The organism is Serratia sp. CY33525 (assembly GCF_052169115.1).
In the GTDB taxonomy this organism is placed as follows: Bacteria; Pseudomonadota; Gammaproteobacteria; order Enterobacterales; family Enterobacteriaceae; genus Serratia; species Serratia sarumanii.
Map to the genome: position 1 here is coordinate 1 of NZ_JBJNLK010000010.1, position 57,671 is coordinate 57,671.

At 59.8% G+C, this 57,671-nt stretch carries 48 protein-coding genes (1 of these 48 running past the window's edge); 14 read left to right on the plus strand and 34 right to left on the minus strand.

The genetic code is table 11. The features are described 5' to 3' along the window. Window positions 1-189: 189 nt before the first annotated feature. Complete coding sequence (gene gmhB / locus ACJ8IM_RS20755) at window positions 190-753, minus strand: D-glycero-beta-D-manno-heptose 1,7-bisphosphate 7-phosphatase (protein ID WP_033635715.1); 564 nt, start codon at window positions 751-753, stop codon at window positions 190-192. 188 nt (window positions 754-941) lie between these two features. On the opposite strand from gmhB, the gene metN reads away from it, so the two are divergent. From metN to proS, 6 genes are all read left to right on the plus strand, one after another. Continuing rightward, window positions 942-1,973 (plus strand): methionine ABC transporter ATP-binding protein MetN, encoded by a 1,032-nt coding sequence (metN, locus tag ACJ8IM_RS20760; RefSeq protein ID WP_004932012.1) that lies wholly within the window; start codon window positions 942-944, stop codon window positions 1,971-1,973. Next, window positions 1,966-2,619, plus strand: a complete 654-nt coding sequence (locus ACJ8IM_RS20765) for a methionine ABC transporter permease MetI (protein ID WP_033655307.1) — start codon at window positions 1,966-1,968, stop codon at window positions 2,617-2,619. Before metN ends, ACJ8IM_RS20765 begins: the two co-directional genes overlap by 8 nt. A gap of 39 nt (window positions 2,620-2,658) precedes the next feature. Next, complete coding sequence (locus tag ACJ8IM_RS20770) at window positions 2,659-3,474, plus strand: MetQ/NlpA family lipoprotein (protein WP_033635716.1); 816 nt, start codon at window positions 2,659-2,661, stop codon at window positions 3,472-3,474. A gap of 114 nt (window positions 3,475-3,588) precedes the next feature. After that, window positions 3,589-3,993, plus strand: coding sequence for an Rcs stress response system protein RcsF (rcsF, locus tag ACJ8IM_RS20775; RefSeq protein WP_025304011.1), 405 nt, complete (start codon window positions 3,589-3,591; stop codon window positions 3,991-3,993). Beyond that, window positions 3,990-4,697 (plus strand): tRNA (N6-threonylcarbamoyladenosine(37)-N6)-methyltransferase TrmO, encoded by a 708-nt coding sequence (gene tsaA, locus ACJ8IM_RS20780; protein ID WP_033655308.1) that lies wholly within the window; start codon window positions 3,990-3,992, stop codon window positions 4,695-4,697. Before rcsF ends, tsaA begins: the two co-directional genes overlap by 4 nt. Window positions 4,698-4,817: 120 nt before the next feature. Further along, window positions 4,818-6,536: a proline--tRNA ligase gene (gene proS, locus ACJ8IM_RS20785; protein ID WP_033655309.1), complete on the plus strand. Its 1,719-nt coding sequence runs from the start codon at window positions 4,818-4,820 to the stop codon at window positions 6,534-6,536. A 60-nt stretch (window positions 6,537-6,596) separates the two neighbouring features. Here the strand turns inward: proS and nlpE are convergent, their stop codons facing one another. The 3 genes from nlpE to ACJ8IM_RS20800 are packed head-to-tail and all read right to left on the minus strand — an operon-like array spanning window position 6,597 to window position 8,275. Beyond that, window positions 6,597-7,280, minus strand: coding sequence for an envelope stress response activation lipoprotein NlpE (nlpE, locus tag ACJ8IM_RS20790; RefSeq protein WP_033655310.1), 684 nt, complete (start codon window positions 7,278-7,280; stop codon window positions 6,597-6,599). 29 nt (window positions 7,281-7,309) lie between these two features. Continuing rightward, the gene (gene arfB / locus ACJ8IM_RS20795; protein WP_028127523.1) at window positions 7,310-7,723 is read right to left on the minus strand and encodes an alternative ribosome rescue aminoacyl-tRNA hydrolase ArfB; all 414 of its coding nucleotides are present in this window, start codon (window positions 7,721-7,723) and stop codon (window positions 7,310-7,312) included. 3 nt (window positions 7,724-7,726) lie between these two features. Then, a complete protein-coding gene (locus ACJ8IM_RS20800; protein ID WP_033655311.1) occupies window positions 7,727-8,275 on the minus strand; it encodes a YaeQ family protein in 549 nt (182 codons plus the stop codon). A 213-nt stretch (window positions 8,276-8,488) separates the two neighbouring features. On the opposite strand from ACJ8IM_RS20800, the gene ACJ8IM_RS20805 reads away from it, so the two are divergent. Both ACJ8IM_RS20805 and rof read left to right on the plus strand, forming a co-directional pair. Then, window positions 8,489-8,689: a YaeP family protein gene (locus tag ACJ8IM_RS20805; protein WP_004931993.1), complete on the plus strand. Its 201-nt coding sequence runs from the start codon at window positions 8,489-8,491 to the stop codon at window positions 8,687-8,689. Continuing rightward, complete coding sequence (rof, locus tag ACJ8IM_RS20810) at window positions 8,676-8,939, plus strand: Rho-binding antiterminator (RefSeq protein ID WP_004931991.1); 264 nt, start codon at window positions 8,676-8,678, stop codon at window positions 8,937-8,939. Before ACJ8IM_RS20805 ends, rof begins: the two co-directional genes overlap by 14 nt. Before the next feature lie 50 nt (window positions 8,940-8,989). Here the strand turns inward: rof and ACJ8IM_RS20815 are convergent, their stop codons facing one another. The 7 genes from ACJ8IM_RS20815 to ACJ8IM_RS20845 all read right to left on the minus strand — a co-directional run bounded on the left by ACJ8IM_RS20815 (window position 8,990) and on the right by ACJ8IM_RS20845 (window position 18,192). Next, window positions 8,990-9,304, minus strand: coding sequence for a c-type cytochrome (locus tag ACJ8IM_RS20815; RefSeq protein ID WP_033635721.1), 315 nt, complete (start codon window positions 9,302-9,304; stop codon window positions 8,990-8,992). 15 nt (window positions 9,305-9,319) lie between these two features. Beyond that, a complete protein-coding gene (tilS, locus tag ACJ8IM_RS20820; RefSeq protein ID WP_033655312.1) occupies window positions 9,320-10,636 on the minus strand; it encodes a tRNA lysidine(34) synthetase TilS in 1,317 nt (438 codons plus the stop codon). Window positions 10,637-10,692: 56 nt separating this feature from the next. Continuing rightward, complete coding sequence (gene dtpD / locus ACJ8IM_RS20825) at window positions 10,693-12,144, minus strand: dipeptide permease DtpD (RefSeq protein ID WP_033655313.1); 1,452 nt, start codon at window positions 12,142-12,144, stop codon at window positions 10,693-10,695. Between the two features lie 68 nt (window positions 12,145-12,212). Further along, complete coding sequence (gene cadA / locus ACJ8IM_RS20830) at window positions 12,213-14,351, minus strand: lysine decarboxylase CadA (RefSeq protein WP_033655314.1); 2,139 nt, start codon at window positions 14,349-14,351, stop codon at window positions 12,213-12,215. 95 nt (window positions 14,352-14,446) lie between these two features. Further along, on the minus strand, window positions 14,447-15,790 hold the full coding sequence (gene cadB, locus ACJ8IM_RS20835; protein ID WP_033635727.1) for a cadaverine/lysine antiporter: 1,344 nt from the start codon (window positions 15,788-15,790) through the stop codon (window positions 14,447-14,449). 369 nt (window positions 15,791-16,159) lie between these two features. Further along, the gene (cadC, locus tag ACJ8IM_RS20840) at window positions 16,160-17,713 is read right to left on the minus strand and encodes a lysine decarboxylation/transport transcriptional activator CadC (RefSeq protein ID WP_033655315.1); all 1,554 of its coding nucleotides are present in this window, start codon (window positions 17,711-17,713) and stop codon (window positions 16,160-16,162) included. Between the two features lie 89 nt (window positions 17,714-17,802). Further along, window positions 17,803-18,192: a VOC family protein gene (locus ACJ8IM_RS20845; protein ID WP_033655316.1), complete on the minus strand. Its 390-nt coding sequence runs from the start codon at window positions 18,190-18,192 to the stop codon at window positions 17,803-17,805. Between the two features lie 227 nt (window positions 18,193-18,419). Here ACJ8IM_RS20845 and ACJ8IM_RS20850 point away from each other — a divergent pair, with 227 nt between their 5' ends. After that, window positions 18,420-18,872 (plus strand): SgcJ/EcaC family oxidoreductase, encoded by a 453-nt coding sequence (locus ACJ8IM_RS20850; RefSeq protein WP_197709171.1) that lies wholly within the window; start codon window positions 18,420-18,422, stop codon window positions 18,870-18,872. Between the two features lie 27 nt (window positions 18,873-18,899). Here the strand turns inward: ACJ8IM_RS20850 and ACJ8IM_RS20855 are convergent, their stop codons facing one another. The 18 genes from ACJ8IM_RS20855 to rpsB all read right to left on the minus strand — a co-directional run bounded on the left by ACJ8IM_RS20855 (window position 18,900) and on the right by rpsB (window position 40,866). Further along, window positions 18,900-21,038, minus strand: coding sequence for a lysine decarboxylase LdcC (locus ACJ8IM_RS20855; RefSeq protein ID WP_101455637.1), 2,139 nt, complete (start codon window positions 21,036-21,038; stop codon window positions 18,900-18,902). Window positions 21,039-21,149: 111 nt separating this feature from the next. After that, window positions 21,150-22,109: an acetyl-CoA carboxylase carboxyl transferase subunit alpha gene (accA, locus tag ACJ8IM_RS20860; RefSeq protein ID WP_004931972.1), complete on the minus strand. Its 960-nt coding sequence runs from the start codon at window positions 22,107-22,109 to the stop codon at window positions 21,150-21,152. Window positions 22,110-22,121: 12 nt separating this feature from the next. Then, a complete protein-coding gene (dnaE, locus tag ACJ8IM_RS20865; protein WP_048321892.1) occupies window positions 22,122-25,610 on the minus strand; it encodes a DNA polymerase III subunit alpha in 3,489 nt (1,162 codons plus the stop codon). A gap of 82 nt (window positions 25,611-25,692) precedes the next feature. Further along, complete coding sequence (gene rnhB, locus ACJ8IM_RS20870; protein ID WP_033654126.1) at window positions 25,693-26,286, minus strand: ribonuclease HII; 594 nt, start codon at window positions 26,284-26,286, stop codon at window positions 25,693-25,695. After that, window positions 26,283-27,431 (minus strand): lipid-A-disaccharide synthase, encoded by a 1,149-nt coding sequence (gene lpxB, locus ACJ8IM_RS20875; RefSeq protein WP_033654125.1) that lies wholly within the window; start codon window positions 27,429-27,431, stop codon window positions 26,283-26,285. The genes rnhB and lpxB overlap by 4 nt, the downstream gene beginning before the upstream one ends. A 3-nt stretch (window positions 27,432-27,434) precedes the next feature. Beyond that, the gene (lpxA, locus tag ACJ8IM_RS20880) at window positions 27,435-28,223 is read right to left on the minus strand and encodes an acyl-ACP--UDP-N-acetylglucosamine O-acyltransferase (protein ID WP_033654124.1); all 789 of its coding nucleotides are present in this window, start codon (window positions 28,221-28,223) and stop codon (window positions 27,435-27,437) included. A gap of 3 nt (window positions 28,224-28,226) precedes the next feature. Next, the gene (fabZ, locus tag ACJ8IM_RS20885; protein ID WP_004931962.1) at window positions 28,227-28,682 is read right to left on the minus strand and encodes a 3-hydroxyacyl-ACP dehydratase FabZ; all 456 of its coding nucleotides are present in this window, start codon (window positions 28,680-28,682) and stop codon (window positions 28,227-28,229) included. Window positions 28,683-28,842: 160 nt separating this feature from the next. Then, window positions 28,843-29,865: a UDP-3-O-(3-hydroxymyristoyl)glucosamine N-acyltransferase gene (gene lpxD / locus ACJ8IM_RS20890; RefSeq protein ID WP_033635735.1), complete on the minus strand. Its 1,023-nt coding sequence runs from the start codon at window positions 29,863-29,865 to the stop codon at window positions 28,843-28,845. Between the two features lie 3 nt (window positions 29,866-29,868). Continuing rightward, the gene (skp, locus tag ACJ8IM_RS20895; RefSeq protein WP_004931958.1) at window positions 29,869-30,366 is read right to left on the minus strand and encodes a molecular chaperone Skp; all 498 of its coding nucleotides are present in this window, start codon (window positions 30,364-30,366) and stop codon (window positions 29,869-29,871) included. A gap of 156 nt (window positions 30,367-30,522) precedes the next feature. Then, entirely contained in the window at window positions 30,523-32,949 is a 2,427-nt protein-coding gene (gene bamA, locus ACJ8IM_RS20900; RefSeq protein ID WP_033635736.1) for an outer membrane protein assembly factor BamA, read from the minus strand. A gap of 35 nt (window positions 32,950-32,984) precedes the next feature. Next, window positions 32,985-34,340 carry a sigma E protease regulator RseP gene (rseP, locus tag ACJ8IM_RS20905; RefSeq protein WP_033654137.1) on the minus strand — a complete coding sequence of 452 codons (1,356 nt, stop codon included), beginning with the start codon at window positions 34,338-34,340 and terminating at the stop codon, window positions 32,985-32,987. A 27-nt stretch (window positions 34,341-34,367) separates the two neighbouring features. Next, the gene (gene cdsA, locus ACJ8IM_RS20910) at window positions 34,368-35,210 is read right to left on the minus strand and encodes a phosphatidate cytidylyltransferase (protein WP_033644875.1); all 843 of its coding nucleotides are present in this window, start codon (window positions 35,208-35,210) and stop codon (window positions 34,368-34,370) included. Between the two features lie 9 nt (window positions 35,211-35,219). Further along, window positions 35,220-35,978, minus strand: coding sequence for a (2E,6E)-farnesyl-diphosphate-specific ditrans,polycis-undecaprenyl-diphosphate synthase (ispU, locus tag ACJ8IM_RS20915; protein WP_033635737.1), 759 nt, complete (start codon window positions 35,976-35,978; stop codon window positions 35,220-35,222). A 277-nt stretch (window positions 35,979-36,255) separates the two neighbouring features. Continuing rightward, entirely contained in the window at window positions 36,256-37,452 is a 1,197-nt protein-coding gene (gene ispC, locus ACJ8IM_RS20920; protein ID WP_101455638.1) for a 1-deoxy-D-xylulose-5-phosphate reductoisomerase, read from the minus strand. 156 nt (window positions 37,453-37,608) lie between these two features. Next, entirely contained in the window at window positions 37,609-38,166 is a 558-nt protein-coding gene (gene frr, locus ACJ8IM_RS20925; RefSeq protein ID WP_004931943.1) for a ribosome recycling factor, read from the minus strand. A 119-nt stretch (window positions 38,167-38,285) separates the two neighbouring features. Further along, complete coding sequence (gene pyrH / locus ACJ8IM_RS20930) at window positions 38,286-39,011, minus strand: UMP kinase (RefSeq protein WP_004931940.1); 726 nt, start codon at window positions 39,009-39,011, stop codon at window positions 38,286-38,288. Between the two features lie 148 nt (window positions 39,012-39,159). Further along, window positions 39,160-40,011: a translation elongation factor Ts gene (tsf, locus tag ACJ8IM_RS20935; protein WP_033654122.1), complete on the minus strand. Its 852-nt coding sequence runs from the start codon at window positions 40,009-40,011 to the stop codon at window positions 39,160-39,162. Between the two features lie 129 nt (window positions 40,012-40,140). Further along, window positions 40,141-40,866, minus strand: a complete 726-nt coding sequence (rpsB, locus tag ACJ8IM_RS20940; RefSeq protein ID WP_016929891.1) for a 30S ribosomal protein S2 — start codon at window positions 40,864-40,866, stop codon at window positions 40,141-40,143. Window positions 40,867-41,211: 345 nt separating this feature from the next. Here rpsB and map point away from each other — a divergent pair, with 345 nt between their 5' ends. The 4 genes from map (at window position 41,212) to ACJ8IM_RS20960 (ending at window position 46,129) form a co-directional block, all read left to right on the plus strand. Continuing rightward, on the plus strand, window positions 41,212-42,006 hold the full coding sequence (gene map, locus ACJ8IM_RS20945; RefSeq protein ID WP_004931936.1) for a type I methionyl aminopeptidase: 795 nt from the start codon (window positions 41,212-41,214) through the stop codon (window positions 42,004-42,006). Window positions 42,007-42,079: 73 nt separating this feature from the next. Then, window positions 42,080-44,743, plus strand: coding sequence for a bifunctional uridylyltransferase/uridylyl-removing protein GlnD (glnD, locus tag ACJ8IM_RS20950; protein WP_033654136.1), 2,664 nt, complete (start codon window positions 42,080-42,082; stop codon window positions 44,741-44,743). 42 nt (window positions 44,744-44,785) lie between these two features. After that, window positions 44,786-45,610, plus strand: a complete 825-nt coding sequence (dapD, locus tag ACJ8IM_RS20955) for a 2,3,4,5-tetrahydropyridine-2,6-dicarboxylate N-succinyltransferase (RefSeq protein WP_004931932.1) — start codon at window positions 44,786-44,788, stop codon at window positions 45,608-45,610. 129 nt (window positions 45,611-45,739) lie between these two features. Further along, window positions 45,740-46,129 (plus strand): DUF3461 family protein, encoded by a 390-nt coding sequence (locus tag ACJ8IM_RS20960; RefSeq protein WP_006318690.1) that lies wholly within the window; start codon window positions 45,740-45,742, stop codon window positions 46,127-46,129. Window positions 46,130-46,186: 57 nt separating this feature from the next. On the opposite strand, the gene ACJ8IM_RS20965 is transcribed toward ACJ8IM_RS20960, so the two are convergent. The 5 genes from ACJ8IM_RS20965 to ACJ8IM_RS20985 form a co-directional block, all read right to left on the minus strand. Beyond that, window positions 46,187-46,639: a flavodoxin gene (locus tag ACJ8IM_RS20965; protein WP_033654121.1), complete on the minus strand. Its 453-nt coding sequence runs from the start codon at window positions 46,637-46,639 to the stop codon at window positions 46,187-46,189. A 33-nt stretch (window positions 46,640-46,672) separates the two neighbouring features. Next, a complete protein-coding gene (gene truC / locus ACJ8IM_RS20970; RefSeq protein ID WP_033654120.1) occupies window positions 46,673-47,443 on the minus strand; it encodes a tRNA pseudouridine(65) synthase TruC in 771 nt (256 codons plus the stop codon). Window positions 47,444-47,503: 60 nt separating this feature from the next. Further along, on the minus strand, window positions 47,504-49,852 hold the full coding sequence (gene pbpC / locus ACJ8IM_RS20975) for a penicillin-binding protein 1C (RefSeq protein ID WP_033654119.1): 2,349 nt from the start codon (window positions 49,850-49,852) through the stop codon (window positions 47,504-47,506). Window positions 49,853-49,901: 49 nt separating this feature from the next. Continuing rightward, window positions 49,902-55,877: an alpha-2-macroglobulin family protein gene (locus tag ACJ8IM_RS20980; protein ID WP_033654118.1), complete on the minus strand. Its 5,976-nt coding sequence runs from the start codon at window positions 55,875-55,877 to the stop codon at window positions 49,902-49,904. Window positions 55,878-56,023: 146 nt separating this feature from the next. Further along, window positions 56,024-56,350: a YqcC family protein gene (locus ACJ8IM_RS20985; protein WP_033654135.1), complete on the minus strand. Its 327-nt coding sequence runs from the start codon at window positions 56,348-56,350 to the stop codon at window positions 56,024-56,026. Between the two features lie 178 nt (window positions 56,351-56,528). Here ACJ8IM_RS20985 and ACJ8IM_RS20990 point away from each other — a divergent pair, with 178 nt between their 5' ends. Beyond that, on the plus strand, window positions 56,529-57,671 hold the 5' portion of the coding sequence (locus tag ACJ8IM_RS20990) for an MFS transporter (RefSeq protein WP_033654117.1). It continues 96 nt past the right edge of the window; the window shows 1,143 of its 1,239 coding nt (coding positions 1-1,143); it begins with the start codon at window positions 56,529-56,531; its stop codon lies off the right edge, out of view.

A 57,671-nucleotide genomic window follows, 5' to 3' on the forward strand; every position in this document is an offset into this window, starting at 1 on the left:
GTATATTACGCTTTCCTCTTTCAGAGTCAACCCTAATTTTCAGGATTTTTTCTCTTTCTTCCCGGCCGCTGTGTGAAGTGAATCACTTGCGCCGTGTCGATGGAGGCGCATTATAGGGAGCCGGTTCAGAATGACAAGCGATAATATGCATTTTTTATCTGACCGCTCACTATTCATTCGTAACGCCTATTAAACCCGCTTTTTGATGGCTTCAGGCAGGTCCGCCAGGCTATTTAGCACCCAATCGGCCAGCTTTTCGCCCTGCTCCGTCACCGGCTTGCCGGTACGCACCAGCACCTTGGTGCCGACGCCGGCCGCGATCGCCGCCTGCATATCTTCCGGTTTATCGCCCACCATATAAGAAGCGGCCATATCGATGTTCAATTCCTGCTGCGCTTGCAGCAGCATGCCCGGCTGCGGTTTACGGCAGTCACACACCTGACGATACTCTTCTACTACCGCCTCTGGATGGTGCGGGCAGAAATAGATGCCGTCGAAGTCGACGTCGCGATCGGCCAGCGACCAGTCCATCCACTCGGTCAGGTACATGAATTGGTCTTCGCTGAACTTGCCGCGCGCAATGCCGGACTGGTTGGTCACCATTACCAGCGCGAAGCCCATCTTTTTGAGTTCGCGACAGGCGTCAATCACGCCGTCAATAAAGTGGAAGTTGTCGATTTCATGGACATAGCCATGGTCAACGTTAATCGTACCGTCACGATCGAGAAAAATTGCTGGAACGCTTTGTGTCACCGCTTTGCTCCTGAGGGCCTGTATACGCTGACAGTATCGCATGTTTTACCCCACGCTGAGAACGCCGGAGAACGTCGCAGGCCGTTGACTTGGACGTCTAGACGCCTTAACATCTGATCCATACCTTGGTTCCACGCCGAGGTTTACTTTTATCTAGCCACGGGCAACCACGCTAAAATAAGAAGAATATGATTAAACTTTCTAACATCACTAAAGTGTTCCAGCAGGGTTCGCGCACCATTACCGCGCTCTCTGACGTGACCCTTCACGTCCCTGCCGGGCAAATCTATGGCGTCATCGGTTCCTCCGGCGCCGGTAAAAGCACGCTGATTCGCTGCGCCAACATGCTGGAGCGCCCAACGTCCGGCCAGGTGCTGGTCGATGGTCAGGATCTGACCTCGCTGTCGGAAAGTGAACTGACGCGCGCCCGTCGCCAAATCGGCATGATCTTCCAGCACTTCAACCTGCTCTCTTCCCGCACGGTGTTCGGCAACGTGGCGCTGCCGCTGGAGCTGGACAATACGCCGCGTGCCGAGATCAAAAAGCGCGTGACCGAACTGCTGGAGCTGGTCGGCCTGGCGGACAAGCACGACGCCTACCCGGCCAATCTGTCCGGCGGCCAGAAACAGCGCGTGGCGATCGCCCGCGCGCTGGCCAGCAATCCTAAAGTGCTGCTGTGCGATGAAGCCACCAGCGCGTTGGATCCGGCCACCACCCGTTCCATCCTGGAACTGCTGAAAGACATCAACCGCCGGCTGGGCCTGACCATTCTGCTGATCACCCATGAAATGGACGTGGTGAAACGCATCTGCGACCAGGTCGCGGTCATCAGCCAGGGGCAACTGATCGAAAAAGACAGCGTCAGCGAAGTGTTCTCGCACCCGAAAACCCCGCTGGCCCAGCAGTTCATTCAGTCCACGCTGCATCTGGATATTCCGGACGACTACGCCGCACGCCTGTCGCCGGAACGTCAGGGCGACCGCCAACCGCTGCTGCGCCTGGAGTTCACCGGCCAGTCGGTCGATGCGCCGCTGCTGTCTGAAGCCGCTCGCCGCTTCAACGTGAACAACAACATTATCAGCGCCCAGATGGATTATGCCGGCGGCGTGAAATTCGGCGTGATGCTGGCGGAGCTGCACGGCAGCGACGAAGACGCGCTGGCGACGATTAAGTTCCTGCAGGAAAATCAGGTAAAAGTAGAGGTTCTGGGTTATGTCTGAGGCAATGATGTGGTTGATGGCGCGTGGCGTGTGGGAAACCGTCATGATGACCTTTGTCTCCGGCTTCTTCGGTTTCGTGCTCGGCCTGCCGGTAGGCGTGCTGTTGTATGTCACCCGCCCGGGGCAGATCATCGCCAACAACTCGCTGTATAAAATCCTGTCCGGGCTGGTGAACATCTTCCGTTCTATCCCGTTCATTATCCTGCTGGTTTGGATGATTCCGTTTACCCGCATGATCGTCGGCACCTCTATCGGTCTGCAGGCGGCCATCGTGCCGTTGACCGTGGGCGCCGCGCCGTTCATCGCGCGCATGGTGGAAAACGCCCTGCTGGAGATCCCGTCCGGTCTGGTGGAAGCGGCGCGCGCCATGGGCGCCACGCCGATGCAGATCATCAAGAAAGTGTTGCTGCCGGAAGCCCTGCCGGGCCTGGTCAACGCCGCGACCATCACGCTGATCACCCTGGTGGGCTACTCCGCCATGGGCGGCGCGGTCGGCGCCGGCGGTCTGGGCCAAATCGGTTACCAATACGGTTATATCGGTTATAACGCCACAGTGATGAATACCGTATTAATATTACTGGTAGTTTTGGTTTATCTGATCCAATTCTGTGGCGATCGCATCGTCAAAGCCGTTACCCATAAATAGTTTCACAGCATGTTAATGCGAGTCTAATGAGGAAGGGATATGTCGTTAAAATTTAAATCCATCGCGGCAATTGGCGCACTGATCGGCTCTCTGGCTCTGGCGGGCTGCGGCCAGGATGAAAAGAATCCGAACCACATCAAGGTCGGCGTGATCGTCGGCGCTGAGCAGCAAGTGGCCGAAGTGGCTCAGAAAGTGGCAAAAGAGAAATACGGTCTGGACGTTGAGCTGGTCACTTTCAACGACTACGTGCTGCCTAACGAAGCGTTGAGCAAAGGCGATATCGATCTGAACGCCTTCCAGCACAAGCCATATCTGGATCAGCAGATCAAAGATCGCGGCTACAAGCTGGTGCCGGTCGGCAACACCTTTGTTTACCCGATCGCCGGTTACTCCAAGAAAATCAAATCGCTGGACGAGCTGAAAGAGGGTTCTCAGATCGCACTGCCTAACGATCCGACCAACCTGGGCCGTTCGCTGCTGCTGCTGCAGAAAGTCGGCCTGATCAAACTGAAAGACGGCGTTGGCCTGCTGCCGACCGTGTTGGACGTGACCGAGAACCCGAAAAACCTGAAGCTGGTTGAGCTGGAAGCGCCTCAGCTGCCGCGTTCTCTGGACGATCAGCAGATCGCGCTGGCGGTGATCAACACCACCTACGCCAGCCAGATCGGTCTGACGCCGGCGAAAGACGGCCTGTTCGTGGAAGATAAAGACTCGCCTTACGTCAACCTGCTGGTTGCGCGCGAAGATAACAAAGATGCGGAAAACGTGAAAAAATTCGTGCAGGCCTATCAGTCTGACGAAGTGGACGCCGCCGCCAACAAAATCTTCAACGGCGGTGCGGTGAAAGGCTGGTAAGCGCTTATTCGCCAATTTTATTCCTATAATTGCAAGACGGGCCAAGGCCCGTCTTGTTATTTCCGCCATAGATTGCTTCAATAGCGCCACTTTCATTAAGGCAGAGGAATCTCAATGCGTGTTTTACCTCTCTGTTTGTTAGCGCTCGCGCTGGCCGGATGTTCATCGCAACGTATCGCGCCGTCCTCAACAAACAGCACCAGCAAGCCGACCACTACCGCTCCGGCCAAGACCACGCCGGCCGCCCGCCCCGCTCCGGTAAAACTGTACAAAAGTGCAGAAGAGCTCGTGGGCAAGCCATTCCGCGATCTGGGTGAAGTGTCCGGCGAATCGTGCCAAACCACCGTACAAGACTCCCCACCGAATCTGGCTACCGCCCGTAAACGCATGCAGATCCGCGCGTCTTACATGAAGGCCAACGCCGTGCTGCTGCACGACTGCCAGATTGTCAGCGGTGTCGCCGGTTGTTACCAGCAGGCCGTCTGCCAGGGCTCGGCGCTTAACGTCTCGTCCAAATGACCGAATTCGTTTTCGAGCAGATCGGCGTGATCCGCTCGCCATATAAAGAAAAATTCGCCGTTCCCCGCCAGCCGGGGCTGGTCGAAGACGGTGGCGGCGAACTGCTGCTGCTGCCACCTTACAACCAGGCGGAGGCGGTACGCGGCCTCAGCGATTTCAGCCATCTGTGGGTGATGTTCATTTTCCATCAAACCCTGGAAGGCGGCTGGCGGCCGACGGTGCGCCCGCCGCGTTTAGGCGGCAATGCCCGCATGGGCGTATTCGCCACCCGCTCCACCTTCCGCCCCAACCCGCTCGGCATGTCCCTGATCGAACTGAAAGGCGTGCGGGTGAAAAACGGCGAAGTGGTGCTGGAGCTGGGCAGCCTCGATCTGGTCGACGGCACCCCGGTGGTAGACATCAAGCCTTATCTGCCGTTCGCCGAGAGCCAACCGCAGGCCCGCGCCGGTTTTGCCCAGGCCGCGCCCGCCGGCGATATGCCGGTGCATTTCGCGCCTCAGGCCGAGCAGCAGCTGCAGCAACATCAGGCGCGTTATCCGCAATTAAGGCGTTTTATCAGCCAGGTGCTGGCGCAAGATCCCCGTCCCGCCTATCGTAAAGGAGAGGACGTCGAACGGGATTACGCCGTCTGGCTGCTGGATTTCAACGTGCGCTGGCGCGTCGTGGACGGTCATACCGAAGTGTTGGCGCTCGACCCGCGTTAAAATTCCGCCGCCTCTCTTTTGGCGACCCGCTCGCGCTGGTAAACTAAACCACTTTTGTCACTTTTGGCCGCCACTCTGGCAGCCCGATGCAATTTGCAGTTCTAACGGAACCAAAACACCATGCGTACTAGCCAATATCTGCTCTCCACATTGAAGGAGACACCTGCCGACGCCGAAGTGATCAGCCACCAGCTGATGCTGCGCGCCGGGATGATCCGCAAGCTGGCCTCCGGTCTTTACACCTGGCTGCCGACCGGCCTGCGCGTTCTGAAAAAGGTTGAAAACATCGTTCGCGAAGAAATGAACAATGCTAACGCGATCGAAGTGTCCATGCCGGTGGTTCAGCCTGCCGATCTGTGGCAGGAAAGCGGCCGTTGGGAGCAATACGGCCCCGAGCTGCTGCGCTTCGTCGACCGCGGCGATCGTCCGTTCGTGCTGGGCCCGACGCATGAAGAAGTGATCACCGATCTGATCCGCAACGAGATCAGCTCGTACAAACAGCTGCCGCTGAACTTCTTCCAGATCCAGACCAAGTTCCGTGATGAAGTGCGCCCGCGTTTCGGCGTAATGCGTTCCCGTGAGTTCCTGATGAAGGATGCCTACTCCTTCCATACCTCGCAGGAGTCTCTGCAAGAGACTTACGACGCGATGTACGAAGCGTACAGCAAAATCTTCAGCCGCATGGGTCTGGATTTCCGCCCGGTGCAGGCCGATACCGGCTCGATCGGCGGCAGCGCCTCGCACGAATTCCAGGTGCTGGCAGACAGCGGTGAAGACGATATCGTGTTCTCCACCGGTTCCGACTTCGCCGCCAACATCGAGCTGGCGGAAGCGGTCGCGCCGGCGGCGCCTCGCGCGGCGGCCGGCGAAGAATTGCGTCTGGTGGATACGCCGAACGCCAAAACCATCGTTGAGCTGGTCGATCAGTTCCAGCTGCCGGTGGAAAAAACCGTGAAGACGCTGATGGTGCGCGCCACCGAAGAGAGCGGCCACAAGCTGGTTGCCCTGCTGGTGCGAGGCGATCACGAGCTGAACGAAGTCAAGGCCGAGAAGCTGGCGCAGGTTGCCACGCCGCTGACCTTCGCCACTGAAGAAGAAATTCGCGCCATCGTCGGCGCCGGCCCGGGTTCACTCGGCCCGGTCAACCTGCCGATGCCGGTGGTTGCCGACCGCAGCGTGGCGGCGATGAGCGACTTTGGCGCCGGCGCCAACGTCGACGGCAAACACTACTTCGGCATCAACTGGGAGCGCGATCTGCCGCTGCCGCAGGTGGCCGATATCCGTAACGTGGTGGACGGCGACGCCAGCCCGGACGGTCAGGGCACGCTGCTGATCAAACGCGGCATCGAAGTGGGCCATATCTTCCAGCTCGGCACCAAGTACTCGGAAGCGATGAAAGCGACCGTGCAGGGCGAAGACGGCCGCAACCAGGTGCTGACCATGGGTTGCTACGGCATCGGGGTCACGCGCGTCGTGGCCGCCGCCATCGAGCAGAACCACGACGAACGCGGCATCATCTGGCCGGACGCCATCGCGCCGTTCCAGGTCGCTATTCTGCCGATGAACATGCACAAGTCGTTCCGCGTGCAGGCGCTGGCCGAAGAGCTGTACAACACCCTGCGCTCCCACGGCATCGACGTGATCCTCGATGACCGCAAAGAGCGCCCGGGCGTGATGTTCGCGGATATGGAGCTGATCGGCGTGCCGCACTCTATCGTTATCGGCGACCGCAATCTCGACAACGAAGAGATCGAGTACAAGAACCGCCGCGTCGGCGAGAAGCAAATGATCAAAACCGGCGAAATCGTTGATTTCCTGCTGGGCCAGATCAAACGCTAAACGACGAATGCCAGAAAGTAAAAAACCCGCCTAGGCGGGTTTTTTTATATCCGAAATCGCTTATTTGCTGCTGCAGTTCTTGCTGCGGTCAAACACGATTTTGCCGTCCGGCACCAGCGCCTTCTCGGTCAGACCTTCCTCCATCGACGGCTGCACGCTGAAGTGCGCGCTGAACGTCAGGAATACCGGCTCGCCGGCGGTCTTGTATGCTTTGGCGTAACCTTGCTCCAGCGCGATGTTGTTGTCCACCGGGAAGGTTTTGCCGGTAGCGCAGTCCTTGAAGACCGCCGCGTCCGCCATATAGGTGTAGCTGCCTTTCAGCGTCATCGGCGTTTTAGGCAACGGCTTCTCAACCGGATCCAGACGGTAATTCAGCTTGGACTCGATCGGCACGCCGCTGCGATCCAGCATTTCCAGGCTCTTGCCCACCGGGCGGAAATAGCGTTTTTCGCCGTTGCTGTCGGTCAGCACCAGCTTATCCGCGGTGCGCGCCCATTTACCGTAGTCGGCAAAGGTCTGATCGCCGTCTTTGGTGCCGCGATAGGTTTCCTGCAGCACAAAGGTGCCGTCCTCATCCAGGAACAGCGCCGTCTCCAGACCGCCGCAATCGGCGCAAGGCAACACCCCTTGATAGCTCTGCGGCATTGGCTGCAGCGGTTGTTCCTTCGGCTGATAATGATTGTTGCATCCCAACAACGAGAGTGCGCCTGCCGCGAGGAACAGGGCTACCGTAATTTTTTTCACAGTTATTCTCCTACTGTGTTCATGTATTCCTAAGTGCGAACCTTGCCACGCAGCGCCTTGGTGGCGCCTTTACGCGCCTTGCCTTCCAGGCGACGCAGTTTGGCCCCTTTTGTGGGCTTGGTCGCCTTGCGCGTTTTTTCCACCACCATCGCCTGCCGAATCAGCGCGGCCAGCCTGGCCAACGCCGCTTCGCGATTCAATTCCTGGCTGCGATACTCTTGCGCCTTGATAATCACCACGCCATCGGCGGTAATGAGATGATGATTCAGCGCCAGCAGCCTTTCCTTATAATACTCTGGCAGGCTGGATGCCCGGATGTCAAAGCGCAAATGGATCGCCGTTGAGGTTTTGTTCACGTGCTGGCCACCCGCGCCCTGCGCGCGGATCGCCGTCAATTCCAGCTCATTATCCGGTATGGCGACGTTTCTTGACAGTTCCAGCACCGGTTACACCTGTGCCTGCTGCCACTCGGCAAACTGGATTTCCAGACTATTCTGAGCATCGGACAGCCAAATAGTTCCCTCCTGCAACGTCGCCTGCAGCGTCATGGTGCGGCTGGCCAATGCCGTCAGGCGCGCCAACTGCTCGTCGTCGAGGAAACGCACGCTCAGGTTCTTGTAGCCGGCCACCTTGCCCTGCATTCCCTGCCACCACACGTGCGCGGCGCGCTCGCCGTAGGCGTACAGCACCACGCGCGGCGACTGGTTGCAGGCCTTGCGGATGCGTTTTTCGTCGGGCAACCCCATCTCGATCCACATTTCCAGCCCATTGTGGTCGTTGCGCTGCCAGATCTCCGGCTCGTCGTCGGCGCTCAGCCCTTTGGTGAACACCAGCCGCTCGTCGGCATGGCAGATCCAGGCCAACAGGCGCAGCATCATGCGCTGCTCGTTTTCGGACGGGTGTTGCGCCAGCGTCAATGCGGCGTCGTGGTAGAAGTGACGATCCATATCAGCGATATTGACCGCGGCTTTATAAATGGTTGCTTTCAGCGCCATGGGTAACCTCGTTATTATCCGGCGACAGTGTACTTGATCAGGGCCGAACGCCGCCAGCGCGGCCCGGCCGCGGCAGTGCGAAAGGCGTGCCGGGGTGCTGATAACTCCATAACAGCTGTGCTATAGTCGTCTGGGATAGGATAAAACTCCAAGAGCCTGCGCCTCATCGCGATAGTAGTCTTGATGATGCAGAGGTTCTTAAGGGAGGAAACTGTGCAACAATACTGTGAGTTAGTACGCCGTACTTACGCCGAGATTGGCAGTGGAGATCTTGGCTACGTGCCCGATGCGCTGGCTTGTGCGTTAAAGGCATTGGACGATGTCGCAGCGAACGATGCGCTACCGTCCTCCGTTAGGGAACAGGCGGCCTTTGCCGCCGCTAACTTATTGGTGAGCGACTATGTTGATGAATGATGAGTACCAACCCATCAATTGCGATGACTACGACAACCTGGAACTCGCCTGTCAGCATAAACTTATTCTGAAGCTGGAGTTACGCGACGGAGAAGTGATCGAGGCCAAGGCGATCGACCTGCTGCAAAAGAAACGCGTTGAGTATCTGACCATCGAACAGAATGGCCAACAGCGCGACCTGCGTCTGGACCATATCAGCAGTTTCAGTCATCCGGAAATCGGTACCGTGGTCGTCAGTCTGTCGGACTGAGCAGCGGTAACCCCATCCCAACAGGGCAGCCCAACGGCTGCCCTCGTCATTTACGGCTTCAGGCTGGCGTAAAAGGCCGCCAGATCGGCGATATCGTCATCCGACAGCCCCGACACGTAGGCCTTCATCACCTCGGCCTGGCCGCCGTTGCGCTCCCCTTTTTTGTACGCCTGCAGCGCGTGCTGCAGGTACATGGCGTTCTGCCCGGCCAGATTCGGGTACATCGGCACCGTCACCTTGCCCTGCGCGCCGTGGCACGCAGCACAGGCGGCGGCTTTCGCCTGGCCGGCCGCCGCATCCCCCGCCGCCAACGCCGGCAGGCTGAACAGGCCGGCGGCCAACAGCGTGATCCCCACAAACTTCATTATTGCTCCTCGCGATTATGATTTTTTTTCCCAGCGCAGCCGCCACGGACGTTCGCCTTCCGGCACCTGCCCCGCCTCACAGACGAATACGCCCAGCGCAGCGATCAGCTGCTCATCATAATAAATCAACGGGATGCGTTCACGCTGCCAGGGCGGGATCCCCAGCTCCTGCCACAATTTTTTTATCGGCCGCGAATGGGCGCGCCCCACGATGCGCACCGCGCCCTGCACGCCGCCGAAACGAATGCTGATCCGCTGCGACGGCTGCGGCGCGCGCAGCGCCAGCTCGCCCTCACCCGCGACAAGCCGCCCCAGCCCGTCCGGCAGCGCCAGCGGCTGGTCAGGCAGCCAGGGCAGATGCACATCGCGCAGCGCCGTCAGCGGCGGCAACAGGTGCAACCGGCCGCGGAAACGGCGAATCTGATAGGCGCCGAGCTGCAGCTGCGGTTCGGCATCCTCCCGGCTGAGCGCCACCTCCTCCCACAGGCGCTGAAGCTGCTCACGCGCCGGCATGGTGACGTTAAACAACGCGATCCAGCGCCGCAGCAAGGCGAAGCGCCGCACCGGCGAACAGTCCGTCAGGCCGTCGATCGCCAATGAGCGATCCGCCGCCAACAGGCTTTGCAGCGGTTCCGCCAGCAGTTCGTCCAGCAGCTGCTCCTGCTCGGCGCACAGGCCGGCGCTGCGCGCCACCGCCGAGGCGAAGTGCGGCCAGCGCTGGTTGAGCTGCGGCAACACCTGCAAGCGCAGGAAATTGCGATCGAAGCGCGTGTCCTGATTGCTGTCGTCATCTATCCAGGTTAAGGCGTGGCGTTGCGCGTAGCTTTCCAGCGTCTGGCGTGAGCAACCCAACAGCGGCCGCAACAGCAGGTGCTCGCCCAACGCCGCGCGCGCCGCCATCGCCGACAGCCCCGCCGGCCCGCTGCCGCGCTTGAGCGCCAGCAGGAAGGTTTCGCTTTGATCGTCGAGGTGTTGGGCGGTGAGCAGCGCTTCGCCCTCCGTTAGCGCGGCGCTGAAGGCGGCATAGCGCGCCGCGCGCGCCGCCGCTTCAATGCCGCCCTGGCGGGCGTCCACCTGCACGTGCGTCACCGTCAGCGGGATCTGCCAGTCGGCGCAGCGGCTGCGGCAATGCTCAACCCAGCGGTCGGCGAAGGCGCTCAGGCCGTGATGCACATGCAGCGCGCGCAGTTGCATTCCCGGACGCCGGCGGCGCAACGTCGCCAGCACATGCAGCAGTACGCTGGAATCCAGGCCGCCGCTGAACGCCACCAGCAGCCGCTGCTGCGCGCCCAACTGGTCTGCCACCCGCGTCGTTAATTGATCAGTATTCATCGGTAGGCTTTGTCACTTCTACATAGCTGCACGTTAACCCCGCCTACCGTCATCAATCAAGCATTAACCGTCCGTGCCTGGCGCCGCGTCAGCAGCCACCAACCGCCCAGCACCGCGATCACCGCCAGCGCGCATCCGGCCGCTCCCCAGCCAATCTGGGCGAAAATACGGCCATACGCCTGCATCGCCGCCCCCTCGATGTGATCCTCGGCGGTCTGATTGGCGATAATGCCCGCCAGGTAGTTGGCGATCGAGCCGGTCGCCAGCATATAGATACCGGTCAGTACGCCGGTGGCACCGGGGATATTCAGCCGGGTGATCTGCGCCATCGCCACCGGATCGATAAACAGTTCGGCGAAGCCCATCACCGCCAGGCCGGCGATCATCAGCCCCATCGATCCCGGCCCGTGCAGCCGCGTATTGAGTGCCATCAGCGTAAAGCCGACGCCGATCAACAGCAGACCGAAGGCGAACTTGCACCAGATGCGCAGCGTGCGATCGCCCGCACCGTCGCCGCTCGCCAGCCATGCCAGCGCCACGCCGCCCAGCATTACCGCACAGGCGTTAATCGACTGGAACAGCGCGGTCGGCACCGTCCAACCGAACCAGCGCCGATCGACGAAGTGATCGATAAACAGGCTGATGGAGCTGCCGCCCTGCTGGGCGAAAGCCCAGAACAGCGTGCCCAGCAGCATCAGCACAACGATCTGCCACAGCCCCCGGCGCTGGCCGGCGTCCGCACGCAGCATAATGCGCGCCACCAGCACCACCGCCGCCACGCACACCAGCCCGAGCAAATAGCCGGCCCAGTCGTGCACAAACAGCAGCGTGAAGAACAGCGGCGATGCCAGCAGCGCCGCCAGCAGCCAACCCCAGTGCGGCAAACCCAGGCTTTTGGCGCGCATCAGCGGTGCATTCACGCCGCGGGTATGACGGAAGTGGCGCCCGCCGAGCAGGAAGATCGCCAGGCCGGCGAACATGCCGATCCCGGCCAACGCAAAGCCGACGTGCCAACCATAGCGCTCGGCCGCCAGCCCGCAGGCGATCGGCGCCAAAATGGAACCGACGTTACCGGCGGCGTACAGCAGCGAGAAGCCCCCTTCGCGGCGCGAGTCGTGCGCCGGATACAGTTCGCCCAGCAGGCAGCTGATATTGGATTTGAACAGGCCGTAGCCGCAGATGATGATCGCCAGCGCCAGATAGAGCGACTGGGCGGAGACCGCGCTCAGGCCGAGTACGATATGCCCCAGCGTCATCAGCGCCGCGCCGGCGATCACCGCGACGCGATTGCCCAGCAGGCGGTCGGCGAGCCAGCCGCCCAAAATAGGAGTGACGTAAACTAACGAAGCGTAAGCGCTGTAGAGATCGATGGCGTGGCTGTCGGTATAGCCGAGTTGGTGGGTCAGATAGAGAATCAGTAACGCACGCATGCCGTAAAAGCTGAAATATTCCCAAATTTGTATGGCTACGACATAGTAGATTGCGCGCGGCTGTGAGGGTGTTTTCATGGAGGTCTCCCATCAGTCGGTGAACGGCAAAGGGGAAGCGCGAGCGCCTCCCCTGTTATTGGCTGCGGTTATTTCGCCTTCAGCACTTTCACCCGATAACGTCCGTCCGCCTGACGATAGGCGCCGTGAATGTCGGTTTCAAAGCCCGGATAATGCGCGCCGATTTCGCACAGCATCTGCAGGAACTCCAGCACCGGCCGGCTCTCCTCGGTCAGCATTTCGCCCGGCATCACCAGCGGCACGCCCGGTGGGTATGGGAGGATCATATTGGCGTTGACCTTGCCGACCATCTCTTCCAGATAAACCTCTTCCACTTCGCCGTGCAGCTCTTTCTGGAACGCCTGGTACGGGTTCATCACCATGGTTGGCAGCACTTCGAACGCGCGGTACATCAGGTCCGGCAGGTTGTGCTGCTCCACCAGGAGGTGAATGTTCTGCGCCAGATCCTGAATGCGCATGTTTTCATAGAAATCAGGCGCTTCGTGATACAGCGAAGGCAGCATGTTTTTCACCCGCAGGTTCAGATCGAACGAGCGTTTGAAGTCGGTCATCGCGCGCAGCAGGCTGAGCGCCTTGGTTTTGTCGATGCCGATGCTGAACAGGAACAGCAGGTTGTACGGCCCGGTTTTCTCGACGATGATGCCGCGTTCGTCGAGGTATTTCGCCACGATGCTGGCCGGGATGCCGAACGGCTGCATCTCGCCTTCCTTGCTCATCCCCGGCGTCAGAATGGTGACCTTGATCGGATCGAGGTACATGTGTTCATTGTCGATGTTCTTGAAACCGTGCCAGGCGCTGTCGGAGCGCAGCGGCCAGCATTCCGGCTCATCGATATGCTCCGGCTGCCAGACGTCGAAGAACCAGCCGTCGGACTCGACTTTCAATCGTTTGATCTCTTTGCGGAACTTGATCGCGCGTTCGATGGAGCCGTTGATCAGGCGCTTGCCGGCGTTGCCTTTCATCATCGCCGCGGCGGTTTCGGTCGACGCCACGATGCCGTAGTGCGGCGAGGTGGTGGTGTGCATCATGTAGGCTTCGTTGAAGGTTTCTTCGTTGATGTCACCCTTCACGTGAATCATCGAAGCCTGCGAGAAGGCCGCCAGCAGCTTGTGGGTGGACTGGGTTTCATAGATCACCTTGCCCTCCACGCGGCCGCCGCTCATGCCGCACTTGCCTTTATAGATCGGGTGGAAGTTGGTGTAAGGCACCCAGGCGGAATCGAAGTGGATAGACTTCACGTCCAGGGTGTTCTTGATAAAGTCGGTGTTGTACAGCAGGCCGTCATAGGTGGAGTTGGTGATCACCGCGTGTACCGGCCAGGTGGCGTTCGGGGTCTCCTTCACGCGTTTGGCGATGGTGGCGCGCTGGAACTCGCTCTGCGGAATGCCGCCGAGGATGCCGTAGGCGTTGCGGGTCGGGCGGAAGTAGATCGGCGTGATGTCACTCATCATCATCAGGTGAGTCAGCGACTTGTGGCAGTTACGGTCAATCAGCACCGTGCTGCCCGCCGGCGCCGAATACATGCCGACGATCTTGTTGGCGGTGGAGGTGCCGTTGGTGACCATGTAGCTGCGTTCGGCGTTGAACACGCGGGAAATGTACTCTTCCGCCTCTTTGTGCGGGCCGGAGTGATCCAACAACGATCCCAGTTCGGACACCGAAATCGAGATATCCGACTTCATGGTGTTCGGGCCGAAGAAATCGTAGAACAGGCTGCCCACCGGGCTTTTCTGGAATGCGGTGCCGCCCATGTGGCCCGGCGTACAGAAGGTGTATTTGCCTTCGCGCACGTATTTGAACAGCGCCTTGGTCAACGGCGGCAGGATGGTGTCGATATACTCGTCGGTATTCTGTTTGATCTTGGCGGCGATGTCGGTTGCCGCGCCGAGCGCATATTCGAAGAAGCGCACCTGCATGCGCAGATCGTTCAGGCTGACGTCCAGCGTCGAATAGGTGTTGGCGAACGCATACAGTGGCATGTATTCGTTCAGCTGGCTGATCTCTTCGCACAGCTCCAGGTTGTATTTGTCCCAGTCGAAGATCACCCCGCACAAGCGGGCGTTGTTCTCGATCAGTTTCAGCAGGTCTTCGCGATCGTTAGGGTAAACGATGCGGAAATCCAGACTTTCCAGCGCCTGATGCAGTTCACGGATAGGCTCTTCTTTGAAGTAGACACCCATGTGATTCATGATGGCGATAACGTTCATATACATTTCTCCTGGCAAAGCAAGCCCCTTCCCGTCGCGGCTGACAGGTCGGAAAGAAAGGGGCTGGGTAAATTCAGTCGGTCAGCGGACGCGAATCAGTGCGCTTTGGCCGTGGTGTTTTCATCGACCGCCGCGGCGTTGGCAGCCTGGCGGGTATTCATTTTCCGGGCGTAGAACATCAGGATAATCAGGCTGATGATAAAGGTGCCGGACAGTTCGAATGAGTTGGCGCCCATCAGCGCGATGAAGCAGAAGCCGCAGCCGCACACCGAAGCGATCAGGCTCAGCAGGTTGCGCACGTTGACCCCTTCGAAGCGGATCAGGTCTACGCAGGAGTAGAAGTAAGGCAGCATGGTCAGCAGCACCGCGATGCCGGTCAGTTCGCCGAACAGGTCGGACGCTTTGCCGCCGGCGGAGCTCATCAGGGTGATCAGCACCATCAGCGCGGTCATTTTGCAGCCGGCCAGCAGCAGGCCTTTCTTCGGAATGCCGTTTTTATCCAGCTCGCCGTACACTTTCGGGAAGTTGCCGTCGTTGGCGGCGCGTACCCCGGCCTGGCCGACCAGCATCATCCACGAACCGAGCGACGTCAGGCAGGCGAAGGCAGTGAAGGCGGAAACCATCGGTGCGGCCCAGTTGCCCATAATCGCCGAGGCGCTGATGGCGAACGGCGCGCCGCTGGCGGCCATTTCAGACGCCGGGAACATACCGCTGATCACCTGAGTGGCGGCGATGTAGATAATGCCCGCCAGGCCGGTGCCGAGCATGGTTGCCAGCGGCACGGTGCGTTTCGGGTTTTTCACCATGCCGGTGCTGACCGCTGCGGATTCCACACCGATAAACGCCCACAGGCACAGCAGGATACTTTTGATCACCGCATGGCTGTCGGTGGTGCCAGAGGTATTCCAGTTAGCCTGGTAGGTGGCGGCGTCAAACCAGTGCCAGCCGAGGGTGGCAGTCACGATCACCGGGATCAGCACCAGCACCAGGCCCAGGGTGGTCAAACGGCTGACCCAGGTTCCGCCCAGCATGTTGACGAAGGTGAAGATCCACACGATGGCGATACAGGCGATGCCGGCAGGTACCGGGTTATTCAGCGCCGGGAAAAAGGTGGAGAGATAAGAAACGGCGGTAATGCCGATGGCCAGGTTACCGATCCAGTTGGCATGGTAATAAAGCACGCCGGTCTGGAAACCGAAGGCCGGGGAAATTTCACCCGCATAAGCGATAGGGCCGCCCTGCTGCGGGTTTTTGGTGGCGAGGCGGGCATACACATAGGCCAGCGACATCGCCCCGATAATCGAGATCACCCATCCCCAAATGGCGATAGATCCGAGACTCGCCAGGTTGGCGGGCAATAAGGCAATCCCGCTCCCCATCATATTACCGGCGACGACGCCGGTGCAGGCAATAAGCCCTATTTTCTTGGGTGAAGCCATGGTCAGTTTCTCCTGATTTACGTTTCTTATAAGCCACACCCATAAATAAAGGATTTTAATGAGCCGGCTTGATAGTCAGGATGCTAACCATCGAGGGGAATAAAGTCCTAAAGATAAAGTGAGATTACGCTCATGATCATACAAATGATAACCTGAGGTTTTTCATTAACACATCAAGATAAAAAGGTAAGCTAAAGAAAAGATAAACATCATTTTAAAACAACAGGATGGAAAGGTTAAAAACGAATAACAAACGGCAAAAAAGAAATAATATCGTGCAGCAAAATAATACATTCATGCAACATGACTTCACCAATAAATAACGCCGCCATGATCCCCGGAGAATAATGGCGGCGTGATAGCGGTTAATTATTGGCGCTGATAGTTATTTAAATAAGGCACCACGTTGGTCAATGACGTCTGGAATACGCCATTGGTGATCCAATGCAAAGTGTCCTCGCCGGGGCGAAGATTGAATGCGGTAATATAAGAATCCGCCGCCAAATGGTTCTGCCCCTGCATTTCATACACTTTCCCCAGCAACACATAATTCAGCCACGACATTTGCAATTCAATCCCCAGATCGATCGCCCGGTGCGCCTCGTCAATGCGCCCCTGCGTCAATGCATCTACCGCCAGAACTTGCTGCATGATTGGCGTGTTTTTCAATTCGGGGATCGTCGCCAGATGGCTGATATCGGCGCGCAATTGCGCCAGGGCCTGGCTGTCGAACGGTTGATAAGAATTGCGCAGCAGGTCCACCAGCGCCTTTTCCGCCAGCAGGTAATGGAAGTTCGGCGCGCTTTTAATCAGCTCGCTCAGTTGGGCGTTGGCGCGGGTCAACGAATCGGCGTCGCCGTGGATCAGCAACTGATGCGCCTGGTAGAAACGCTGCAGCAACGGCCCGTTGTCGGGCAGCAGCTGAGCCAGACGCTGTTCCAGCTGTGGCGGCCAAGGCTGCTTCAGCGCAGCGGACAGGCTGGAGAGGAAGTCGGTCTGGATCTTCAGCTGGTTATCGGCGGTAATGAAGTAACGCTTGTCCAGCATGACTGAGCTGTCGGCGTTATCCACCAGCCGCACGGACAGGAAACACTGCTGGGCGCGGTAGTGGCGCTGATTGACGAACTCGATATACAGCGACTTGCCCGAGTTGCTGGGGCCGGAATAGTTGTAGTTGGTCTGGTCGTGCACCAGGAAGGTCGAGTAGGTGTTCAGCGAATCGGTGATCAGCTCGCTGACGCCCACCACATAGGAGAGCTGCGGCATCCAGTTGCTGCAGCTCTCGCCGCCCTGGATGCGAATATCGATATCGCGCGGGTTGAGCAGCACCGGCATGGTGGATACCGGCACGCGCTGCGACAGCGTGGCGATGCCGACAAACGCCACGCAGACGCTGAGCGCCGCCAGAAACGCCAGCCACACCCAGAAGGTCGAGCGGCGATAAAAGCGCGGCTTCTTTTCGCCGGGCGCGGCAACCGGCGCGCTTGCCCGGCGCGGCGGCACGTACGGCGTCTCGTCTTCCTCGCTGCCGTCTTCCGGTTCATGCATGATCACCGCGATCTGCGGCGCCGGTGCGGGAGCGGGTTGCGTCTCCCCCTCTTCACACCAGATCACCGACGTCGCCAGCTTATATCCGCGCTTGGGCACGGTGATAATGTATTCCGGGCTGTCGCTGTCGCCGTCTTTCAGGTATTTGCGCAGCTCCGAAATACATTGGGTCACCACGTGGTTGGTGACGATATTGCGCTTCCAGACGTTGTCGATCAGCTCGTCGCGGCTCAGCACCACGTCCGGATGGCGGGCGAAATAGCACAGCATGTCAATCAGGCGCGGTTCCAGCGTTTTTAGGCGTCCGTCGCGGCTGATGGTGTTGTCGGCAGGGGTAACCAGCCACTCCCCGACGCGAAAAGCAGGCTCTTGCATGGCGGAAATAACTCTGTAGGCATGTAGGGCAAGGGCGCGATCATAGCATAACCGCCCCCGGCTGTGGCCGCCGGGAGGCGATTAAGCCGTTAACTCTCGTATAATTCTAACGGTAAACCATCGGGATCGCTGAAAAAGGTAAAGCGGGATTGGGTGTAAGGATCGACGCGTACCGGTTCGCAGGCGACGCCGGCCGCCTGCAGATGGGCGATGGCCTGGTCAATGTCGTCAACGCTGAACGCCAAATGGCGCAGGCCGCAGGCCTCCGGGCGACTGACGCGAGCCGGCGGCGAAGGGAAAGAAAACAGCTCGATGGCGTATTGCCCGTTGAGCGCCAGATCCGCTTTCCAGGAGTCGCGCTCCTCGCGGTAGACCTCGCTCAGCAGGGTGAATCCGAGAATGTCGCAGTAAAAACGCTTGCTGGCGGCGTAATCCGCGCCAATGATCGCGATATGGTGTACCTGACGTAACGCCAGCATGGCGGCCTCTCCTGTTCGGTCTGATGAGGCAAGGTATCCGGCGGCGGTGATGCCGTCAACGGTCAATCTTATCTGCTGTTCTCCCCCATTTGCGCTCTCATACAATTCCGCCGTAACATTCAAATTATTTTTGATAATTACAAAACGAAATTATATTAGTATTGAATTTATTTGCCGCCTATTCACGCCATGACGGCAACAAAACTCACCTGAATAAAGGAACAGGTATGAAAATGCGCCCCGGCGTCATCGGTTCGTTAATGTGTATTTCCACTTCGGTTTGGGCAACGACGGCGCCCGTTTGCGTAAAAACAGACCGGCTCCAAATCGAGGGGTTGTTCGAGCGGTGGAATATCGCTTTACAGAGTGGAGAAGCGCGAAAAGTCGCGAATACTTATCTGGACGATGCGGTGTTGCTCCCCACGCTTTCCAACAAGATGCGGCTGACGAATGCCGAACGGGTGGATTACTTCAGACATTTTCTGGCGAAAAGACCGGTGGGCAACATTAAAAGCCGCACCATACGCCTTGGCTGCAACACCGCGATAGATACCGGCATCTATGCCTTTACGTTCGCAGACAAATCGACGGTATCGGCGCGTTATACCTTTACCTATGCCTGGGACGGTGACGAGTGGAAAATCTCCACTCATCACTCCTCCGTCATGCCGGAAAGCTGACCGCCGGAAACCGCGCTACGCCCGATATCAGGAAGGCTTCAACACCTTCACCAGATAGCGCCCGTCCTCCGTCAGTCTGGCGCCGTGGATGTCGGTTTCAAAACCGGGGTAACGTTCGCCGATCGAGCACAACATCAGCAGAAAATCGAGTACCGCCCGGCTCTCTTCGGTGATCATTTCCCCCGGCATCACCAGCGGCACGCCCGGCGGATACGGCAGGATCATATTGGCCGCCACCTTGCCCACCAGCTGATCCAGCTCACAGGTTTCCACGTTGCCCCGCACCTGCTCCTGGAACATCTGGTGCGGCGTCAGCTTCATTTCCGGCAGCACGTCGAACGCCCGCTGCATCAGGCGCGGCAGATCGTGCTGGCAGATCAGGTGATGAATGCCGGCGGCCAGATCCTGAATGCGCATGTTGCGATAGAAATCCGGATCCTCGGCGTACAGATCCGGCAGCATGTTCTTCACCCGCAGATTGAGATCGTAGGCGCGCTTGAAGTCGGTCAGGCCGCGCAGCAGGCTCATCGCCTTGGTTTTGTCGATGCCGATGCTGAACAGGAACAGCAGGTTGTACGGCCCGGTCTTCTCCACCACGATGCCGCGCTCGTCGAGGTACTTCGCCACCAGCGCCGCCGGGATCCCCTCCTCCTCCAGCGCACCCAGCTCGTTCATGCCCGGCGTCAGGATCGTCACCTTGATCGGATCGAGGTACATGTGATCGCGATCGGTCTGGCCGAAGCCGTGCCAGTTGTCGTCCGGATCCAATGGCCAGCATTGCGCTTCATCGATCTCTTCCGGCTGCCAAATGTCGAAGAACCAACTGTCGCTCTCCTCGCGCAGCCGCTGCACTTCACGGCGAAAATGCAGCGCGCGCTCCACCGAGCGGTTGATCAAGCGGCGCCCCGGGTTGCCGCGCAGCATGGCGGCCGCGGTCTCCATCGACGCCACGATGCCGTAGTGCGGCGAGGTGGTGGTGTGCATCATGTAGGCTTCGTTGAAGGTGCTCTCGTCGTAGTCGCCCTTGATATGAATCATCGAGGCCTGCGAGAAGGCCGCCAGCAGCTTGTGCGTAGACTGGGTTTCGTAGAAAACCTTACCGGCCACCCGCTCGCCGCTCATGCCACTCTTGCCGTCGTAAATCGGATGGAAGTTGGTGTAAGGCACCCAGGCGGAGTCAAAGTGGATCGATGGCACCTCCAGCGTCTGCTTGATGTAGTCGGTGTTGTACAGCAGGCCGTCATAGGTGGAATTGGTGATCACCGCATGCACCGGCCAGGTGGCGTTCTCGGTCTCCTGCACCCGGGCGGCGATGCTTTCGCGGGTGAACTCGCGCTGCGGAATGCCGCCGAGGATGCCGTAGGCGTTGCGCAGCGGGCGCAGGTAGATCGGCACGATATCGCTCATCATCAGCAGGTGGCACAGCGATTTGTGGCAGTTGCGGTCGATCAGCACCGTGCTACCGGCCGGCGCCGAATACATGCCGACGATCTTGTTGGCGGTGGAGGTGCCGTTGGTGACCAGATAGCTCTGCTCGGCGTTGAAGGTGCGCGCGATATACTCTTCGGCCTCCAGGTGCGGCCCGGTATGATCCAGCAGCGAACCGAGCTCGGTAACCGAAATCGAGATGTCGGCCTTCAGGGTATTGGCGCCGAAAAAGTCATAGAACAGGCAGCCCACCGGGCTTTTTTGAAACGCGGTGCCGGCCATGTGGCCCGGCGTGCAGAAGGTGTACTTCCCTTCGCGCACATAGTTGAACAGCGCCTTGGTCAGCGGCGGCGTAATGGTATCGATGTATTCCGCGGTGTACTGCTGGATGCGCTGCGCGATATCGTCGGCCGCATTCAGGCCATACTCGAAGAAATAGAGCACCATGCGCATTTCATGCAGGCTGACGTCGAAGGTGGAATGGGTATTGATAAAGGCGTACAGCGGCAGGTATTCGTTCAGCTCGTTGATCTCGCTGCACAGTTCCAGGCTGTAGTCGTCCCAGTCGAAGATCACCCCGCAAATGCGGGCATTGGCTTCGATCAGCTTCAGCAGGTCACCGCTGTTTTTGGGGTACACCAGCTGGAATCCCATGGCGGCCAGCGCCGCGTGGAGCTCGCGGATCGGCTCATCTTTGTAGTAGACGCCCGTCGGGCCCATGATGGCGATGATATTCATCGGCAGCTCCTGTCAGTTAACGGCCAAGTCTCTATAACACCACGAAAATCCGGTGGTGTGTAGCCAAAAAAAAACCGCCCGGAGGCGGTTTCTTGCAGCGAAGAACAGAACTCAGCAGTAGCCGTAGTTCATCAGACGCTGGTAGCGGCGGTTGAGCAACTCTTCGTCGTTCAGGCCGTCCAGATCTTTCAGATCGGCCAGCAGCTGCGCTTTCAGCGCGGCGGCCATCGCCGGCACGTCGCGGTGCGCGGAACCCAGCGGCTCCGGGATCACCGAGTCGATCAGCTTCAGCTCTTTCAGGCGCGGCGCGGTGATGCCCATCGCTTCTGCGGCCAGCGGCGCCTTATCGGCGCTCTTCCACAGGATGGAGGCACAGCCTTCCGGCGAAATCACCGAGTAGGTGCTGTACTGCAGCATGTTCACCTTATCGCCCACGCCGATCGCCAGCGCGCCGCCGGAGCCGCCTTCACCGATGACGGTGCAGATGACCGGCACGTTCAGGCGCGACATCTCACGCAGGTTGCGCGCGATGGCTTCGGACTGGCCGCGCTCTTCCGCGCCCACGCCCGGATAAGCGCCCGGGGTATCGATAAAGGTGATGATCGGCATCTTGAAGCGCGCGGCCATTTCCATCAGGCGCAGCGCCTTGCGGTAGCCTTCCGGCGCCGGCATGCCGAAGTTGCGGCGGATCTTCTCTTTGGTTTCACGGCCTTTCTGGTGCCCGATGATCATCACCGGGCGGCCATCCAGGCGCGCAATACCGCCGACGATCGCTTTGTCGTCGGCGTAAGCGCGATCGCCCGCCAACTCTTCGAAGTCGGTAAAGATGTGTTTGATATAATCCAGGGTATAAGGACGGCGCGGGTGGCGTGCCAATTGGGCAATCTGCCAGGCCCCAAGATCGGCAAAAATCTTGCGCGTCAGCTCAACGCTCTTTTCACGCAGGCGCTGAACCTCTTCGTCCAGATTAATATCTAATTTTTCGTCTTGACGGCTGACTGCAGTCAGCGAGTCAATTTTCGCTTCCAGCTCTGCAATCGGCTGTTCAAAATCAAGAAAATTCAGACTCATAGCATTCCTATTTTAGTCAAATTCCAAGTCCACCTGCTCATTGCCTACCAACGTCCGCAAGTCGATCAACAAGCGGTCGGTGGGCGTCACGCGCCAGGTTGCGCCAAAACGCAGCTTGGCTCGCGCATCTTCCCGTTGATAGTAGAGATGCACTGGAATCGTCCCCGAGCGATGGGGTTCCAACGACTGACGGAGACGGTTCAAAAGCTGGTCATCAATTTGCCTGTCAGTCAGCGAGATAGCAAGCCCGCGAGCGTATTTTTCCCGGGCTTCACTGATGTCCATTACCTCGCGGGCCATCATTTTAAGCCCGCCGCTAAAGTCATCAAAGCTGACCTGTCCACTGGCGATAAGGATACGGTCTTTTTCCAACAAATGCTGGTATTTTTCTAACGCTTCGGTGAATAACATCACTTCCAGGCGGCCCGAACGGTCATCCAATGTACAGATGCCGATGCGGTTGCCGCGCTTGGTCACCATCACCCGCGCGGCGACCACCAGCCCGACGGCGGTGGTCATTTTGCCCCGATCCGTCGGGTGCATGTCTTTCAAACGCTGGCCACCGGCGTAACGTTCGATCTCCTTCAGGTACTGGGTGATCGGGTGGCCGGTCAGGTACAGCCCCAGCGTCTCCCGTTCACCGTCCAGCACCACCTGCTCCGGCCAGGGCGCGATATTGGCGTAGGATTGCTCCACCTGCTCCGGCGCTTCCGCCAGCACGCCAAACATATCCACCTGGCCGATCGCTTCGGCTTTCGCATGCTGATCCGCCGCTTTCAACGCGTCGCCGAGCGAATTCATCAGCGCGGCGCGGTGCGGCCCGAGGCGATCGAACGCGCCGGACATGATCAGTTTTTCCAGAATGCGGCGGTTCAGTTTCTTGATGTCTGAGCGCGCGCAGAGATCGAACAGGTCTTTGAAGTAACCCTGCTCGCCGCTGTTGCGCGCCTCGATGATGGCTTCGATCGGCCCTTCCCCCACGCCCTTGATGGCGCCGATGCCGTAAACGATCTCGCCGTCGTCGTTGACGTGGAAGTGATACAGGCCGCTGTTGATGTCCGGCGGCAGGATCTTCAGCCCCATGCGCCAGCATTCGTCCACCAGCCCCACCACCTTATCGGTGTTGTCCATATCGGCGGTCATCACCGCCGCCATAAACTCGGCCGGGTAGTGCGCTTTCAGCCACAGCGTCTGATACGACACCAGCGCATAGGCGGCGGAGTGCGATTTGTTGAAGCCGTATCCGGCGAATTTCTCCACCAGGTCGAAGATTTTCACCGACAGTTCGCCGTCGATGCCGCGCGCTTTGGCGCCATCTTCAAAGCCGCCGCGCTGCTTGGCCATCTCGACCGGGTTCTTTTTACCCATCGCACGGCGCAGCATGTCCGCGCCGCCCAGCGTATAGCCCGCCAGCACCTGGGCAATCTGCATCACCTGTTCCTGATACAGGATGATGCCATAGGTGGGTTCCAGCACCGGCTTGAGCGACTCGTGCTGCCACTGGATGTCCGGGTAGGAGATCTCTTCGCGGCCGTGCTTGCGGTCGATGAAGTTATCCACCATCCCCGACTGCAGCGGCCCCGGACGGAACAGCGCCACCAGTGCGATCATGTCTTCGAAGCAGTCGGGCTTCAGACGTTTGATCAGATCTTTCATGCCGCGCGATTCAAGCTGGAACACCGCCGTGGTTTCCGAGCGCTGCAGCATGTCGAAGCTTTTCTTGTCGTCGAGCGGAATGGCGGCGATGTCGATCGGCTCCAGCCCGGTTTTGGCGCGCCGAGCGTTGATCATCTCCAGCGCCCAGTCGATGATGGTCAGGGTGCGCAGACCGAGGAAGTCGAACTTCACCAGCCCGGCGTATTCCACGTCGTTCTTATCGAACTGGGTCACCGGGTGCTGCCCTTCGGCGTCGCAGTACAGCGGCGCGAAGTCGGTGATTTTGGTCGGCGCTATCACCACGCCCCCGGCGTGTTTACCGGCGTTACGCGTCACCCCTTCCAGCTTGCGCGCCATGTCGATCAGCGCCTTGACCTCTTCGTCTGCCTCGTAAATTTCCGGCAGCTGCGGTTCGGCAGCGAAGGCTTTTTCCAGCGTCATGCCCGGATCCGGCGGCACCAGCTTGGAGATGCGATCGACGAAGCCGTACGGGTGCCCCAGCACGCGGCCCACGTCGCGGATAACCGCTTTCGCCGCCATGGTGCCGAAGGTGATGATCTGCGATACCGCTTCGCGGCCGTACATCTCCGCCACGTGCTCAATTACCTGGTCGCGCTTCTCCATGCAGAAGTCGACGTCGAAGTCGGGCATCGAGACACGTTCCGGGTTCAGGAAGCGTTCGAACAGCAGGTCGAACTCCAGCGGATCGAGGTCGGTGATTTTCAACGCATAGGCCACCAGTGAACCGGCGCCAGAACCGCGCCCCGGCCCCACCGGCACGTTGTTGTCCTTCGACCACTGGATAAACTCCATCACGATCAGGAAGTAGCCGGGGAACCCCATCTGGTTGATCACCTTCAGCTCGACGTCCAGACGCTCGTCGTATTCCGGGCGGCGCTGCGCGCGCACTTCAGGATCGGGGAACAGGAACTCGAGACGCTCTTCCAGCCCCTCTTTCGATTTGAGTACCAGGAAGTCCTCGGTGCTCATGTCGCCGGTCGGGAACTGCGGCAGGAAGTATTCGCCGAGGCGAATGGTGACGTTGCAGCGCTTGGCGATTTCGACGCTGTTCAGCAGCGCTTCGGGGATGTCGGCGAATAGCTCGCACATCTCGTCTTCGCTGCGCATGTATTGCTGCGGGCTGTAGTTGCGCGGCCGCTTGGGATCGTCCAGCGTAAAGCCGTCGTGGATGGCGACGCGAATTTCATGGGCGTCGAAGTCATCTTCCACCAGGAAGCGCACGTCGTTGGTGGCCACCACCGGCAAACCGCGCTCGGTGGCCAGCGCCACCGCCGCATGCAGGTAGTTCTCTTCGTCCGGGCGGCCGGTGCGGATCAGTTCCAGATAGTAACAGTCCGGGAAGTGCTGCTGGTAGAAGTCCAGACACTGATCCACCTGCGCCTGGTTGCCGCGCAGCAGAAACTTGCCGACGTCGCCCTGACGCGCGCCGGAGAGCAGAATCAGCCCTTCGCGATGTTCAATCAGCCAGTCGCGATCGATGATCGGGCCGGCGGCGCCGTAGCCGCGCTGATAGGCGCGGGAAATCAGCAGCGTCAGGTTCTGGTAGCCTTCGTTGTTGCTGGCCAGCACCGTCAGCTGAGCCAGCTCGTCGCCCAGCTCTTCGCTTTGCACATGGAAATCCGCGCCGATGATCGGTTTGATCCCGGCGCCGTGCGCGCTGCCGTAGAACTTCACCAGCCCGCACAGGTTGGTGAAATCGGTGATTGCCAGAGCAGGCATGGCTAACGCGGCGGCTCTTTTCACCAGCGGCGCCGTCTTGGCCAATCCATCAATCATGGAGTAGTCACTGTGGACGCGCAGGTGAATAAAACGAGGTTCGGCCATCTCCAGATACCTGATTGAAGGGGCTCAGCAGGCTGAGCCCGGGTTAATGCTATCGTCGAGCCTGGTCAACCAGGCCCGCAGACTACAGCGCCAGCGCCCTTTTCACCGGCGCGAAGCTGCGGCGGTGATGCTCGGTGGCACCCAGCGCGGCCAGCCGCTCCAGGTGGAGGGCGGTCGGGTAGCCTTTATGCTGCGCGAAACCGTAGTCCGGGAACTCGCTGTCCAGCTCGGCCATTTCACGATCGCGCGTGACCTTTGCCAGAATGGAGGCCGCGCTGATCTCCGCCACGCGGCTGTCGCCCTTCACCACCGCCTGCGAACGCATCGGCAGCTTCGGGCAACGGTTACCGTCGATTAAAACCATGTCCGGCGCGATATGCAACCCGGCCACCGCGCGCTGCATCGCCAGCATGGTGGCGTGCAAAATGTTCAGCTGGTCGATTTCCGCCGGCTCGGCGCGCCCCAGGCTCCAGGAGAGCGCCTTGGCGACGATTTCGTCATACAACGCCAGGCGGCGTTTTTCACTGAGTTTCTTGGAATCCGCCAGCCCGACGATCGGCTGCGCCGGATCGAGGATCACGGCGGCGGTAACCACCGCGCCAACCAACGGGCCGCGGCCCACTTCGTCCACACCGGCAATCAGCGTGGCAGCGGGATAGATAAAGGGTTCAATCATGCTTTCGCCAGCTCCAACACAGCCTGAGCGGCCTGTTCGTCCGCACCGCAACGGATGCTTTGGTGCAAAGTAAGGAAAGTCTGTTTCAGCGCTTCAGTTTGCGGGCTCTCTTCAAGCAGCGGCATCACGGCGGCAGCCAGTTTGTCCGGCACGCAGTCATGCTGCAGCAGCTCGGTGACGATCTCGCGCCCCGCCAGCAGATTCGGCAGCGAAACGTAAGGCGTTTTCACCAGCTTCTGCGCCAGCCAGAAAGTGAACGGCTTCATGCGATAGCCCACCACCATCGGGCACTTGGCCAGCATGCACTCCAGCGCCGCCGTGCCGGACGCCAGCAGCGCCGCGTCGCTGGCAATCATCGCCTCGCGCCCCTGGCCGTTCAGCAGGTGTACGGTCAGGTCCGGCGCCACTTCCGCCTTGATGCGCTCAAACTGCTCGCGCCGTTTGGCGTTAACCAGCGGCACCACCACTTCAAGCTCGGGATAACGCGTGCGCAGCAGCTGCGCTGTTTTGAGGAAGTCGGCGCTCAGCATCTCGACTTCGGCGCCGCGGCTGCCCGGCAACAAGGCCAGACAGCGCGCCTGCGGATCGATGCCAAGCTGAGCGCGCGCCGCCAGCCGATCGGGCTGCAACGGCATGGCGTCCGCCATGGTGTGACCGATAAACCGGCAGGGCACGTTGAAACGATCGTAAAACGCTTTTTCGAAAGGGAGAAAGGCCAACACCAGATCGGTGGCTTTGCCAATTTTGAAAACGCGCTTTTGCCGCCAGGCCCACACGGAAGGGCTGACGTAGTGAATGGTACGGATGCCGCGCTGCTTGAGGCGGCCTTCCAGCGTGATGTTGAAGTCCGGCGCGTCGATGCCGACAAACACGTCCGGCCGCAGCTCGCCGAAGCGGCGGGTAAGATCCTTGCGGATCTTCAACAGGCGTGGCAAACGCTCGAGCACTTCCACCACGCCCATTACCGCGAGCTCTTCCATTTCGTACCAGGCTTCACAGCCTTCGGCCTGCATCAGCGGGCCGGCGACGCCAACAAAATGCGCGTCGGGGATCTGCGCCTTGAGCGCGCGGATCAAACCGGCGCCGAGAATGTCACCGGAGGTTTCTCCGGCGACCAATCCGATAGTCAATGGACGATTCGACATAACTCAGCGAATAATACCGCGGGTGGAACGGGTAAAGAAATCGAGGTATTGCTGCACCACCGGCTGTTCTTTGGCCAGGGCTTCGATTTCCGCTTTCGCTTCATCCAGCGTTTTCTCGCTGCGATACAGGATCTTGTAGGCGTTGCGGATCGCCTGCATTTCATCCTTGTCAAAACCGCGACGCTTCAGGCCGACCGCGTTGACGCCGAACGGCGTCGCGTGGTTACCCTGAGCGATGACGAAGGGAGGCACGTCCTGAGCGACGCCGGAACAACCGCCTACCATCACATGCGCGCCGATAATGCAGAACTGGTGGATCGCCGTCATGCCGCCGATGATGGCGTGATCGTCGATTTCCACATGCCCCGCCAGCGTGACGTTGTTGGCCAGCACGCAAGCGTTGCCGACCACGCAGTCGTGGGCGACGTGCACGTTGACCATCAGCAGGTTGTCATTGCCCACTTTGGTCAGGCCGGTGCCCTGCGCGGTGCCGCGGTGAATGGTCACGCTTTCGCGGATGCGGTTGCGATCGCCCACTTCAACGCGCGTCGGTTCGCCCGCGTATTTCAGATCCTGGTTCACTTCACCGATGGAAGCGAACTGATAAATCTGGTTATCGCAGCCAATCTTGGTAATGCCGTTCACCACCACGTGGGATTTCAGCACCGTGCCGGCGCCGATTTCCACCTGGGAGCCGACGTAGCAGAAAGGGCCGATATGCACGTTGGCGCCGATCACGGCGCCTTCTTCGACTATCGCGCTAGGATGGATAAAGGCGGTTTGGTCAATCACGGATTAAGCCTCCCGGCTGCGGGCACACATCATGGTTGCTTCGCAGACAATTTTACCGTCAACGGTCGCCACGCCTTTGAAGCGAGTCAGGCCGCGGCGAGTTTTCTCGAAGGTGACTTCCATGACCATCTGATCGCCTGGCACCACAGGGCGTTTGAAGCGTGCTTCGTCGATACCGGCGAAGTAATACAGCTCGCCCGGCTCCAGTTTGCCGACGCTTTTAAACGCCAGGATACCGGTGGCCTGCGCCATGGCTTCCAGAATCAATACGCCTGGGAAAATCGGTTTGCCAGGGAAGTGGCCCTGGAAAAACGGTTCGTTCACCGATACGTTCTTCACCGCACGCAGATATTTGTGCTCTTCAAACTCGAGGACGCGGTCGACCAGCAAGAACGGGTAACGGTGAGGAAGCAGATCCAAAATTTCTGCAATATCCAGAGTATGAGTGTCAGTAGTCAAAATACTCTTCCTGTCTCTAAAAACTGATGGCATCAACAACACGGCCTGCGCTGACCCCAAAAGGAGATCATCATGCAGGCCGCAAATTAACATCTCTTTGCGCTTTTGGTCTCACGACCAACGCGTTTCGTTTTGTACCCGCGAAGGCGGGCGGCAATGATTAGTCTTTTCCGACTTTACGTTCGACAGCTTTCAAGCGTTTGCTGATCTCATCGATATTCATCACCAACGCAGCGGTTTTACGCCAAACCTTGTTAGGCTGCAACGGAATGCCCGAAGAGTATACCCCAGGTTCGGTGATTGGTCGCATAACCATTCCCATTCCGGTAACAACAACCTTGTCGGCAATTTCCATGTGACCGTTGATCACGCTGGCACCGCCGATCTGGCAGTAGCGGCCGATTTTCAGGCTGCCGGCCATGATCACACCGCCGGCGACGGCGGTATTGTCGCCAATCACGACGTTATGTGCAATCTGGCATTGGTTGTCGATGATAACACCATTCCCGATTTGGGTGTTATCCAAAGCGCCGCGGTCGATGGTGGTGCAGGCGCCGATTTCGACGCGATCGCCGATAATCACCGTGCCCAACTGAGGGATTTTGATCCACTCGCCGCGCTCGTTCGCATAGCCGAAACCGTCCGCGCCGATCACGGTGCCGGACTGGATCAGGCAGCGCTGGCCGATTTCAACCGCATGATAAATCGTGACGTTCGCCCACAGACGCGTTCCCGCGCCGATGCGCGCGTGTTTGCCGATGAAGCAGCCCGGGCCGATAACCACGTTATCGCCAAGCACCGCACCCGACTCAATCACCGCGTTCGCCCCAATGGCGACGTTCTGCCCCAGTTGCGCTTCAGGCGAGACAACTGCGCTTGGCGCAATATCCTGCGCCGGCGCCGGCGTGGTGTCCATCAGCTGCGCCATGCGCGCGTAGGTCAGGTAAGGGTTTTTAACCACCAGCGCCGCAGTACGGCAGTGTGGTAAATCCGCTTCGGTAAGCACCACGGCGCTTGCCTGGCAGGAAGACAGCTGCTCTTGATAGCGGCTGTTTGACAAAAACGTGATTTGGCCAGGCTGTGCCGAATGCATAGAAGCAATGCCGGTGATGACGAGATCGCCATCACCGTGCAATTGTGCATCCAACTGCTGCGCTAAATCAGCCAGTCGAATTGAAAGCATGTGTTATTTAACCTGTTTCAGCACGTCAGCAGTGATATCTTTGGAAGAGTCTGCATAGGCAACGGCGTTGGCGTCGATCACCACGTCATAACCGCCTTTGCTGGCGACAGATTTCACAGCGTCCTGAATGCGGCTCAGGATCTTGTTACGCTCTTCCATCTGGCGACGACGGTTGTCCTGCTCGAAAGCCTGGGCTTTCTGAGAGAACTGCTCGCGCTGCGCCATCACGTCTTTTTCCAACTTGCTGCGATCGCTGGCTTTCATGGTAGCGCCGTCACGCTGCAGACGTTGCATTTTGGTCTGCAGGCTACGTTCCATGTTCTGGAGTTCGCTTGCACGGCCTTTAAACTCGTTTTCCAGCTGTTTAGCGACCGCTTCGCGGGCCGGCAGCTGTTGGAAAATGCTGGAGACGTTAACGACAGCGATCTTATCTGCTGCCTGAACGCCAGCTGAAGCAGCCATTGCTAAACCGAGGCCTGCGGCACACAACCACTTTTTCACTATAAACTCCTTACCATCACCCATTTGTGTCATATGACACTGAAGTACACAATTTGCCAGACTTATCCCACCAAACAATGAGAATCATCTCCCTCTGCCGGCGGGCGCCTGGCCATTGCGATTCTTAATAACTTTTATGCCCAGAGGCGAGACCCGTTACCAGGTCTTACCGATGTTAAACTGGAACTGTTCGGACTTGTCGCCTTCGTATTTCTTGATCGGGTTGGCGTAAGAGAACACCAATGGCCCCAGCGGCGACATCCACTGCAGCGCGATACCGGCGGAAGAACGAATATTGCTGGCCTTGCTGTAGTCCGGCACGCCGTACATCAGCGTTTCGTTGGTATTCTTCCACTTGGTATCCCACACGGTACCGGCATCGATGAACAGCGACGTCCGCACTGAGTTGGCGTATTTCTCGCTGATGAACGGCGTCGGGGTGATCAGCTCCAGGCTGGCGACCGCCATGGCGTTACCGCCCACCGCGTCATCCGAGCTACAGATGTTCTGACGCGTGGTCGTGCTGCCGGCGTTGAACTGACACTGGTACGAGTTGGAATTGTAGTACACCGCCTTCGGACCAATGGTGTTGGACTGGAAGCCACGCACGGTGCTAGAACCACCGGCGTAGAAGTTCTCGTAGAACGGCATTTCCTTGCCGCCCAAGCCATCCGCGTAACCCAGACGGCCACGGCCCAACAGCACCCAGGTGCGATCGTCGTTGATCGGCACGTACTGTACGCTGTCCAGCGTCACCTTGTAGTATTCGTTGTCCGAGCCCGGAATGGTGACCTTGCCGTTCAACGTGGTGCGGTTACCCGACGTCGGGAAGTAGCCGCGGTCCAGGTTGTTGTAGGTCCAACCCAGGTTCAACGTAAAGTCGTCCGTCGAGTAGCTGGCGCGGTCGGTCTTGTTCGCATCCACGCCCATCGAGTCGAGGTAACGCCACATGGCGATCTGCGGCTGCATGTTCGACAGGCCGTTGTGGACGTAGCCCAGGCCGGTACGCAACGAGTTGTTTTCGTTGATCGGGAAGCCCAGCGTGCCGTCGATACCGTAACTCTTGTTGGTATAGTCCGACAGATCCGCGTCATCCGCCTTAAAGTCGTTGTAGAAGATGCGGCCGCCCAGGCTCACACCGTCAACGGTGAAGTACGGGTTGGTGACCGACAGTTCCGTATAAGTCTGGTAGTCGTTCTTGGTGCCGCTGATGCCCACCGAGTAGCCGGTACCCAACCAGTTATCCTGCTGCACGCCCGCCTGGAAGCTGACACCGCTCTCGGTGCCGTAACCGACGCCGAAGTTGAAGGTACCGGTGTTGCGCTCTTTCACCTTGTAGGTGACGTCGACCTGATCGGCGGTGCCCGGCACGCGCTGGGTTTCCACGTCAACCGTTTCGAAGTAGCCCAGACGGTTCAGACGCTCCTTGCCCTGCTCGACCTGCTCGTTGCCGAGCCAGGCGCCTTCCATCTGGCGCATTTCGCGACGCAGTACGGAATCCTTGCTGGTGTCGTTGCCTTCGAACTTGATGCGACGCACGTAGAAGCGGTTGCCCGCGTCGACGTTGACGTGCAGTTTGACGGTTTTATCCGCGTCGTTGATCTCAGGCTGAGTGCCGACGCGCGGGTAGGCGTAACCATAACGGCCCAACATCGTTTTGATGTTGTCTTCCATTTTGGTCACCTTGCTGCCGTTGTACAGCTCGCCCGGTTCGATTTTGGTGATCTGAGCGACTTCCGCCGAGTGGCCGGCCAGGTTGCCGTTCACTACAACATCGGAAAGCTTGTACTGATCGCCTTCGGTGATGTTGATGGTGATGTAGATGCCTTTTTTATCCGGCGTCAGGCTCACCTGGGTAGAATCGATGTTGAAGCGGGCATAGCCGCGATCCAGATAGAAGCTGCGCAGGGTTTCGAGATCGCCCGCCAGTTTCTGCTTCTGGTATTTGCGATCGCCAACCAGGTTCCACCACGGCACTTCGTCACGCAGCTGGAAGCGCGAGATCAGTTCGTCGTTGGTGAAGGCATGGTTGCCGACGATATTGATTTGTTGAATCTTGGCGGAGACCCCTTCCGTGAACACCAGTTTCAGGTCGACACGGTTGCGCGGCAGCGGCGTGACTACGGCTTTCACCGAGGCGCTGTATTTACCGACGCTGTAGTAGAAGTCTTCCAGCCCTTTTTCAATGCTGGAGATCGTGGTGCGGTCGAGCGCCTCGCCCACCCGGACGCCGGAGGCTTCCAGGTTCTGCTTGAGCATGTCATCCTTCACCGACTTGTTGCCGGAGAAAGTGATGCTGGCGATGGTAGGACGTTCCTTCACCTGCACGATCAAGGTATTACCATCGCGCAGTACGCGCACGTCCTCGAAGTTGCCGGTGGCAAACAAGGCACGGATGGTATTACTGATGTCATCGTCAGTGACGGTATCGCCGACGCGAACCGGCATGTTGAGTAACGCCGCACCGACGGCGACTCGCTGCAGGCCTTCGAAATGAATATCTTTCACTACGAACCCGTCTGCACCGTATACGGTGGCGCTGCCAAACAGCAGCGACGCTATGAGCAACTTTTTCATCGCCATCGTTGTTATGCGTTCTTCCTAACCTATCCCCGCCCCTAGAGGCGGGAAAAATCATTGAAAAGTGCAAGACCCATCAACAACACCAGCACGATCGAACCTATGCGGTAGCTGTAGTCCTGTACTCGCTCGGAAACCGGCCCACCCTTCAGCTTTTCTATCGCCAGGAAGAGGAGATGCCCACCATCTAACACCGGTAATGGGAACAGGTTGATGATACCCAGGTTGACGCTAATCAACGCCAGGAACATCAGATAATACACGAACCCGACTCCGGCTGACGCCCCTGCTCCCTGTGCAATCGAGATCGGGCCACTCAGGTTGTTCAGCTTTACATCACCGGTTATTAATTTGCCCAGCATGTTGACCGTCAGCCGCATCAGCTGCCAGGTCTTGTCGCCGGCCTGATACAGCGCCGGGAACGGTCCATACTGGCGAATCGTTTTATACTCGTCCGGCAGCGGCAGCACCTTTGGAATGATGCCTGCAAACCCCACCGATTTGTCTTTTCCCACCGGCTTTGTATCCGGTATCAGCGTCAAAGACAAGGGGGCGCCGTTTCTTTCAATCTCCAAAGCCAGCGGTTGCCCCGGGCCATCGTGGATACGCTTCACCAGCGTCTGCCAACGACCCAACGGCTGACCATCGACTTTAACGATCCTGTCCCCCGCTTGTAAACCCGCCTTTTGCGCCGCCGAGTTAGGCTGCACTTCCGCCAACACGGATTCTATCTGCGGGCCGCGCGGCATAATGCCCAACGCGACAACGGGATCCTGCTTGTCCGGTTCAAAGTTCCACTGGCGCAAATCCAGGGTTTTGGTCACCACCTGCGAAGAGCCGAACGGCGCGACGCCGACTTCGGTTTGCGCATCGCCAATCTTCGCCACCAGCGCCAGACGAACTGACTCCCAATCAGGCGTTTCGATACCGTCAACCGACTTTAGTTCCATGCCAGACGAAATTTCGGCCTTGGCGGCGATGGATTGCGGCGCGATTTCGCCGATCACCGGACGGAAACTCGGCACGCCGATGATGAACACCAGCCAATAGGCAAGGATAGCAAACAGGAAGTTGGCGATGGGGCCGGCGCTGATGATGGCCGCGCGCTGCCAGACGGTTTTGTTGTTGAAGGCCTGATGGCGCATTTCCGGCGCCACCGACTCCACGCGCTCGTCCAGCATCTTCACGTAGCCGCCGAGCGGAATCAAGGCGATGACGTACTCGGTGCCCTGGCGATCGATGCGGCGCCACAGCGCCCGGCCGAAGCCGATGGAGAAGCGTTCAACGCGCACGCCGCAACGGCGGGCAACCCAAAAGTGTCCGAACTCGTGCACGGTGATCAAAATACCGAGCGCAATCAGAAACGCCACCAGGTTCCAAAGCACGCTGACCATCATCCCTCACTTTCCGTCATCGACGGATTAAAACACCAACAGCATCAGGCAGGCAAACACCGGCACCGCCGCGGTCAGGCTGTCGATACGATCCAGTATGCCGCCGTGACCGGGGATCAAGTGACCGCTGTCCTTGATGCCCGCTTCGCGTTTGAACATGCTTTCGGTCAAATCGCCCAGCACCGAAGCCAGCGCGGCGATCACCGAACAGGCCAACAGCGTGGTCGGCACCACGTTCAGCGGCGCGTAGCGGCCGAACAGCCAGGAAATGACCGCCGACGTCAGCAGCCCGCCAATCAGCCCTTCCCAGGTTTTACCCGGAGAGACCTTCGGCGCCAGCTTATGCTTGCCGAACAGCTTGCCGAACATATAGGCGCCGGAATCCGCGCCCCACACCAGCAGCATCACGTACAGCAGCCACCAGGCGCCGGTAAACGGGTTTTGCTCGTAGCCGAACTGGCGCAGCGCCAGCATGCCCCAGAAGAACGGCACGATGGTCAGCAGGCCGAACAGCAGGCGCAGCGGGCGCGAATTGCGCCAGATGGCGGCCGAGCCGGGGTAGAACAGCACCAGCAGCAGCGCCGCCAGCCACCAGGCCAGCGACAGCCACAGCGAGCCGCTTATCTGCGGCACGGATTGATGGTAAGCGGGAACGCTGAGCATCATCAGCGCCAGCAGAAAACCGCACAGTATCGCCAGCCAGATGCGCTGCGAACGGGAGGTAAAACCGGCCAGTTGGCCCCACTCCCAGGCTGCTAACATGCACACGACGAGCGTTACCAGAGCAAAGGCCAGCGGCGGCAACAGGAACAGCGCCGCGATAACGATCGGGATTAAAATCAGAGCAGTTATGAGGCGATACTTCAGCAAAAGTTCTCCCTAGGACGCATCGGCGCCGATAGGTGTTGTTCCCCCGAAGCGGCGCTCACGTTGTGCAAATGCATTCAGCGCACCTTCAAAGACAAGTTCATCGAAATCAGGCCAGAGCACATCAGTAAAGTAAAGTTCAGCATAGGCGATTTGCCACAGCAGGAAGTTACTGATGCGATGCTCGCCACCGGTGCGGATAACCAGATCCACCGGCGCCAGGTCGCTCATGCAAACCCGCTCGTTCAATAATTCCTCGCTGATCTGATCCGGGTGCAACTCCCCCACCCGTACCCGTTCGGCCAGTTCCCTTACTCCCTGAATGATATCCCAACGGCCACCGTAGTTGGCAGCGATATTGAGCGTCAGGCCATCGTTATTTTCCGTCAGTGCTTCAGAGCGGCGGATCCGCTCCTGCAAACGCGAGCTGAAGCGGCTGATATCGCCGATCACCCGCAGCCTGACGTTATGTTTATGCAGGCTTTTTACTTCACTATCCAGAGCACGGACAAAAAGCTCCATCAGGGCGGAGACTTCCTGCACCGGACGGTTCCAGTTTTCGCTGCTGAAGGCATAAAGCGTGAGCGCATCTAAATGGTGGCTGGCGGCAAAACTGACCGCGCGGCGAACCGATTTCACCCCTGCTTTATGACCGAAGACACGTAACTTGCCCTGACGTTTGGCCCAGCGTCCGTTACCGTCCATGATAATGGCGACATGGCGCGGCCCCGGGGAAGATGGATTAGCCTCTTGTTGGTTTGCGGACGACATAACTCGTACTTATTTCCTCAATAGAAATATAACTGCCTTTCCGGAACATCAGGCCCTTACGCGCAAAAAAAGCCGTGTGCCCGACACGGCTTTCAGCCAGCCCTCGCGATGCCCGGCGCAGCCGGGCCGCCATTGGCGCACAAGGCGCCAATCAGGCCATAATTCAACGGTATAACCGCTGACAGGTGGCGCAGACTATACCACCTCAGCGGGGCATGAACAAACGGCCCCGCTGCGGCACGCGTGAATTACGAGCAAAATCGGATAATCGCCGTCCTCAACCGCGCAACGCGCGAACGCGCTCCTCGGCGGCGGCGCGCGCCTGGCGGTCAATGTCTAAGACCGCTTCGATGCTGGTCGGTTCCTGCAGCGCGAGGCGCTCCACCACCTGGCGGTTGACCGCCGCAATGTCGGTGAAGCGAATCTGCTGCTGCAAAAATGCCGCCACGGCGATTTCGTTGGCCGCGTTCAGCGCAGTGGTCGCCGCCTGGCCGGCATCGAACGCTTCAATCGCCAAATACAGGCAAGGATAACGCTCGTGCTCCGGTTCGGCGAAGGTCAACGAACCGATGCGACAGAAGTCCAGCGCCTCCACGCCGGAGTTCACGCGCTGCGGATACGCCATCGCGTGGGCGATCGGCGTGCGCATATCCGGCGTACCCAGCTGCGCCAGCACGCTGCCGTCGGCATAGCGCACCATCGAGTGAATCACCGACTGCGGATGCAGGATCACTTCCATTTGCTCGGCCGAGGCGTTAAACAGCCAGCGGGCCTCAATGTATTCCAGACCTTTGTTCATCATGGTGGCGGAATCCACCGAGATCTTGCGCCCCATCGACCAGTTCGGGTGGGCGCAGGCTTGATCCGGGGTCATCGCGGCGAACTGCTCCAGCGGCGTGGTGCGGAACGGGCCGCCGGAGCCGGTAAGCACGATGCGCGAAACACCATGACTGTCCAGGGAAGAGTATCCCAACTGACGCTGAATGCTCTCAGGCAAACTCTGAAAAATCGCGTTGTGCTCGCTGTCGAGCGGCAGCAACTGCGCCTGGCTTTGCCGCACCGCATCCATAAACAGACGGCCGCAGGTGACCAGCGACTCTTTGTTGGCCAGCAGCACCTGCTTGCCTGCGCGGATCGCCGCCAGCGTCGGCAACAGCCCCGCGGCGCCGACGATGGCCGCCGTCACTTGATCGACGTCGTCCAACGCCGCCAGTTCGCAGGCCGCTTGCTCCCCGGCCAATACCTCGGTAGCGACGCCGTTTTCCGCCAGAATGGCGCGCAGCTCGCGCGCGGCGCTTTCATCCGCCATCGCGGCGAAGGCGGGCCGAAATTCCATGCATTGCTGCGCCATGACCGCGACGTTGCGGCCGGCCACCAGCGCTTTGATCGCAAAAAGGTCGGGATTTGCCCTGACCACGGCCAGGGTGCTGGTCCCTACCGAGCCGGTCGAGCCAAGAATGGTCAGTTGCTTCATGAGTTCACTCTGAATAACTGTCTGATGAGATCGGAGGTGTTCCAGTGTGGAACCTTGGACACCGCTTGTCCATGATCTTTCAGTACGATGAAACGGGATCTGCGCCACAAAAAACAAAGCGCCGCCCAGGCGACGCTTTTTTCTGCGCGATGCTGATTAGAAATCCATCAGCTCTTTTTCTTTCTCCGCCAGCGCGGCGTCGACCAGCTTGATGTAAGCGTCGGTCATTTTCTGAATCTCGTCTTGTGAACGACGTTCTTCGTCTTCGCTGATCTCTTTGTCTTTCAGCAGCGCCTTGACCTTGTCGTTGGCGTCGCGACGCACGTTACGCACCGCTACGCGGCCCTGCTCGGCTTCGCCGCGCACGATCTTGATCAGATCCTTACGGCGTTCTTCGGTCAGCGGAGGCAGCGGAACGCGAATGTCAGAACCGGCGGAAGACGGGTTGAGGCCCAGATCGGAGCTCATGATCGCTTTCTCAACGGCCTGGCTCAGGCTGCGGTCGAACACGTTGATTTTCAGCGTGCGGGAGTCTTCCACGGTCACGTTGGCCAGCTGGCGCAGCGGCGTAGCGGCGCCGTAGTATTCCACCATGATGCCGTCCAGAATGCTTGGAGAAGCGCGGCCGGTGCGGATCTTGCTGATTTGGTTTTTGAATGCTTCTACGCTTTTTTCCATGCGTGAATCAGCATCTTTTCTGATTTCATTAGTCACGTTGCAAACCCTTGGAAGCTGGTTACTTGGCAGGCGATACTCAAGTATAGCCCGTAATCGTACTCGGAGAGCGCGCGGCGCATGGCGTCACGCGCACCGAAAAAGGGGTGTGAACAGCCTTATTTGCTGATCAGCGTACCTTCGTTCTCACCCATCACCACGCGGCGCAGCGCGCCAGGCTTGTTCATGTTGAACACGCGGATCGGCAGACCGTGATCGCGGGCCAGCGTAAACGCCGCCAGATCCATCACTTTCAGCTCGCGCTCCAGCACGTCCTGATAGGTTAATTGTTCATACAGCGTCGCATCCGGGTTTTTCACCGGATCGGCGGAGTATACGCCATCCACTTTGGTGGCTTTCAGCACCACGTCCGCTTCGATCTCGATGCCGCGCAGGCAAGCGGCGGAATCGGTGGTGAAGAACGGGTTGCCGGTACCGGCGGAGAAGATCACCACGCGGTTGTTGCGCAGCAGGCTGATAGCCTCTGCCCAACTGTAATTGTCACACACACCGTTCAGCGGGATCGCCGACATCAGGCGGGCGTTCACATAGGCACGGTGCAGTGCATCACGCATAGCCAGGCCGTTCATCACGGTAGCCAGCATTCCCATGTGGTCGCCCACTACGCGGTTCATGCCGGCTTGCGCCAGGCCCGCGCCGCGGAACAGGTTCCCGCCGCCAATAACTACACCGACCTGAATTCCCAGTTCGACCAGCTCTTTCACTTCCTGAGCCATGCGATCCAAAACGCTGGCGTCGATACCAAAACCTTCTGCACCTTGCAGGGCTTCGCCACTCAGTTTAAGCAGAATACGCTGATATACGGGTTTTGCATTGGTTGCCATGGTGTTCTGTCCTAAGAAGCAGTATTAGTATTGGGGATTTCAGCCGATGAAACGCGCCTGAGGTGAGCATCACGCTGCAGGGCCTGCCACCGGTGTAATTCTGGCTGGATAGTATGGAACCGCCAGACGGCGGTTCCATCGACAGTCATTAAGACTGTTTGCTCATCGCGGCAACTTCAGCAGCGAAGTCGGTTTCGACTTTCTCGATGCCTTCGCCCACTTCGAAGCGAATGAAGTTGGTCACGTCAGCGTTGTGCTCTTTCAGCACCTGAGCAACGGATTTGCTCGGATCAATAACGAAAGGCTGACCGGTCAGAGAAACTTCGCCGGTGAATTTCTTCATGCGGCCTTCAACCATTTTCTCTGCGATTTCTTTCGGCTTGCCGGACTGCATGGCGATGTCCAGCTGAACCTGGTACTCTTTTTCTACCACTTCAGCAGACACGTCTTCCGGCTTAACGAACTCTGGCTTGCTTGCCGCAATGTGCATTGCGATTTGCTTAACCAGCTCTTCGTCAGCGCCTTTAGCCGCAACCAGAACGCCGATACGCGCGCCATGCAGGTAGCTGCCCAGCACTTCGCCTTCCAGGGAAGCAACGCGACGAATGTTGATGTTTTCGCCGATTTTTGCCACCAGCGCTACGCGCTCTTCTTCGAACTGTGCTTTCAGCACGTCAACGTCAGTGATTTTGCCGGCCATGGCCGCATCCAGCACTTTGTCGGCGAACGCCTGGAAACCGGCGTCTTTCGCTACGAAGTCAGTCTGGCAGTTAACTTCCAGAATGATGCCGTAGTTGCCTTCGATCTTGGTTTTGATCACGCCGTCAGCAGCTACGTTGCCTGCTTTTTTAGCGGCTTTGATCGCACCGGACTTACGCATGTTTTCGATTGCCAGTTCGATGTCGCCGTTGGATTCAACCAGCGCCTTCTTGCAATCCATCATGCCAGCGCCGGTACGCTCGCGCAGTTCTTTTACCAGGGCAGCGGTAATATCAGCCATTTATTTTTCCTCGGTTATCTCGCGTGGAGACAGTTCTCATTCAGATAAGCAAAGGGGGCCTTAACAGGCCCCCCTAACCAACATATGTCAATACCTGGTTAATAAGGGCTCAGTGACGAGCTTGCCTTATTATTCAGCTTCTACGAAGCCTTCTTCCGCCTGAACGGCCAGATCTTGAGAACGACCTTCACGCACAGCGGCAGCAACGGCAGTCAGGTACAGGTTTACTGCACGGATTGCGTCGTCGTTACCAGGGATGATGAAGTCAACGCCGTCTGGGTTGGAGTTGGTATCAACGATAGAGAATACCGGGATACCCAGGTTGTTGGCTTCTTTGATCGCGATGTGCTCGTGATCGGCATCGATAACGAACAGTGCGTCTGGCAGACCGCCCATATCTTTGATACCGCCCAGGGAGTTTTCCAGCTTGGCCAGTTCACGAGTGCGCATCAGCGCTTCTTTCTTGGTCAGCTTGTCCAGGGTGCCGTCTTGAGACTGGATTTCCAGATCTTTCAAACGCTTGATGGACTGACGAACGGTTTTCCAGTTAGTCAGCATGCCGCCCAACCAGCGGTGGTTCACGAAGAACTGGTCACAGCTGTTAGCAGCGTCTTTTACCGCTTCGCTTGCTGCGCGCTTGGTACCTACGAACAGGATCTTGCCTTTACGGGAAGAGATCTTGCTCAGTTCAGCCAGAGCGGCGTTGAACATTGGTACGGTCTGCTCCAGGTTGATGATGTGAACCTTGTTACGAGCGCCGAAGATGAAAGGCTTCATTTTCGGGTTCCAGTAACGGGTCTGGTGACCGAAGTGAACACCAGCCTTGAGCATGTCGCGCATGGAAACAGTTGCCATGATTAAACCTCTATAGATTAATTGGGGTTATGCCTCCACGTATCCCATAACGCCGACCCTGGCGGCGACAAGTCACCTCAGGGCACCCCGGCGGATGTGCCGATACGTGTGTGTTATTTACACAAAATGAGTGCAGTTAAAGTATTTTCGGCCAATTCCTGCCAGGTCACAAGAACCAAGTCGCGGATCGCCGGCGCGCTTTATACCATAAACCCGCCGCCGACACCAACTTTTGTTGCTTTGCGCCGGGCATCGGGAAATGAAATTTGGCAGCCCCCGGCCGGGCTGATACCATAAGTCACTGCTTCTTATTGTCGACGATAACGACACCTGCGGACGAATTTCATGGCAATCTCAATTAAAACACCTGATGACATCCAAAAAATGCGCGTGGCCGGCCGCCTGGCCGCCGAAGTGCTGGAAATCATCGAGCCGCACGTCAAACCTGGCGTGACCACCGGCGAGCTGGACCGTATCTGTCACGAGTACATCACCAACGAGCAGCAGGCTATTTCCGCCTGCCTCGGCTATCACGGCTTCCCGAAATCCGTGTGCATCTCGGTGAACGAAGTGGTGTGCCACGGCATCCCGAGCGACGACAAAACGCTGAAAGACGGCGACATCGTCAATATCGACGTGACCGTGATTAAAGACGGCTTCCACGGCGACACCTCAAAGATGTTCATCGTCGGCAAACCGACCATTCTGGGCGAGCGCCTGTGCCGCGTCACTCAGGAAAGCCTGTATCTGGCGCTGAAGATGGTCAAGCCGGGCATCCGCCTGCGCACCCTGGGCAAGGCTATCCAGCAATTCGTCGAGGCCGAGAAATTCTCCGTGGTGCGCGAGTACTGCGGCCACGGCATCGGCGAAGTGTTCCACGAAGAGCCGCAGGTGCTGCACTATGATGCCGACGACGGCGGCGTGGTGCTGCAGGCGGGCATGGCCTTCACCATCGAACCGATGGTCAACGCCGGCGACTACCGCATCCGCACCATGAAAGACGGCTGGACGGTAAAAACCAAAGATCGCAGCTTGTCGGCGCAGTATGAGCATACTATTGTGGTCACTGATAACGGCTGCGAGATAATGACGTTGCGCAAGGATGACACCATCCCCAACATCATTACGCACGAGATGTAAGCACCGCGGCGCACGCCGCGTGCAGAATATCACCAGGCCGGCTTTTGTCGGCCTTTTTTATGGGCTGCGCACTATGTCTGACAATCTCCTTCAACAAGCGGCCCCGGCCGTGCCGATGCCGCCCGCCTCCCCCAGCACCTACGGCGACGAAGAGCTCACCTGCCCGATGCTGAAACAGCGGCTGGAGCAGTTCCAGCTGTGGCTGGCGGCGGCGTTCGACGCCGGCTCCAGCGCCGAAAGCCTGGTGGCGGCGCGCAGCGACTTTATCGATCGCCTGCTGCGCCGGCTGTGGACGTTCTACGGCTTCGAAGATATCCCGGAAACGGCGCTGGTGGCGGTCGGCGGCTACGGCCGCGGCGAACTGCACCCGCTGTCGGACATCGACGTGCTGGTGCTCAGCCAGCGCCGGCTGACGGAACAGCAGTCGCAGCGGGTCGGCGAATTCATCACCCTGCTGTGGGATCTCAAGCTGGAAGTGGGCCATAGCGTGCGCACTCTGGAAGAGTGCCTGCTGGAAGGGTTGGCGGATCTGACCGTGGCCACCAACCTGATCGAATCGCGTATGATCTGCGGCGACGTCGCGCTGTTCCTGCAGATGCAAAAACATATCTTCAGCGACGGCTTCTGGCCTTCGCCGCAGTTTTTCCACGCCAAGATCAACGAGCAGCAGGAGCGCCATCAGCGCTACCACGGCACCAGCTATAACCTGGAGCCGGATATCAAAAGCAGCCCCGGCGGCCTGCGCGATATTCACACGCTGCTGTGGGTGGCGCGGCGCCACTTCGGCGCCACTTCGCTGGACGAAATGGTCGGCTTCGGTTTCCTCACCCAGGCCGAGCGCAACGAGCTGAACGAGTGCCAGAGCTTCCTGTGGCGCATCCGCTTTGCACTGCACCTGGTGCTGCCGCGTTACGACAACCGCCTGTTGTTCGATCGCCAGCTCAGCGTGGCGCAGCTGCTGCGCTATGAAGGCGAAGGCAACGAGCCGGTCGAGCGCATGATGAAAGACTTCTACCGCATGACGCGGCGCGTCAGCGAACTGAACCACATGCTGCTGCAGCTGTTCGACGAGGCCATTCTGGCGCTGGACGCCACCGAGAAGCCGCGCCCGCTGAACGACGATTTCCAGCTGCGCGGCGATCTGATCGACCTGCGCGACGAAACGCTGTTTATTCGTGAGCCGCAGGCCATCATGCGCATGTTCTACCTGATGGTGCGCAACCGCGAGATCAAGGGCATTTATTCCACCACCGTGCGCCAACTGCGTCACGCGCGCCGCCACCTGAAGCAGCCGCTGTGCACCATTCCGGAAGCGCGCGATCTGTTTATGGCCATCCTGCGCCATCCCGGCGCGGTGTCGCGCGCGCTGGTGCCGATGCACCGTCACAGCGTGCTGTGGGCCTATATGCCGCAGTGGGGCAAGATCGTCGGGCAGATGCAGTTCGACCTGTTCCACGCCTATACCGTCGATGAACACACCATCCGCGTGCTGCAGAAGCTGGAGAGTTTCGCCGACGACCAGACTCGGCCGCGCCATCCGCTGTGCGTGGAGCTGTATCCGCGCCTGCCGCACCCGGAACTGCTGCTGCTGGCGGCGTTGTTCCACGATATCGCCAAAGGGCGCGGCGGCGATCACTCGATCCTCGGCGCGGAAGACGTGGTGGAGTTCGCCGAACTTCACGGCCTCAACTCGCGTGAAACCCAGCTGGTGGCCTGGCTGGTGCGCTGCCACCTGCTGATGTCGGTCACCGCGCAGCGCCGCGATATCCAGGATCCGACGGTGATCCAGCACTTCAGCAGCGAAGTGCAGAGCGAAACCCGCCTGCGCTATCTGGTATGCCTGACGGTGGCCGACATCTGCGCCACCAACGAAACCCTGTGGAACAGCTGGAAACAGAGCCTGCTGCGCGAGCTGTATTTCGCCACCGAGAAGCAGCTGCGCCGCGGCATGCAAAACAGCCCGGATCTGCGCGAACGCGTGCGCCATCACCGCCTGCAGGCGCTGGCGCTGCTGCGCATGGACAACATCGACGAAGAGGCGCTGCACCGCATCTGGAGCCGCTGCCGAGCCGACTATTTCCTGCGCCACTCGCCGAATCAGCTGGCCTGGCACGCCCGCCACCTGCTGGCCCACGATTCCACCCAGCCACTGGTGCTGGTCAGCCGCCAGGCGACGCGCGGCGGCACCGAGATCTTTATCTGGAGCCCGGATCGCCCCTACCTGTTCGCCGCCGTCGCCGGGGAGATGGATCGCCGCAATCTGAGCGTGCATGACGCGCAGATCTTCACCAACCGCGACGGCATGGCGATGGACACCTTTATCGTGCTGGAGCCGGACGGCAGCCCGCTGGCGCAGGATCGCCACGCGGCGATCCGCCAGGCGCTGCTGCAGGCCATCACCCAGCGGGAGTATCAGCCGCCGCGCGTGCGCCGGCCCTCTTCCAAGCTGCGTCACTTCAGCGTGCCGACCGAGGTCACTTTCCTGCCGACCCATACCGACCGTCGCAGCTACCTGGAGCTGACCGCACTCGACCAGCCCGGCCTGCTGGCGCGGGTGGGCGAAGTGTTCGCCGACCTGGGGCTGTCGCTGCACGGCGCGCGCATTTCCACCATCGGCGAGCGGGTCGAGGACTTGTTTATCCTGGCCGACGGCGAGCGGCGCGCGCTCGACCAGGAAACGCGCAGAAAGTTGGAGCAACGGTTGACAGAGGCCCTCACCCCAAACGATAAAATGTGATACAAGTAACTTTTTACCGACAACATCAGGAAAGAGAACAGCATGCAGCAATTACAGAACGTTATTGAAAGCGCCTTCGAGCGCCGTGCGGACATCACCCCGGCGAACGTAGACACCGTAACGCGCGAAGCGGTAAACCAGGTGATCGGCCTGCTGGACAGCGGCGCCCTGCGCGTCGCCGAGAAGATCGACGGTCAATGGGTCACCCATCAGTGGCTGAAGAAAGCCGTGCTGCTCTCTTTCCGCATCAACGACAACAAGGTGATGGACGGCGCGGAAACCCGCTACTACGACAAGGTGCCGATGAAGTTCGCCGACTACGACGAAGCGCGCTTCCAGAAGGAAGGTTTCCGCGTCGTGCCGCCGGCCACCGTGCGCCAGGGCGCGTTCATCGCGCGCAACACCGTGCTGATGCCGTCTTACGTTAACATCGGCGCCTACGTCGACGAAGGCACCATGGTCGACACCTGGGCCACCGTCGGTTCTTGCGCGCAGATCGGCAAAAACGTTCACCTGTCCGGCGGCGTCGGCATCGGCGGCGTGCTGGAGCCGCTGCAGGCCAACCCGACCATCATCGAAGACAACTGCTTCATCGGCGCGCGCTCCGAAGTGGTGGAAGGCGTGATCGTGGAAGAAGGCTCGGTGATTTCGATGGGCGTGTACCTCGGCCAGAGCACCCGTATCTATGACCGCGAGACCGGCGAAATCCATTACGGCCGCGTGCCGGCGGGTTCGGTGGTGGTTTCCGGCAACCTGCCGTCGAAAGACGGTTCCTACAGCCTGTACTGCGCGGTGATCGTCAAGAAAGTCGACGCCAAAACGCGCGGTAAAGTCGGCATTAATGAGTTATTGCGCACTATCGACTAAATTGAAATAGCGGGTGATTCACCCGCTATTTTTTTGTCTGCGTTTCGCTGGCAGTCACAGTCGCAGACCTCGCTTTCCGCCATAATCGCAGTCGTGGAATATAACGATCACATCTAAAGAGGGCGCAGTATGTACGATAACTTGAAGAGTTTGGGCATCAATCAACCGGAAGACGTCGATCGCTACAGCCTGCGTCAAGAGGCCAACAACGACATCCTCAAGATCTATTTCCGCAAGGACAAGGGCGAGTTCTTCGCGAAAAGCGTGAAGTTCAAGTACCCGCGCCAGCGTAAAACCGTGGTGGCGGACAACGCCGGCCAGGGCTACAAGGAAATTCACGAGATCAACCCGAACCTGCGTTACGTGATCGACGAACTGGATCAGCTGTGCCAACGCGATCAGGTGGAAGTGGATCTGAAGCGTAAAATCCTCGACGACCTGCGCCATCTCGAAGGCGTGGTGTCGCACAAGATTGCCGAGATCGAATCCGATCTGGAAAAACTCACCCGCGGCAAATAATGCGGATCGGTTGACCCGCATCATCGCCAAGGCGCCCTTTCGCGGCGCCTTTTTACTTTACGATTGCAGCAGCGTGCCCCACTGCTCGACCCACGGGCAGGCGGCCACTTCCGGCTCCGGCTGTTCCATCGCATCGATCTCCAGCACTTCGCTCACACGGGTGGCGCCCTGCTCTTGCAGCAGCGCGTCGAACGCGCGCCCGGCGCCGCAGAAATTGTCATAGCTGCTGTCGCCGAGGGCGATCAGCCCATAGCGCAGTTCCGGCTGATAGCCAACCTGATCGCGAATGGCGTGGAACAGCGGCGCGATGCTGTCCGGCAGATCGCCCTGCCCGGTAGTAGAGGTGATCACCAGCGCGTAGTGCTGACGATAAAACTGCCAGGCCTCCAGCGTGCCCTCTTCGAACAGTTTGACCTCATGGCCCTGCTCGCTGAGGATGTTTTGCGCCTCTTCCGCCACCAGCAGCGAATTGCCGTAGACCGTTCCTACGAAGATACCAACCTGAGCCATGGCTCCTACTCCCTTCATTACCTTTAAAAATTGTCAGCTATCCTGACCGTTAGCCGCGCTAAACTCAACCCCGGCAAGTTCAGGGAATACCCCCGCCCAGCCGAACTGCGCCATCACCCCTTGCCAGTCTTCGTCCCAGCGCGCCGTCACCCGCAGCGGCTCGCCGGTCACCGGGTGCGTCAGCTGCAGATGACTGGCGTGCAGCATCAGGCGCGGGCAGCCGAAATGCTGCGCCATACCACGGTTCTGCCGCAGATCGCCGTGTTTGCTGTCGCCGATGATCGGATGGCGAAGATGCGCCATGTGGCGCCGCAGCTGGTGCTTGCGGCCGGTTTCCGGCTGCAGCTCCACCAGGCTGTACCGCGCGCTGTCGTAGCGGCCGACGGCCACCGGCATCTCTACCTGCGCCAGCGGCCGGTAGTGCGTCACCGCCGGCTGCGGCCCCTTATCGGCATCGGCATGTTTATCGGCGATTTTGTCCAGCTCCGCCGTCAGCGGGTAATCGAGGGTCGCCCCCTCCTGCACGTAACCGCGCACCACCGCATGGTAGGTTTTCTGCACCTGATGCTGCTCGAACTGCTGCGACAGCAGACGCGCCACCTCGCTGGAGAGCGCCATCAGCAGCACGCCGGAAGTCGGGCGATCGAGACGGTGCACGGTAAAGACGTGCTGCCCGAGCTGATCGCGCACCGTCTGCATCATAAAACGAGTTTCATGACGGTCCAGCCAACTGCGGTGCACCAACCAGCCCGACGGCTTGTTCACCGCCACCAGGTGTTCATCCTGATACAAAATCTCAATCACATCGCTTTCCCAGGTAAATAGCCGTTTCGGGCGCGAGTATAACAGGCGTGCGGCTCAGCGCTAGTTCACCCATTCGATGGTCACCAGGCGCGTATCGGCGCGGCCGCGATCGTCCACCGCCCGAATGCGGTAGCGTCCGTTGTTGATCGGCCGCCAGTCGATCGGCTTTTTGCTGGCGCTGCTGCCGAGATAGATATCGTCGACGAACCAGTACACCGTTTTACTGTCGGCGTCCGTCACCGCGTTGAAGGCGATCTTATCTCGCCCCTGCTGCGACTGGCGCAGGGTATAGGTGGTGTTTTTCAGCGGCGAAGTGATGCGCGGCGCGTTGCCGCCGACGGCGACGCCGTTGTCCTTGCAGCGGTTGACCGGCGGCGCCCGCTTCGGCAGCCCGGCCTGGGCGAACACGTTGGCCAAATCGGAAGGCCAGAACTCAAAGATTTCGGTGCGGGTCTGCGCCGCGTCATACGGCGGGCAGACGACCTCGCCGCTGTGAATATCCAGCACTACCGGCCGATAGACGCTGTCGACCTTGATCGGCGACTTGCCGGGAATAAACCAGGTCTTGCCCTTCTGCTGGCACCACGGCGTCGGCAGATCGCCGCTGGCGAGGCAAATATCCACCCGCCGCAGCCGTTGGGGGAACGGGTGCTTCGGTTCCCGCAGGCCGGGGTAGCTGGCATTGACGCTGTCGATGATGTTGAAGAACAGCGGCACGGCCGCCTCGGCGCCGACCAACGCATTGTTGCCGCGCCCGTCGAAGTTGCCTTCCCACACCACCAGCACGTAAGGGCCGAAAATCCCGACGCTCCAGGCGTCGCGAAAGCCCCAGGAAGTGCCGGTCTTCCAGTACACCGGCAACGAAGAAGAACGCTGCGCCAGCGTATCGCCCGGCCGCCGGTGCTGGCGCAGCATATCCAGCGTGATGAAACTGGCCTCCTCGCTCAGCAGCCGCACCGGCGTCGATTCGGCCTCGTTCAGCTGCATACGAAGCGGCCGCAGCTCGCCGCGGTTCGCCAGCAACGCATACAGCTTCGCCAATTCCTGCGCCGTCACCTCGCCGCCGCCCAGCACCAGCGACAGCCCGTAGTGGCTTTCGTTGGCCATATTGGCGACGCCGGTCAGGCGCAAAAACTGATAAAAGGTCGGCTGGCGCAGCTGCGAGGCGACATACACCGCCGGGATGTTGCGGCTGAAATTCAGCGCGTCGGTGGCGGTCACCGGGCCGAGAAAGCGCCGGTCGAAATTTTCCGGCGCATAGGCGCCGAACGACGAAGGCACGTCCTTCAGGATGGTCATCGGATGCAGCACGCCCTGCTCCATGCCCAGCGCGTAGATGAACGGTTTGAGCGTCGAACCCGGCGAGCGCTTGGCGTTGGTGCCGTTCACCTGCCCCTGAATCGGACGGTTGTAATAGTCCGCCGATCCCACCAGCGCGCGCACCCCCATATCGCGGCTGTCCACCAGCAGCACCGCGGCGTTTTGGATGCCGCGGCTGCGGTTGCGGGCAATAAAGGCATTGACCTGCCGCTCAACCAGCCGCTGCAACCCGGCGTCCAGCGTGGTGTCGACGCGGGTATCGCGCTGCACCAGTTGCTGCGTCTGCTGGCGCAGCTGTTCGATAAAGTGCGGCGCGATATAGGGCACTTGTTCGGGCTGGCGCAGCGCCAGCGGCAGGCGGAACAGCGTTTGCTGGCTGGCGTCGGTGGGGTAAACCCGCTGCCAGCGCTGGAACAGACGGTTGCGCGCCTGGGTCAACGCGGCGCCGAGCACGCCGGTTTTCGGCTCCAGACGGTAGCTGGGCGACTGCGGCAGCACCGCCAGCGTCAGCGCCTCCGGCAGGGTCAAATCCTTCGGCGACTTGGCGAAATAGATCAGGCTGGCGGCGCCGATGCTTTCGATGTTGCGGCCGTAAGGGGCGTAATTCAGGTAGGCTTCCAGGATATCGCGCTTGGAGTAGCTCAGTTCCAGCTGCACCGCGCGCAGCACCTGTAGCAGCTTGCCGCCAGGCGTGCGGGTGTTGAGATGCCAGCGCATGCGCGCCAGCTGCATGCTGATGGTCGATCCGCCCTGCATTTTGCCGCCGGCGACATAGCTGCGCCAGAAGCCGCGCATCAGGCTGACGGGGTTAAAACCGGGGTTGTAGTAGAACCAGCGGTCTTCGTGCAGCAGCAGCCCGCGCACCGCCAACGGCGACACCTGCTCCAGCGGCGTCCACAGCCGGTAGCGGTCGTCATTGGCCAGGGTGATGCGCAGCAGCGCGCCGTGCCTGTCGTAATAGACGGAAGACTGCGGCAGCCCCTGCCACAGGGGCGGATGCGGCCACAGCCGAATCGCGGCCAGCAGCAGCGCCAGTAAAAACACCGCCATCAAGCCGTTTTGCAGCACGCGCCCGGTCAGGATCTTCATACGTTCTCACCACCCCGGCGCCAGTCGCTGGCCTGGCGCCGGAGCCGGCCTAGTCGTTGCCCGCCGGCACCACCACCAGCTTGCCGCCGCCGGCCGACATCGCCTGTACTTCACGGTCATACATGGCTTCGCCGTAGGCCGGTGGAACAATAAAGCTGCCGGTATTGGTGGCCTTGATCTGATAGACGAACTCCTGCACCTCGATGCCGGCGCTGCCATAGATAATCACCCGATCTTCACGGATATCGCTGTAATCCGGCGCCCAAGTGGAGCCGGTAGCGGCCAGCGGCGACTGCCAACCGCCGCGGTCTTCGCTCTCCTCGCCGGCATCGGCCGGTTCCGGCGGCGTCTGCTGCACCACTTCGAACCCGCCCGGCAGCAGATCGACGATCGCCAGGTTGCTCTGCCCCTCTTTCGAGTTGGCGCGCACCTTCAGATGGACATTGATCTTCTGCCCCAGCGTCACCTGCGTCACCGGCTTGCCCTGTTCGTCGGTGTAATCGCGGACGATCTCAATCCCGCGCGACAGCGCTTTTTGCGGCGCATTCAGGTCGTAACCGGCCTGCGTCACCACATACCAGGCCGGCGCGCTGCCGCCGTTGGTGAAGCGCACCGCGGTGGCATCGGCGTTGAACTGCCCCTGAACGAACAACCCCTGCAGCTCACTGATGCGCTGCGGCTCGCCGCCGGCTTTGCTTACCTGCACGATGCCCAAGGCATCCGCATTGGCGGATTGCGCCGCCACCTGGGCCGAATAGCTTTCCAGCGCCAGAATGCTCATCGCGGAGGAGTAGGTGGTGTAACGCTCTTCTTTCAGCGCCTTGACCATATTCTCCAGCACCTGCGGCGGGATCGACGCCACCTTCTCCGGGAAGTGACGGGTAATCAGATACAGCCGCGTCGCATCCTGCACCAGCGGATCGAAATAATTCTGCGTCCACCAGGCGCTGTCATACGCCTTGCTCAGCTGCTGCCAGCTCGGTTGCAACAGCGCGGCGGCTTCGTCGTCCATCTTCAACAACCGATAGGAAGAAGCCAGATACAGCGCGCTCAGATCGGTTTTCCACCCTTCGCCATAGCGTTTTTGCAGCGTATCCTGCACCGCCGCCAGCGAGTTGGTGGTCACTTCGCCCTGCAGCGTCAGCAGGTAAACCGCCCAGCTGCGCAGGCGCAGCAGATACAGATCGTCGAATCCGCTGGCCGCCAGCTCGCGCAATGCGCCGTTGGCCTCGTCCAGCATGCCTTCCGGCAGGGCGTAGCCCGCCGCTTTGGCTTCGAGCAGATACTGCACCACATAAGGCGTGACGAAAGGATCGGCATCCGGCGACGAACGCCAGGCGCCGATCGCTCCGCTGTCGTTCTGGCGCGCGCGCAGCACGCCAAGCAGGTTGCGCAGCTGCTTGCTGACTTCCGCCTGGCTCAGGCTGCTTTTCATCTCGGGGTGGCGGCTCTGCAGCATCAGCGGAATGGAGCGGCTGACGATCTGCTCGGAACAGTAATACGGGTAATCCGCCAGGTACTGCGCCAGCCCGCTGGTCAGCACCAGCGGCGAATTCGACACCGCCGCCCGACGCTGCGCAAAAGCGTCGAACATCTGGCGCAGGCCATCGACGTTCTGACTGCCGCCGCTCATGCGCCCCATCACCGACTGGGTACGGTACGGCGCCGCCGGCCGCACCGAGGTGCTGACGGTGCGGCGGCTGGCCTGGTCGCCGTAACGGGCGTCGAACACCAGCGGCGCATCGCCCAGCACGGCTTTGGCACGCAGGCGGAAAGCGATCACGCCTTCGCGTTTTTCCGCCAGCGTCAGGCTTTGCGTCGCGTTGCCCACCACCTCCAACTGCGGCGGCGGCGTCAACAGAACGTTGATGGCCACCGACTGGCCGTTCAGCCCGTCGAGGTTGTTGCTGACGCCCACGCTGACGTCGAACTCGTCACCCGGCGCCACCATCGCCGGCACGTTCGGCGTCATGATGAAATTGTCGCGCACCGTGGCGGCGGTTTGCGCCTTGCCGATTTTCTCCGGGGTCACCGAAATCGCCATCACGCGGATCTTGCCGTTGAAGTAGTCCGGCACCGGGTAGACGAACTGCTTCTCGCCGCTGACCTCGGTAATGCCGGACCAATAGGCCACCGGCTTGTCGCGCTTGCGCTTGAACGGGTTGAGGTTGAGATCCAGCCCTTCGCCCGCATCGCCGCCCGGCGCCGCGGTCAGCGCCATCAGCTTGCTGAACTCCGGCAGGATCAGATCGAGGATCTGCGAGCTGCTCACGTTCAGTTCGCGCTTGCTGAAGAAGAACTCCAGCGGATCCTTCAGGCGGTAACGCGCCACCTGTAGAATGCCCTCATCGACGGCGAACAGCGCCACCTGCTGCGGCGCGTCGGTCTTGACCGTCATCGTCAGGTTTTCACCCGGCTTGATGACCTCCGGCGCGGTCACCTCGAGGCTGTTTTGCCGCGCCTTGGTGCTGATCTTGAACGGCATCACGCCATAGCTCAGCGGGCTCATGAAGATTTCGCTGGAGTTGATATCGCGCACGAACTGCACGTTGATGTAGCCGTTGCCCTCCATGCCGGCCGGCACACGAATCTTCTGCACCGAGCTGGTGGTGTCGGTGTGGAACCACTGCCAGGCGTAAACCCTGTCCTTCTCGATGGTGATCAAGCCGCTGCCGGTATAAGGCGCGTTAATCGCCACCTCGATCTCTTCGCCCGGCTGGTATTCCGCCTGGTTCAGTTTCAGCTTCAGTTCGGCGTTGCGATCCAGCGAACGGCTCAGGTTGGCGTTGCCGGCCACGCTGTAGGCGACGCGGTTGAGCGTCTTGCCCTGCGCATCTTCAATCACCAGCACGAAGTCGCCCGGCTTATCGGTCGCCAGCCGCAGATCCGCGCCCTGCGCGCTCAGCGCCAGCGGCTGTTCCGACAGCTGCACTTCCTTCATCTTCGACTGGTATTTGTAAACGCCCGAATCCTGTTTGGTCAGCACCGAAATGTATTTCTGCTCGATCAACACCTGCTTCAGGTTCGGCAGGGCGATCTGTTGCAGATTCGGATCGATGGCGATCACGTTCAGATGCCGCTCCGCGTCGCGGTTGATGTAGCCCAGATCGCCGTCCGCCTTCACCCCGATCAGGTAATCGTAAGGCGAAACCAGCGTGCGGGCGGTCGCCGCCACCGAGCGCCCACCGCCGGCGACGAACGCCTCCGACAGCAGTTGCAGCTGATAAGTGGCGTCGGCGTAGGATTTCAGATCGAGCGGTATTTCAGCCGCGCCGTGCTCATCGGTGGTGCGATCTTCCAGCTCGGTTTCGAACCCGTCGCTGTTTTGCCGATTTTCATAGAACGCATAATCCGGGAAGCGATCGAAGCTCGGATACATCGGCCGCAGCGTCAGCCTGGTGCTCACGCGGCGATCCTGCGCCGGGGTGCCGAACAGGTTCTGCACATCGATGCTGGCCTTCAGCTCGGACGGTTTGACCCAGCCTTGCTGGCGGTTCGGCGTCAGCGCCAGCTTCACTTTCAGCTGATCCGGTTCGAACTCCTTCACATTGACCGCGGTATGGCCGAGCAGCGTGGAGGTATCGTTGTTTTTGCCGATCAGATACAGATAGACGTTCCACTCGCCGGTAGGCGAGTTTTCATCGGTGGTATAGCTCAGCTCATTGAAACCGCTGGCGCCCAGCGTCAGCGGCACGGTGGTCATCAGCTTGTCGCGCGGATCGCGGATTTCGGCGCGTACCGGCACGCCGGCCAGGCCAACGCCCCAGTCGGCGGCGCGGGTGATCAGGCCGATGTTAAAGGTATCCCCCGGCCGATAAACGCCGCGATCGGAGAACAGGTAACTGCTGAGCGTGCGCGGATCGGTCGGCGTTTGTTCACCGGCGACGTCGAAGCGCGAGAAGTCCAGCCCGCGATCGTTATAGCTGCCGGTCGGCAGGAAGGAGACATCCCCCTCCTTTTCCACCAGGAACATCACCGGCTGGCGCTCGTTGGTGTACACATCGAGCGCCGGGAAACGCACGTGGCCGTCGGCCCCGGTGGTTTGGCTGAGCAGCGTCACGCCATTTTTGGCCACCACCGACACGTTGGCGCCGCTAACCGGCGCGCCGCTTTGAATCGACTGCACAAAGACGTCGCGCGTCTTATCCTGCGAGCTCTTGGCGACGATGCCCAGATCGGTCACCACCACAAAGCGCGAATCGCCGACGTCGGGCTGATCCTCCCCGGTATTCTCGTCCGGTTCCTGTTCTGGCTCGGCGCCCGCCTCTTCCGCCGCCGGTTTCCGGTTCGGCTGCCATTCGGACAGCGTCAGCAGGAATACTCCGCGATGGGAACTGGCGTTGGTGGAGAGATAGCGGGAAAGATCGATGCCCTGATAGTTCACTTCCCCCGGCCGCTCGTTGTTGAGCGCCGTCTGGTATTTGAAATGCTCGGTGAAATACTCATCGTTGAGCCGGTTGAATTCCGTGGACGAGTATTCCCGGCTTTTGAAGGAGACGATGTGCTGCAGCTGGCTCGGGATCACCCGCTTGATGTCAAGCCGCAGGCCCGCCACGTTGCGCGCCGCCACGCTGATCTGTTTGTCGCCGTTGACCGACAGCAGCGAGCCTGCGGACATGAACTGCAGCGATTTCGGGAACTCCGGCACTTCGACCACCCGGTAAACCTTCTTCGGCATTTTGTAACCGCCGACGGAGACCAGCTGGTTGTCTATCTCGATCAGCACGAAGCGGTGCGCCGGGGCTTCAAAGCGGAAGCTGAACTGCGGCTGGTAGGCCTCTTCCGCCTCGTTAAGCGTCAATGGCAATGCCGTCGCCTGCGCCAGCACGTTTTTACCGACGCTGTCGACCGTCCATTGATAGAAATCTTCAGCATCGTTGGCGGTCTCGGCATCGCTCGGATCGTGCTGCGGCAGCAGCCAGGCTTTGGTGGCCCGCGCCAGCTCTTTATCCTTCACCGCATCGCTGAAGCCGACCACCAGCGCACGCTGCCCTTGGCCGCCGTCGGTATCCACCACCTGGGCGCTGGCGTCGCTCAGCGCCAGGCTGTACAGCGTCGGTACTTTGACCCAGTTGCTTTTCGCCTCTTCGACCGCATTGCCGGCCGCCGTCGATTTAACGCCCTTGCCGACGGTCAGATGCACTGCGCCGCCCTGATCCAGCGCCTTCAGCGGCTCGGAATGCACCCAGGCGTTCAGTTTTTTCTCGTCATAGACCAGGGAGAAGTTCAGCTTTTTCTCGGAAGAAGCGCTGCCCTCTTTCAATCCCAGCGAAATCTGTTTTTCAAAGCTGGCGACGTCGACCGGCGCATTGAACTGCAAATTGAAAATCGCGCTGCGTTTCTGCGCATCTTGCGGATCGCGGTAATACTCGGCCTGCCCCAGGCGGTAATTGAACGCGGGCACGGTGAAGGCATAGCGGGTTTTGGCGAGCTTGACCTGCGGCGCCAGCAAGGTGGCGGGCTCGAGGGTTACGTCATATTTCGCGCCCATCGGCAGCGGTTTTTTCGGCGTGAACACCAGCGTCGACTCATTGCGCCACGCCCACTGCCCTTCTGCAGCCGGTTTGAGGATGATGCCGGCGCTCACGGTTTTACCCACCGCGCTTATTGCCGCGGCCGAGCCGCTGAAAGTCAGGCTCACCGTTTGCGGCGCCTGCCGGGCGGCGGCGTAGTCTATCGGCTCGGGGTTGGCCAACTCGGCGCTGATCTCCTGAACCGCCATCGGCGCCGGTTCGATGGGCTGGGGCCGATTTTGCCACCAGTGCCAGCCGTAAAACGCGCCGCCTGCGGCGCCAGCCAACAGCAGCAGGCCTAGACCAATCGCTTTCGGGTGTTTATCCACGCCGCTTTCGAGCCGCAAAAAACCGCGCGGCAGCGCAGCCCACCAGGCCGGCGCACGCCAGCTGAGGTTGCCGACCAGCGGTCTCAGCAACCGCCCCAACAGCGACAACGCCCCACCCAGCAGGCGGCAAACGCCCTTAACCAGGGTAAAAGGCAAACGCAGGATAAACCTTAATAAATCCATTATTGCAGCACCTCATCATCCTAATGCAGCCCCCGGTCAACCGCCGCGGTTCAACCGAGCCGAAAGACGCCTTCGGCTCTCCTGCCCGGCATCCGCGCGAGTACTCTACACTGCCGGGCGGCAAAAATCTGCGCGCCGCCGGCGAATTACGGCGCTTTATTCAACATCAAATCCAGCTGTTGCAGCAGCACCAGCAGCGGCAGGCTGCTCGGTTCACGATCTTTCAACGCCTCTTCGAAATAAGGCGTAATGGCGAAGCGCGTCGGCAGCGGCGCTTCGGCGTCCAGCAATGCATACATGCGCGGCAAGAACACCCACTGCAGCCAGGCTTCGGCCGACATGCTGTCGATGCAGAACGGCTCGGTGCTGGAGAAGGCCTCATGATCAGGTGGCGCGGCCTGCCACAGCGCCAGATCGCGCATGGATTGTTCAATCGCCTGCAAACTGCGGCGCACCTGGTTATGTATACTCATCTGCATTCCCGATCTCTTTTCATCATGGTATTCAGCGCGCTGGCTGAAAGGCGGCAAAGCATAGCATTTTTATAGCCCAAATTCGGCGCGTCTGAGACAGCCCGCCGTTTTTATCTGGTGGCGTCCGCCGCCGCGCGGCACAATAGGCCCACCGAGTTCACCACACAGATAAAGATTCATGTCCGTAATAACAGAGAAAAAAAACCACGCGACGCCCGGTAAGGCCATGCTGGCTTCGGTCACCGGTTACGCCATGGACGGGTTTGACCTGCTGATCCTCGGCTTTATGCTGCCGGCCATCAGCAGCGAATTAGGATTAACCTCATCGGCCGCCGGTTCGCTGGTCACCTGGACGCTGATCGGCGCGGTGCTGGGCGGCGTGATCTTCGGCCACCTCAGCGATCGCTTCGGCCGAATCCGGGTGCTCACGATCACCATCCTGATGTTTTCCCTGTTCACCGGCCTGTGCGCCGTGGCGCAAGGATATTGGGATCTGCTGGCCTATCGCACCCTGGCGGGCATCGGGCTGGGCGGCGAGTTCGGCATCGGCATGGCGCTGATCGCCGAAGCCTGGCCGGCGGAGAAGCGCAACCGCGCTTCGGCTTACGTCGGCATGGGCTGGCAACTGGGCGTGCTGGCGGCCGCCTTCCTGACGCCGCTGCTGCTTGAACACATCGGCTGGCGCGGCATGTTTTTGGTCGGCCTGCTGCCGGCGCTGGCGTCATTCCTGATCCGCCGCACTCTGGGTGAACCGGAGGAATTCGTACGGCAGAAAGACGCTGGGCAATCGCTCTCCTTCCTGCAGCGTTTGCGCCTGCTGTTCAAGGATCGCGCCACCAGCAGGGCCAGCATCGGCATCTTCATTCTCTGTTCGGTGCAGAACTTCGGCTACTACGGGCTGATGATCTGGATGCCGACTTACCTGGCGAAAAACTTCGGCTTCTCGCTCACCAAGTCCGGCCTGTGGACGGCGGTGACGGTGGTCGGCATGACGTTCGGCATCTGGCTGTTTGGCGTGCTGGCCGATCGCTTTCCCCGCTGGAAGATCTTCGTGCTGTATCAGGTCGGCGCCGTGGTGATGGTGATCGGTTACGCCCAGTTGAGCGACCCGACGCTGATGCTGTTCGCCGGCGCCGTGATGGGCATGTTCGTCAACGGCATGATAGGCGGCTACGGCGCGTTAATTTCCGATACCTACCCGGTGCAGGCGCGCGCCACCGCGCAGAACATCCTGTTCAATCTCGGGCGCGGCGTCGGCGGCCTGGGGCCATTGGTAATCGGTGCGCTGGTGACGCAGGTGTCGTTTACCGCGGCCATCAGC

Coding starts and splice junctions, on each gene's coding strand:
- ACJ8IM_RS20985 (WP_033654135.1), bottom strand. CDS start 56,350: ATGAGTATACATAACCAGGTGCGCCGCAGTTTGCAGGCGATTGAACAA.
- ACJ8IM_RS20770 (WP_033635716.1), top strand. CDS start 2,659: ATGTCGTTAAAATTTAAATCCATCGCGGCAATTGGCGCACTGATCGGC.
- glnD (WP_033654136.1), top strand. CDS start 42,080: ATGTCTGACAATCTCCTTCAACAAGCGGCCCCGGCCGTGCCGATGCCG.
- rnhB (WP_033654126.1), bottom strand. CDS start 26,286: ATGATTGAACCCTTTATCTATCCCGCTGCCACGCTGATTGCCGGTGTG.
- tsf (WP_033654122.1), bottom strand. CDS start 40,011: ATGGCTGATATTACCGCTGCCCTGGTAAAAGAACTGCGCGAGCGTACC.
- cadB (WP_033635727.1), bottom strand. CDS start 15,790: ATGGCTTCACCCAAGAAAATAGGGCTTATTGCCTGCACCGGCGTCGTC.
- ACJ8IM_RS20800 (WP_033655311.1), bottom strand. CDS start 8,275: ATGGCGCTGAAAGCAACCATTTATAAAGCCGCGGTCAATATCGCTGAT.
- ACJ8IM_RS20815 (WP_033635721.1), bottom strand. CDS start 9,304: ATGAAGTTTGTGGGGATCACGCTGTTGGCCGCCGGCCTGTTCAGCCTG.
- lpxB (WP_033654125.1), bottom strand. CDS start 27,431: ATGTCGAATCGTCCATTGACTATCGGATTGGTCGCCGGAGAAACCTCC.
- ACJ8IM_RS20960 (WP_006318690.1), top strand. CDS start 45,740: ATGTACGATAACTTGAAGAGTTTGGGCATCAATCAACCGGAAGACGTC.
- tilS (WP_033655312.1), bottom strand. CDS start 10,636: ATGAATACTGATCAATTAACGACGCGGGTGGCAGACCAGTTGGGCGCG.
- rseP (WP_033654137.1), bottom strand. CDS start 34,340: ATGGTCAGCGTGCTTTGGAACCTGGTGGCGTTTCTGATTGCGCTCGGT.
- bamA (WP_033635736.1), bottom strand. CDS start 32,949: ATGGCGATGAAAAAGTTGCTCATAGCGTCGCTGCTGTTTGGCAGCGCC.
- dnaE (WP_048321892.1), bottom strand. CDS start 25,610: ATGGCCGAACCTCGTTTTATTCACCTGCGCGTCCACAGTGACTACTCC.
- ACJ8IM_RS20765 (WP_033655307.1), top strand. CDS start 1,966: ATGTCTGAGGCAATGATGTGGTTGATGGCGCGTGGCGTGTGGGAAACC.
- metN (WP_004932012.1), top strand. CDS start 942: ATGATTAAACTTTCTAACATCACTAAAGTGTTCCAGCAGGGTTCGCGC.
- rof (WP_004931991.1), top strand. CDS start 8,676: ATGTTGATGAATGATGAGTACCAACCCATCAATTGCGATGACTACGAC.
- dtpD (WP_033655313.1), bottom strand. CDS start 12,144: ATGAAAACACCCTCACAGCCGCGCGCAATCTACTATGTCGTAGCCATA.
- dapD (WP_004931932.1), top strand. CDS start 44,786: ATGCAGCAATTACAGAACGTTATTGAAAGCGCCTTCGAGCGCCGTGCG.
- rpsB (WP_016929891.1), bottom strand. CDS start 40,866: ATGGCAACTGTTTCCATGCGCGACATGCTCAAGGCTGGTGTTCACTTC.
- cadC (WP_033655315.1), bottom strand. CDS start 17,713: ATGCAAGAGCCTGCTTTTCGCGTCGGGGAGTGGCTGGTTACCCCTGCC.
- proS (WP_033655309.1), top strand. CDS start 4,818: ATGCGTACTAGCCAATATCTGCTCTCCACATTGAAGGAGACACCTGCC.
- ACJ8IM_RS20845 (WP_033655316.1), bottom strand. CDS start 18,192: ATGCTGGCGTTACGTCAGGTACACCATATCGCGATCATTGGCGCGGAT.
- cadA (WP_033655314.1), bottom strand. CDS start 14,351: ATGAACGTTATCGCCATCATGAATCACATGGGTGTCTACTTCAAAGAA.
- lpxD (WP_033635735.1), bottom strand. CDS start 29,865: ATGCTTTCAATTCGACTGGCTGATTTAGCGCAGCAGTTGGATGCACAA.
- tsaA (WP_033655308.1), top strand. CDS start 3,990: ATGACCGAATTCGTTTTCGAGCAGATCGGCGTGATCCGCTCGCCATAT.
- ispC (WP_101455638.1), bottom strand. CDS start 37,452: ATGAAGCAACTGACCATTCTTGGCTCGACCGGCTCGGTAGGGACCAGC.
- pbpC (WP_033654119.1), bottom strand. CDS start 49,852: ATGAAGATCCTGACCGGGCGCGTGCTGCAAAACGGCTTGATGGCGGTG.
- accA (WP_004931972.1), bottom strand. CDS start 22,109: ATGAGTCTGAATTTTCTTGATTTTGAACAGCCGATTGCAGAGCTGGAA.
- ACJ8IM_RS20850 (WP_197709171.1), top strand. CDS start 18,420: ATGAAAATGCGCCCCGGCGTCATCGGTTCGTTAATGTGTATTTCCACT.
- rcsF (WP_025304011.1), top strand. CDS start 3,589: ATGCGTGTTTTACCTCTCTGTTTGTTAGCGCTCGCGCTGGCCGGATGT.
- ispU (WP_033635737.1), bottom strand. CDS start 35,978: ATGTCGTCCGCAAACCAACAAGAGGCTAATCCATCTTCCCCGGGGCCG.
- pyrH (WP_004931940.1), bottom strand. CDS start 39,011: ATGGCAACCAATGCAAAACCCGTATATCAGCGTATTCTGCTTAAACTG.
- ACJ8IM_RS20980 (WP_033654118.1), bottom strand. CDS start 55,877: ATGGATTTATTAAGGTTTATCCTGCGTTTGCCTTTTACCCTGGTTAAG.
- ACJ8IM_RS20965 (WP_033654121.1), bottom strand. CDS start 46,639: ATGGCTCAGGTTGGTATCTTCGTAGGAACGGTCTACGGCAATTCGCTG.
- ACJ8IM_RS20855 (WP_101455637.1), bottom strand. CDS start 21,038: ATGAATATCATCGCCATCATGGGCCCGACGGGCGTCTACTACAAAGAT.
- map (WP_004931936.1), top strand. CDS start 41,212: ATGGCAATCTCAATTAAAACACCTGATGACATCCAAAAAATGCGCGTG.